A 55,518-nucleotide genomic window follows, 5' to 3' on the forward strand; every position below is an offset into this window, starting at 1 on the left:
TTGGGTCGCACGGCAGCGCCAGGACGTCGGCGGCCTCGGTGTCAAAGAGGTAGGCCGGCGCGACTTCGAGCATTGCCTCCCCGAACTGGTGGTGCTGACCGGGGGCCTCACCGGTGTGGAGGTCGACGCCACGGGTGGCCAAGGACGTAGTGGGCAGGGATCAGCGTGAGCCAGAACCACATGGCTCCTTGTGTGTTGGCGAAGGCGATGGGAACGGAGAGGCCGAAGATCAGAACACTGGAACTGAGTTGGGCGGTGAAGCGACGGCGGGCCACAGCGGCGGATGACGTGGGTGAGGGGTGCACTTGGCGTTGCGTCAGTAGCAGCAGGGTTGTGTGCACCGCGTGGATCGCCGCCATGGCACCCGCGTAGAGGGCGACGGCTTCGGGCTGAGAGGCGTACTCGGCCAGAAGTCCGGTGGGGAAGGGCAGTAGCGCGACCAGGCCGAGACCCAGAAGGGTCAGGCGGGTGACCATGGCCGTCTCGCTGGGCAGTGCGGTGAGGATGCGGCGGTGGTCACGCCAGAATCCGGCGATGAGGGTGAAGCTGAGTGCGAAGGCGCCAAGGTTGGGCAGTGCATCGCTCAGGGCCTTGTGGAATGCGGCATCGTCCAGATGTGCGGGAACGGCCACGTTGATGACGAGAAGGGTCATCGCGATGGCGTATATGCCGTCGGACAGAGTGATCAGGCGTGCCGTGCCCGGGGCGTTCTCGTGGGTGTGCGTTTTTGGAACAGGCTCCGTCATGTCGATGACAGTAGGGCGCTGCGCCCTGGCTGTATCGCATCGCCCAGGGCCGGGGCGAGGAACTTGGCCTTATGGAGTGCCCACTCATACGGCAGTAAGAACGATGAGCGGCTAGGACAACCTGACCCACCTATCGCTGCTCTGTCCCTCGATCGCTCGCGGCGAGCAGACGAAAGCCTCCTCGATTTCCGCGCGAGGCGTGCGCATCACCCCCGGCAGGATTCTTCTGACCGATGACGGTGACCAGACCGGCGAACACGAAGCCGGCCATGATTCCGCGGAATGCACTCGTCGACTCGGCTGAGGCTATGGAACTCCAGTCGATGCCACCGGCCCCGCTCTTGCAGGTGTCAGGGCGAAACGGTGCCGCAGTAAGGGTTATGGCGGCTGATGGTGACAGCTGGGGCAAGGATCCGACCCCTGGCGGAAGTTGTCATCGGGGACCATTTGCGGTGTGGCGGCGCAGTTGGAGGCGCGCGGTGGTACACGGAACTCTGCACAGTAGACAGGCTGTCGTCTCGGCTCTCGCAGCGAAGGGAGACGGCCATCGGCGAAGCCCCTGCGCACCACCTTCGCCGGGAGATGATGACCGCGACGGCGACAACAGGGGTCTGCGTCAGCCCGTTTGTCAGCCGTACGCGGCCACCATGGCACTGCCTGCTGCGTCTACCAGCCGGCATCTCGATGGGCAAATGCACCCGAACCCATTTGTTCGAACTGACCCTGCAGGTTGGCTGCGAAGGTCTGCGGGTTGTCGCCACCGTATGCCTGGCCCATGGTGTTCATGGCTACCGTGAGGACGCCCTTGAAGGGCGCGCCTGGAGCGGTGCGTACGGGTGTGCACATGAAGCTGAATGCTTGCGGTGTCTCGGAGTCGTACGGGCGGAGAGTGACCTTGGACAGTGTGGTGGGCTGTCCTTGGCGCAGGGCGTCGTCCATGGCGCGGAAGACGCCGACCTGGTCGAGCCCGGGGAGAACCTGTCGGGCGGGGCTGAACTGCGGCACCTGGCCGAAGGCTTCGCCCTGCTTGCGGTTGGCGTAGCGCAGCAGGTGATCGGGGCCTTCGGTGAGCATGATCGGGAACTGTGCCCCGTCGAAGACGGCGAAGAGTTCCTGCTGCTGGGCGAGGAGGCTGTCGCGCAGCTTGAATTCCGACTGCAGGGTCGCAGTCAGTTCCGTCATGGCGTCCATGATCTGGTCGTCCCAGCGCCGGGGCCGGAAATCCGCGACGCAGACGGTGCCGAGGACCTGCCCGGTGTTGTCGAGCAGGGGCGTGCCCAGATAGGAGCGGACGTTGAGGTCGTTGACCAGTGGGTTGCCCTTGAACCGGGGGTAGTCGAACACGTCGTGCAGGGCGAGTTGGGATCGTTGAGCGACGACGTGCGGGCAGAAGCCGTACTCTCCGGGCGCCTCGCGTCCGAGTGCGCTGAGATCGAAGGGTATGCCGCCGCCGTCGACGTCCACCCCTGCGTCGGGGGATGCCGTGGGCACGTACATGCCGCGGAACATCTGGCGCTCGTCGCTGATGAAGTTGACCATGGCCAAGGGGGCTTGGGTCAGGCGGGCTGCCAGTCGTGCCACGCGATCGAATGTGGCTTCCGCGTCGGGCGCGTTGAGGCCGAGAATCGTCAGCCGACGGGTCCGTTCCGGTCCAGTGCGGCGGAACGCCTCGAGGGGATCGTGGGAGTCCATGAGGCTAGATCAAAGCAGAGATCCGGACTCTGTGGTCCGCCCCTCCGACACCTTGCCGCCCCAGCCGTCACTCTGCCAACACCATTGCGCCCAGCGCAAGTTGCATCGCGCCTGCCGACGGGCCGAGCCGTCCTTACAGGGTGTGGCTGTGACCAGCGACTGGGCATCCGGGAAGGCTGCCCAGGTCCTTTGATGTTTCAACCATCACCGATCACTTCTCGTCATTCCAGGCCGCCTCCTCGAACGGAAACGATGTTGCGCCCGACAATCGTGCGGTGGACCGGTTTTCGACACTGCCAGAGCACCTCGACGCGAAGAGGCAAACCCGAATGCATGTTCGTTTTCTGGAGGTGGGTTGGCTGCACGACTGCGTGCCCGTCCCACCTGACGGGGAGCAGCGGTACCTGCTTCGCAGCGCCTGACAGCAGGTTTTGCGCCAGGTTCCACGGCTCCCTCACGTAGCCGGGCGGATCGGCGCGGGAGCCGAAGGTTGGCCGGAATGAGTGGCCTGCTGAGGGATGAGCGCACGGTGAGCAAGCCGGCAATCAGCCGCCGGTGCGCTTGTCCCGCTGATCTTCCGGTCACAGTCCGGTTCCTGCTGCCAGGCGGCGGATATCTATGGCTAGGTGCAGTGATCAAGGTCGACTGCTCCACAACGGAGCGATGTACGAAACGGAGTTCTCGATGACCAGGTACCGCAAGTCCGGCGTGGACGCTCGGTCGGTCGCGGTGATCGGCATGGCCTGCCGCCTGCCGGGGGCGTCAGGACCCAGCGACCTCTGGGACCTGCTGAAGGCCGGCAGCAGCTCCCTCAGTGAGACACCGGCAGATCGCTTCGACGTCGACGCCCTTCATTTCCCTGAGCCCAGACGGGGCCGAATAGCAGGACGCCGAGCGGGCTACATCGACGGCGTTGCCGATTTCGACGCCGATTTCTTCCACATGTCGGCCACTGAGGCAACGGAACTCGACCCGCAGCAACGGCTCTTGCTGATGACCGCTTGGGAGGCCCTGGAGGACGCGGGACAGCGCACCGACCTTCTGGCGGGGAGCCGGAGCGCGGTGTTCGTGGGCAACACCCGTGCCGACTCCCTCGAGGCCGCGCTTCGCCAGGGTCCGGAATCGGTGACGGCCGCCCAACTCCACAACTTCCGGTCTCTGCTGCCTGCGCGGGTATCCCACTTCTTCGACTTCCGTGGCCCCAGCATCGTCGTCGACACGGCCTGCTCCTCGTCGCTGGTGGCCGTCCACCAAGCTGTCCAGAGCCTGCGCTCGGGAGAGAGCCCGCTGGCCCTGGCCGCCGGCGTGAACATCGCTCTGCGCCCTGACGAGAGCCTCGTCCTCTCGCACGCCGGAGCAATGTCGAGCGACGGACGCTGCAAGTTCGGCGACGCGGACGCGGACGGCTACGCCCCCAGCGACGCCGTGGCAGTCGTCGTCCTGAAGCGACTGACGGACGCGCTCAGCGACGGCGACCGGATCCACGCTGTCATCCGCGGCAGTGCCATCGGCAACGACGGCCGCACCAGCGACACGGTCCTCAACCCTTCGCTCCAGGGCCAACTGGACGTACTGCGCTGGGCCTACGAGGACGCCGGCCTGGATCCGTCCGACGTCGACTACGTCGAGGCCCACGGCGCCGGCTCGCCGGCGCTCGACCCTCTGGAGCTGAGCGCGCTCGGCGAGGTGATGGGCGCCGGGCGTCCCGTCGACCGCCCGCTCCTCGTCGGGTCGGTCAAGACCAACATCGGCCACGCGGAGGCGGGCGGCGGCCTCGCCGGATTGATCAAGGCCGTGCTGTGCCTGAAGCACGGTGAGGTTCCCGCCAGCCTGAACCTGCAGACGCCCCACCCCCGTGTCGACTGGGGGGGGCTTCCCCTTGTCGTCCCGGACAAAGCCCAGCCCTTGCCGGACTGTGGCCGGCCCGCTGTTGCCGGAGTGAGCGGACAGGGCTCGTCATCTCTGAATGCCCACGTGGTACTCAGCCAATTCGAGCCGGCGGCCCCCCTTGCCGACCCGGCACCGGACGGCACGCCGTACGTTCTGGCACTCTCCGCCCACAGCCCCGCGGCCCTCCAGGACCTCGCCCGCTCCTACGCCGACTACCTCGGCCCCGGCGGCGCCGGCCAGGCCTACGCGCTCCGGGACATCTGCTACAGCGCGGCCACCCGGCGCCGCCAGCACGATCACCGGATCGCCGTGGTGGGCTCCAGCCACGGGGAACTGGCGGCCGCTCTCGCCGGGACAGCGGCCGTCGGCGGACGTCCCCTGTCGGCCGCCGCAGACCGGTACTGCCGCGGCGAGGAGGTGGACTGGACGGCGCTGTTCGGCGAAGCCGGCCGCTACGTACCGCTGCCCGCCTACCCCTGGCAGACCAAACGCTACTGGCCTGGCGAAACGCACGAAGACGAGAGCGATCTGGCGGCTTGGGTGCTGCGCGAGCACGCCCGCACGAGCTTCGATGACGACTCGACGCTCACCGAGATCGGCATCGACTCGCTGGCGAAACTGCGCATCGTGGTCGAACTCGGCAGACGTAGCCAGCGGGAGGTCGACCCGGAAGGGTTCGGCCGGCTGCGTACAGTCGGCGAGCTGCGGCAGTGGACGCGTGCCCTCCTGGCAGCGGCCCGGTGAAGCTGCGCACTCTGTTCGACTGGTTCGCCCGCTCGGCGGCCGCGTACCCGGGTGAGACGGCCCTTGAGGTCGGTTCGGTGCAACTGACCTACCGGGAACTGCACGACCAGGTGGAGCGGCTCGCCGGCCGTATCGTCACGGCGCCGGCCGGCAGGCCGCCGCGGCGGGTCGGGCTGATGGCCGCACGATCGGTGACGGCGTACGCCGGCTATCTCGCCATTTTGCGCGCGGGTGCCGTTGTCGTGCCGCTGAGCCCGGAGTACCCCGCGGAACGGACCGCCCAGATCGTTGCGGCGGCCGAACTCGATCTCATTTTGGCCGAGTCCATCGACAGCGTCCCCGACCTCGGGATCCCCGTCCTTGCCGCCGGCCCGGATGAGCTGTCGGCCCCGGCTGGAGCTCATCCGGCCGCGCTTGCGTACCGGCACGTGGATCCCGACGACCTCGCGTACGTCATCTTCACCTCAGGATCGACCGGCGCTCCCAAAGGCGTACCCATCACCCACCGGAGCATCTGCGCCTACCTGGAACTCGTGGCGGGCCGATACGACATCGGGCCGGGCAGTCGCCTGTCGCAGACGTTCGAGCTGACCTTCGACGGTTCGGTGCACGACCTGTTCGTCGCGTGGGCGGGCGGCGGCACGCTCGTCGTCCCCCAGCGCAGCCAGCTGCTGTCCCCGGTGAAGACCATCACCAGCCTGCGGCTCACGCACTGGTTCTCCGTCCCGTCCCTCATTTCCTTCGCCTCCCTTCTGGGCACCCTTGCCTCGGGCAGCATGCCGACGTTGCGGTGGAGCATCTTCGGCGGCGAACCGCTCACCCTGCAAGCGGCCCGCCAGTGGCGAGTCGCAGCTGCGAACAGCAGGCTGGAGGTCCTGTACGGGCCGACCGAGTTGACGATTTCCTGCACCGCCTACCGGCTTCCCGACGACATGGCCGCCTGGCCGAGCACACCCAACGGCACCGCACCCATCGGAAGTGCGTATCCGGGCCTGGATCTGCTGCTGCTGGACGACGACGGTCGGCCCAGTGACAGCGGAGAGCTGTGTGTACGAGGCCCGCTGCGGTTCTCCGGCTACCTTGATCCGGCTCACACCGCCGGCCGCTTCCTCACCACCGACCTCCGACCGGCGGGCGACCGTCCAACATCCGAGCACTGGTACCGGACAGGAGACCGGGTCGCCGTCCAAAACGGCCACCTGGTGCATCTGGGCCGAACCGACCACCAGGTCAAAATCCGCGGCCACCGCATCGAACTGGGTGAAATCGAGGCCGCACTGCGGGCGTACCCGGAGGTACAGGACGCTGCCGTGATCACGCTGCCCGCCGCAGACGGTGAACTGGAACTGCAGGCCGCCGTGAGCGGCCTCCGCCCGGATACAGACCGGCTGTTCGCAGCCCTGCAACGGCAGTTGCCGCCGTACATGCTGCCCCGCCAGATCACCGTCCTGGAACAGCTCCCGCTCAACGCGAACGGCAAAATCGATCGAAGGGCGCTGCTCGACGCACTGGCCAACTCGCGCTGATCACTCCCCTGCAAGGTCCCGGCCCCCTTACACCGCCCCCCCGTTCCCTGCCCCGAGCCAAGGCTCCCCGTCCGATATGAGGAACCCGCATGTACGACGCCATCGTGGTGGGCGCGCGCTGCGCCGGCGCGTCAGCCGCCTTGTTGCTGGCCCGTGCGGGCTACCGCGTGCTTCTCCTCGACAGATCCACCTACGGCTCCGACACCCTGTCCACGCACCTCATTCATCAGCCAGGCGTCGCGGCTCTCGCCCGCTGGGGTGTGCTGGAGCAGGTCCGTGCCTCAGGGTGCCCGCCTCTGAAGCGCACCGTGTACGAGGTCGCCGACATCCGTATCGCGGGCTGCGCGCGAGGCGTGGCCGGCCAGCAAGCAGCGTTCGCGCCACGGCGCCGGGTGTTGGACGCCCTCCTGGTCGACGCTGCCGTCGCGGCCGGGGTCGAGTTCCGCGAGCGAAGCCGCGTCACCGGTCTGCTGCGGGACAGGGCAGGCCGCATCGTCGGTATCGAGGGCCGACACGGCAACCGGAGTTTCGCGGAATCCGCTCGCCTGGTCATCGGCGCTGACGGCATGCGCTCCACCGTCGCCCAGATGGCCGCAGCGCCGTACATCAGGCGGGATCCTCTGCTGACCTGCGCTTACTACACCTACTGGCCGGATGTACCCGCCGACCTTGAGCTCTACGAGCGTCCCGGCGGCTGGGTGGCAAGCGTGCCCACACACGACGACGCCACCCTGGTTCTGGCCTACTTCCAGCAGTCCCGTTTCGCCGAAATCCGCACCAGCGCCCGGCATGCCTACGAGGAGCAGATTCGTTTCACCGCGCCGGCGCTGTACGAGCGGCTGCGGGGACGTGCGCCGGTGGAGCGTCTGCGTGGCAGCGGGGATCAGCAGAACTTCTTCAGGCAGGCGGCCGGGCCCGGCTGGGTCCTGGTCGGGGATGCCGGGCATCACAAGGACTCCATCACGGCACGAGGCATCAGCGATGCCTTCCAGCAGGTGGAAAGCCTCGTCGCCGAGGTGGGAGACACGCTCGGTGGCGATCCCGTGAAGCTCGACGCGTCGCTGGCCCGGTTCGCAGAGAGCCGGGACACGACACTCACCCCGGGCTACGAGGCCACGCTCAGCGTGGCCCAGCTGGCCACCCCGCACGACCAACGTCTTTCCCTGCTCCGGGCCGTCCAGTCCGACCCGGAACTCGTCGCGATCTACCTCGACATGGTGGCCGGCATCGCTTCTCCGCATGACCTCTACACGCCCAGACTCCTCGAACTCCTATGACCGTTCCCAAAGGCGGTGAAAAGCCCGGACGTTCCTCAGAACGGTGCGTCGATAAAGGCTCAACTACCAGTGCGCACAAACCAGTTGCCATGGCCCGAGTGTGACGCTGCGCGATGATCCTGATACGGTGCAACCCACGTTGACCTTCGAACAGAGTGAGCAGTCACTCCGCGGGGACCGACGGTCGCGTACCGCTTTCCGCACCGGTGTATCGCTGCTGCACGAGGAATCCAGATGTCAGGCAACCGCGACCGGCGGCCACAACCCCGCGTCACTCAACGCAGATCTCTGCGATCCTCCCTCGGCGTCCCGTTCGTTGTTCCCCTGGTCTGTCTGACCGGGCTCGGGGGCTTTACCGCCGCAAGCCTCGCGCAGCAGCAGATCCAGCGACAAGACGACGCGGACCAGGCTTCATTCGTCGCAGGGTCGGCTGAGTCACCGACGCAGCCGCAGGACGGACACCAGCCCGCCGACGAGGGGCGCAGCACTCCAACAGAGCGCGAGCGCGGAGGCATCTCCGCCGCGGCATTCGAGAACGCTCAGCAGATGGCGCCCAAGGCGCCGCAGTACGGGCAGCTTTCCCTGAGTGCGCGGTGGGCCAGCCTGACGCCCCGCAACGAGGGCGTGGCCGGCGACCACGGGGCACCGCTTCTGGCCGCGGCCATCTCGCGGACGACGGCCACCGACAGTGTGCTGGGCAGCTCACGGGCGCTGACCGCGGCTTCGCTGGACAGCCTGGCGGGCGCCGACGATGATCGGGCCGAAGAGCTGCTCCTCGTCGCGCTGGTGAGCAGCGGCATCACCCTCGCTGTCGTCGTGGGCGCCGTGGTGCTGGCCAGACGCGCCCGGGACGCCCGGCGCTCGACACTCGGACGGCTCTCCGCACTCCAGGAGGGTACGCAGCAGTGGGCGACGCACCTGCCTGACCTTCTGAACCGAATAGAGCGCGGCGAGCGGATAGACCTCGATGCGCTCGTCCCGTTCGGACCGCAGGCGACTGATCAGGACCACATCGCTCAACTCTCCACCCACATCGACCAGCTGGTCCGTATTGCCGCCCAGTCCACGATGCGGCAGTCCCAGGGCCGCCAGGGCACGGAGAAGGTCGTCGGCCAGCTCATCCGCCGCGCCCAGACCCTCATTCATCGCCTGATCAACCTGTTGGACGACCTCGAACGCAAGCACGAGGACTCCGATCTCCTCAAGGACATCTTCAAGGTCGACCACCTTGCCACCCGCGTGCGACGGCACACGGAGAATCTGATGATTCTCAGCGGTGCCACGTCTGGGCGCCGCACCACCACCCCGCCCACCTCCATCACCGACGTGATGCGGGGCGCGGTGGCTGAGACCGAGCATTACACCCGGGTGCACGTCGTGAACACGCCGGACGACCGGAGGGTGGCCCTTGCCGGCCGGGCCGTGGGAGACGTGACGCACCTCCTTGCAGAGCTCATCGAGAACGGCACCCAGTTCTCCCCGCCCGACACTCAGGTCACGGTCAGAGCAGCGAAGGTGGCCCGAGGGCTGGCCTTGCAGATCGAGGACCAGGGCCTCGGTATCCAACCGCAGCAGCGGGACCACGCCAACGAGCTTCTCGCTCACCCACCCCGGATCGACATGACGGCCCTGGGTGAGGATCCACGCCTGGGGCACTTCGTGGTCGCGAAACTCGCCGAGAGACACCGCATCAGGGTCGTCCTGCGCGCGTCCGATTACGGCGGCACCCTCGCGCTCGTCCTTCTGCCCAGTGAGCTGCTGGAAGTTGTTCCCTCGCCGGTCCTGGACCAGTTGCAGTCGGCAGCGCAGGCCACGGGCCGGGCAGTGGTGAGCCAGCCCGAAGCGTCCTCGCCGGCCGTCGCGGGCGGCCGATCGTCCACCGACCGCGAAGCGCTGCCGAGCGTGGGCCTCAGCAGGGGGTCCTCGGACGAGGCGATCACCCATTCCCCCGCGCCGGACTACAGCGGCTTTCCCGAGTACGGAGGTGCTGGACTGCTCCCTCCGGCTCCAGGACATCACGCGGGGCCCGTTGCCGCCCCGGCCGGCTGGACAGCTCCGGCGCGGAACGCGCCGCCCAGCCGCGCCAGGCACCCGGAAGACAGCGCGGAGCGTCCCGTCACGTCTTCGACCGCCGCAGCCGCTGCCGATGTTGCGGGGTACGACCTGCCACGTCGCCAGAGGCCTCCGGCGCAGCCGGGACCCCCTCAAGAGCGTGTAGTGCCAGGCGTGATGCCCGCTGACACGCTTGACGACCCCGAGGTCCTGCCGAAGCGTGTCAGGCGCGCCAGCCTCGCGCCGGAACTGCGGCGCGAGCCGACGCTGAACGATCCTGGCGCAGGCGAGGTCCACGACGCGTTCCTCGACCCGCAGGCGGCGGCCCGCACGATGGCTGCCATCGACGCGGGAATCAGGCGGGCCGGAATGAGCAACGAGTCGCGCAACGTCCGCGGGTGGCAGGACGAATCGGCACCCCCAATGCCGACGAACGGTGAGGAACCTACGCAATGAGTGACACGGTACGCAGCAGCAAAGGCCTGGACTGGCTCCTGGACACCCTGGTGGAACGGATCCCGGAGATCCAGTGCGCCGTCGTGCTCTCGGGGGACGGTCTCCTCATCGGGAAGTCCCGGACCATGCACCGCGACGACGCCGAACACCTGTCCGCCGTGGCTTCAGGCGTCCACGCGCTGGCCCGGGGTGCCTCCGACCGGTTCCGGGGCGGATCTGTCCAGCAGTCGGTCATTCAGATGGAGAAGGCAGTTCTCTTCATCACCACCGCCGGCTCAGGAGCCCGCCTGGCGGCGATCGCCTCGCACGAGGTGGATCTCGGGATGCTCGCGTTCGAGATGGCCACCCTCGTCAGGCAGGTCGGCCAGTACCTGACAGCGGCGCCCCGCGTCCAGCACACGCCTGCCGGCCCTGCTCAGGATGGCTGAGCCAGGATGGCGTGACGGCCCGCAGGACGGGCGCTACCTGAGGCCATACGCCATCACCCGCGGGCGCACTCACCACGGTCGTCACGGGTTCGCCCTGATCACCCAGGTCGTCGCACGTTCCGATGGGAAGGTTCAGCACCGCCATCTGGAACCCGAAGCGACCCAGATCCTGGAACTGTGCCGAGGCCGGGTGATGGCCGTCGCCGAGATCGCTGCGCAGCTGAACCTGCCGGTGAGCGTGGTGAAGGTGCTCTGCGGCGACTTGCTGGATGCTGCGCTGGTCCTCGTCCAGGCGCCGCCCGGACGGGACAGCCAGCCGAGCGTAGAAGTCATTGAAAGGGTGATCGATGCAATTCGCGAACTCTGAGCCGGTCATGCCTACAGCGCTGAAAATCCTCATCGCCGGCGGATTCGGCGTGGGCAAGACGACCATGGTGGGCTCGGTGAGCGAGGTCTCCCCTCTGCAGACAGAGGAGCGCATGACCGAGGCGAGTCTGGGCATCGACAGCTTGTCCGGCGTCGAGGCCAAGTCGTCGACGACGGTCGCCATGGACTTCGGCCGTATCACGATCGGCCCGGAACTCGTGCTCTACCTTTTCGGCACACCGGGCCAGGACCGCTTCTGGTTCATGTGGGATGACCTCGCCATGGGCGCTCTCGGCGCTGTCGTGCTTGCCGACACCCGGCGGTTGGAGAGCTCCTTCGCCTCTATCGACTTTTTCGAAGAGAGAGGAATTCCCTTTGCTGTGGCCGTCAACTGCTTCCACGGGCGCTGCAGCAGCTCGGCCGAGGAGGTGCGCGCCGCGCTGGACGTCGACATGGATACACCGGTCCTGCTGTGCGACGTGCGCGACCGCGACTCCAGCAAGGAGGTGCTGCTGACCGTCTTGGGAGCGGCACGTGCGCGGGCGGCCGCCCGCCTCGCGTCCGCAGCCCGGGCTTAGACCGTGCGGCAGCAGATCAAAGAGGCCGACGCGGACCTCGCGCCCCTTGTGAGACGAGCCCCCTCCAGCCTCGTCGCCCTGCCCGGAGTGGGGGCCGAGACGCCGGCCAGCTGTTGATCACCGCAGGAGACAACCCCGACCGGCTCAAATCCGAAGCGGCTGAGACGGGTCAGGCACGACGTCCCGGGCACCGTCACCTCGCCCCGGCCGGCCCGGTGGAGGACGCGACCGGTCCTGTGCGTGCGTACCCCGATATCGTCCGTGCGTTTCACGTACCGTCAAGCCACCCGCCGATCCTTGCCGTCAGCCCCGCAGGCACGAGTTCCGTGCCATCGGGCCGGGTCAAGCCTTCGTCGACGTCGCCGTCGGAACAGGAGCACGTCCATGCGTCTGTACGCCCAGACCCCAGCGCGTCGGGGTCGTCAGCTGATCGCGGACCTGATCGCTCTGCTCCTGATCGCGATCACGGTGAAGTTCGCCCTCGTCGTCCGTGACGCGATCCTGACGCTGGCCGAGCCCGGACGGAAGGCCGAGAGCGCGGGCGACAGTCTTGCCTCCAATCTCGACGACGCCGGCGATGCGGCCTCGAAGGTCCCCTTCGTCGGGGACTCGTTGAAGAAGCCGCTCAAGTCCGCGGCCGACGCCGGCACCAGCCTCTCCGATGCCGGACAGTCCTTGCAGGACACCGTGGGCCACGTCGCCACCCTCACGACGATCGCCCTGATCGCCCTCCCGACCGCCGTCATCATGGTGTTGTGGCTCGTTCCACGGCTGCGGTGGATCCGGCGCAGCGCCACCACTCGTCGCCTTCTCGACGCCCCCGGTGGCGCCGACCTCCTCGCACTGCGTGCGCTCACCGGACCGCAGCGGCCGCTGGCCGCGCTTGCCACGCCGCCGGGCGGCCTGGCCGACGCCTGGCGTCGCGGGGACCCGGACGTCATCGCCGACCTGTCGACGCTGACGCTCCGACGCGCGGGCCTTCGGCCCTGACCGGGGTGCCCCCAGCCCTGCGGGGCGGTCCGTGGTCGTGACGTGAACCCCGTTCCCTCAGCCCGCGGCCGGTCCCGACGGGGCGAGTGCCGCGCGGGCGTGGCGCACCGCTTCCTCGGCGGTCAGCAGGGGCTCCCCGGTCGTAGGCCTCCGTGAACGCGAAGGTCCCCAACGTGAAGATATTCACCGGGACCCCCGAACTGGCCGATCTGCTGCTCGACTGGCGCGCGGCCGGCCTCGCCGGCTTCCGGCTGCGCCCGGCCACCCTCCCGCACGACCTGACGGCCATCACCCGGAGCCTGGTCCCGGAACTCCGGCGACGCGGAGTGTTCCGTACCGCGTACGAATCCACCACGCTGCGCGGACACTTGGGCCTCCCGCGCCCCGCGAGCCGCTACGTGACGGCGGGACAGGAGACGAACTCGAAGCGTCGGCTGTCAGGGCACCCCGCTGCGAACCTGCCACTCAGCAGTCGCCTTCGAGGTCTGCAAGGGCGTCATCGACGTCCATTCCCGGCTCGCAGGCAGGAGCGTTGGCGTCGCCAAATCCACCGCCCTCGTCTCTGCCCGTGCCGAGGGAGGGGCCGCGTCCCAGCGTGCCGAAGACCCAGGCCGGGAGGGCGTCCTCCGCGGCCCGGGCCTTCGCTCGTCTCATGCCTCAGCCGCATTCCGGCCGGCGGTCACGCCGTGGCAAGGGCCTTGCGGACGAGTCCGGTCACGACGTCGAGGACGAGGAACGCGAGGAGCGTGATGCCCAGGACGGGCAGTGCCCAGCCGAGAGCAACAACGGCGGGTACGCCCAGGATCAGGACGGGCAGGGGCAGGGTGCGCCAGATGCCGCGCGCGGGGGCCTTGCCGAAGAGGGCCGTGCGGTCCGCGCGGACGGGGCGGCGCTGCCACCACATCCGATAGCCCCACAGCACGACGAAGGCCAAGCCCAGGGCGATGACGGCGAGGAGGATCTGGTTGGCGACGCCGAACAGCCGACCCATGTGTCCCTGGACGCCGAGCTTGGTGAGCTTGGCCGTGACCGGGTAGTCGGCCCAGCGGGTCTCGGCGGTGACCTCACCCTTCGCGGCGTCGACGGCGACCTTGTCGTAGTGGACGGGCCAGCTGGGATCGTCCTGGGCAACGGTCCACGCGCTCGCCGGGTCGGCGGGCGGGGTCACCACCACCTTGCCGCCCAGGCCCTCGTGGCGGGCCACGGCGAGAACAGTGTCGAAAGCGGCGGGGTCGGCCGATGCCGCGTCCTGGCCTGCGTGGTGCCCGGCGTGTCCCGCGTGCTCGTCACCGGCGGCGGTCTTGACGCCGGGAAGCGCGGTGTCGAGTTCGGGAGCATGTCCCTTGACCGTGTCCAGGAGCTGCCCGAACCGGTCACCGGCGTAGTGGGACCACGTGAGGCCGGTCGCGCTGAGGAACAGCAGGCCGAGGGCGATCCACACACCGGTGGCGGCGTGCCGGCCGCGGGTGCGGCGAACACCGCGGGCGGACCGGTCGGGCAGCAGAACACCGCGCGCTGACCCGGCGCGCTGTCCACGGGCACGTCCCAGCCACAGGATGAGGCCGCCGGCGACGAGCACCCACAGCCAGCTGGCCGCGACCTCGGAGTACAGGCGTCCGGTCTCACCCAGGTGGAGGTTGCGGTGCAGGTCGTCCAGCCACGTGGTGAGCGGGGTCGAGCCCCACCAGGTGGTCAGTTCACCCTTGACCTCGGCGGTGTAGGGGTCGACGAACACGGTGCGCTGCTTCTCGCCCAGTTCCGGCACGGACAGCACCACCTGCGTGGTGTCCCCCGGACCGGGCGGGGTGGTCACGGAGGCCAGGGTGCCCTCCGGGTGGGCGGCCCGGGCCGCGGAGATCTGATCGGCCAGCGGGCGTGGCTGTCGGCCGGACTGCTCCACGTGCAGCACGTCGCCGTAGACCAGGTCGTCGAGTTGCGGGGTGAAGGTGTAGGCCAGCCCGGTCAGGGCGGCCACGAGCAGGAAGGGGGCGACGAACACCCCGGCGTAGAAGTGGAGTCGTACCAGCAGCGCCCGCACGCCCCGCCATGAGCGGACCGGCCGCGTGTCGGCGCCCGCGGTGTCGGCGGCCGTGGTGTCGGCGGCTATATCGGGGGTCTCGTCGAGGGCCGTGTCGGTGGCCTCGGACTCGTCCTGTGGCGTTTGTTCCTGGGTGGAAGACATGGATGCATCCCCAATGGGCACCCGGTGTCAGCGACGCGGGCGCGAGTGAAGTCGGCAGGTCGGTCCGCCGGGAAGCGGCGGCGTGGCGTGCGCGGCGGACCGCCTCCCGGGAACGGCTCGATGAGATGCGGCCGTTGCAGGAAGTGCCGTCCAAGAGGGCACGCCGGACTGCGTCCGTCACCCCACTGGGTGCGACGGACGGTCAGCGGCAGACTGCGGGCATCGGGGGACCCCGGCGTGCGATGTCGTGCCGCAGGAGCACACCACGCACCAACCGCACCGGAACGAAGAACCACACCGGACGTGCCGGGGACGGCACCTGGCGGACGACACGGATCCGTCCGGCCCGCCGCAGCGGAGCGAAGACGAACAACGCCAGCGCACGGCCGGCACGGAAGACCGCGGCCTCGCCACGCCACAGCCACAGTCCGCACAGCACCGCGGCCAGGGAGTGTGCCACGACCATGCCCAGGGACCAGTGACTCGTCATCGGGCCGTCCATGGGCATCGCTCCCATAGCCGACGACATGTCATGCACCATCCCGGCCCCGGAATCGGCCATGGCAGGAGAAGTGGCCGAGGACTGGGCGAAGTCGAACCACCCGTGCAGAGCGAACTGCACCGCCACCGTCGAACCGGTCACCGCCAGCACACCGCGCTCGCGGCGCCCGGCGATCCACCACGCCCCTGCGGCCGTGGCCGCGAATCCGCACCCCACCGCCCAGGCCGGAACCTCCTGGGACATCAGGGCATGACCGAGACCCGTCACCGTCACGCACACAGCGGCGAACACCGCGGCACGCGCTAGACGGAGAGCGGGTCCGGACGACATGAGGAGTCATCATGCCAGCCCTCCCCCGGCACCACCGCGGCGCATCGAAGCACGTCCGGAGCGCGGGCAGCCGGATGACCGGAAATCGCACGTGTGCTGGCCTGGTGGCAGCATCGGCTCTGTATCGCGACGCGGAGCCTTTGCCGGGTCCTGATGGCGTTCGTGGCACGGTCTGTGCGACGGTGGACGGACACCAGCCTGGTTTGGTAGGAGACCCCGCCCCCTCTTCGGAGGCACCGCCTTCAGTGGTCGGATGCGGTGCGGGTTGTCTTGCTCAACTGTGCGTGCCCCGCGGCACGCGCTTGATACCCCCACCGTCGGGGGGTGTGATGGGCTCGACCCCCCGGGAAAGCGAGGGGCGAACCCTGAACAACCTCACCGTCACCACGCAACAGCATATGGACCGGACCGTTGTCACCGTCGCCGGAGCGATAGATCTCAACTCGTGCCCGGCTCTCGAAGACGCGACGCTGGTCATCCCCCTCGACGGCAAGACCTTGCACCTGGAGATGTCCGGCGTGTCCTTCATGGACTCGGTCGGCCTGAACCTCCTGCTGAAACTGCGCCGCCGCATGCTGGCCGAAGGCGGCCAGCTCCTGGTCACCGGCCTGCAAAGCCAGCCCGCGAGCGTGCTGCGCCTGACCGAGACCGACACATTGCTGACCGCCCATGCCGCCCAGGCCGCTTGACTTCTCACAGCACTTTTCGAGCGGCATCCCTGAACGCCGGGTCTCGGAGATGGCCGATCTCTCCGGGGCCCGTTGGCGTCTTCAAGCCAAGGCCCGGTCTCTCCGGCCGCCATGGCCGTGAGCCAGTCGGCGGCTTCGAGCGCTAGCAGCGTCTCAGTACGCGCCGGGGCGGTTGCCGAGGAACGCGCTGATCAGTACAGCGGCCGTCGGTGCTCCCGTCGGGCCGGCGTGCCCCACTACCGCCCCTGTTGCGGCTGGGTTGATTGATTCAGCTGGCGTAGGGCCCCCGGACGATGCTTTTCCCGGAGTGGTCGGGTTTGCCGTTGTAGGGCTGGACGGAGACGTCGACGACTGAGTATTCACGCAGGTCAATGTTCTTCGGCACCGGCAGCGTGGCCTGTCCGTCCGCGTTGAGGACGCCCATGGAGACAAGCTTGGTGTGTGAGCGGTTCATGAGCCACACCTCGAAGTAGCCCGTCGTATCGGGCAGCCCTTTGACCTCTATGGCCAGAGTGCGATGGGCCTGCGTGCCTCGCAGGCTGGCATAGCCGGTGGATGCGGGCCGCAGGGAGTCGAGGGGTTTCGCACTGGGTGTGGTCGTCGTGCTGTCGGTGCGAAGCGCCCACCATGTGATGGTACTGCCGGCACCAGCACCGAGCAGCGCCGCACACGCGGCCAAGGCGACGCTGAAACGCGCCCGCCGGCGCACCCGCCGGCGCTGCGCCGTTGCCGGCGTGTCCGTGCTGGCCGAAGCGTGCACTGCGTGACCGTCTCCTTCACGCTCACCGGTGAGGATGGCGTGGGGTTCCTCGTTGGCTGCGGGGAACTCGGTGAATGCGTCTTCAGAGAGGGAGAGTTCGGCTGTGATGTCCGCCCACAACTGTGCAGGCGGCTGTATCAGATCGTCCTCGTCAAGCTGCGGCGTACGGGCTGCTGTGACCACGCGGCGGTAGGACTCAACTTCCGCCTGGCAGACGGAACAGCTTTGAAGGTGGAGTTCGTCGTCGCTGGTGGCGGGCAGCTCTCCGAGCGCGATCAAGACCAGCGCCTCTTCGTCAACGTGCGTCACTGTCCACCTCCAGTCGATCCTTCAAGCGCATCATCCCGCGCCGTGTATGACTTTTGACCGTCCCCAGCGGCATACCCGTCCGCTCGGCGATCTGCGATTGGCTCAAGTCCTCGTAGAACGCCATCTTGAGGACCGTTCGCTGCGGTGCAGGCAGTTGTTCCAGTTCATCCATGACCACGATATGGTCAACGACCGTATCCGCCTGCGTTGTTGAGTCCCCGCCGTTGTCGGGTATGACGACCGCGGCCACAGCGCGCTGGTCACGCAAGTGCCGCGACTTCCGGTCCAGGGCGTCGACGATCTTCTTATGGGTTATGCCCACCAGCCATGTCTTCAGCGAACCCCGGTCTCGGTTGAAGCCCTTTCGGCCCTTCCAGGCGCCGACGAACACCTGCTGCGTGACGTCCTTGGCCTCTTCCGGATCGCCGAGCTTGCGGGAGGCGATTGTGAAGATCAGCGCTCCCCAGCGCCGGTATGCCTCGTTCAGACATGCCTCGTCCCCGTCGGCGAAGCCGGCGGCGAGCATGTCATCGGACAAAGGGGTGGTCACCGTCGGTACTGTAGCGGCCAGCACCTGAGATCCGGTCCACAGGGGGGTCACCGGATTACCGGTTCAGCGGTGACGACCAGGTTGTTCCGGTAGCCGCCCTTGTCCGCGTCATACGGGCCGGTGCATGTGATGAGCGTCAGCGTAGCGGGGCCTTCCATGCGGAATGCACCCACGGCATTCAGTCCGTCCTTGGCGACTGTTCGGCGTGACACCACCCGGTAGGTGACGGCGCGGCCCTCAGACCGCGTCACCTGCACGATTTCATTGCGGCGGACTTCGTTGAGCGCAGCGAGGACACCGAGTCCTCGCTCGCGGGAATCGAGATGTCCGACGATCACAGACGACCCGGCCGGCTCTCCCGGCGCTGGTGAGAAGCGATACCAGCCCACTCTCTTCGGGTTGGCCGGCACCTCAACCTGGCCTTCCGCTGTCACTCCCACGGCATCGACAGCAGCCTCAACTCTCAGTCGCGGGATGGATAGTTTTCGCGGAACGGCCAGCGTCAGGGCAGGCGTTGCGGAGTTTCCTCCGCTGCGACCTGCGGACGCCGCAGCCGACCACAGCCTGGCGGAGGACCCCGGCGATACCGACTCCGAGGAGGCGCTGGTCTGCGGAACTGCACCGAAGTCGGAGACGCTGCCGGCTCTTGCTATCCGTGTCTCAGCCGCCCACACACCAGCTGCCAGCAGACCTGCGAGCGCCAGGGAAAGCGCCGCCCACAGAGAGCGCCTCGACCACGGTCGGCCCATAGAACATCGCTACTTTCATCATCACGTGTTGGGATCAACGCTGCGGGCAGCACGACTGTCTGCCGGTACGTGCGGCGGTGGTGCCATCAGGAGGAGACGGCAGCACCGCCGTGTGGGGCCGTCTCAGTGGCTGCTGCGCAGCCTGCGCACCAGCAGGACGGCCGCCGTCAGGGAAACCCCTGCCAGAGCGAGGGAACCTGTCGGCACGCTTTCGTTGTGCGCCACTGCCTGTCCGCTCTCTCCTGCCGGCACACCGCCGGGAGCCGAGTGCATTCCGCGCAGCGTCTGCGTCTTCAGCGCAAGGCTTTTGTCCTTGGCGCTCCCCCACGCATAGACCACCGTGTTGGAGCCCTCTGCGAGGTTGAGGTTCGCCGGACCGACGGCCACCGTGTCGGTGCCCGCCAGGACGACATCGGCGGTGACGGCTCCTGCCGCGACCTCGCCCTTGGCCTCCTTTGGGTTGACCAGGTCCTTGAATACCGGCTTCTTGCCCGCCCGTACATCGACCGCCGGTGCGGCAGCGACGTGCCGCACCGTCAGGCGAGCCTTGCCGGCGGGGACCTTGGAGACGTCGTTGACGAAAGCGTCGAGGACCGGCTTGCCGTCCTCGGACAGGTGCGCGACCAGCGTGGCATTGGCGCCGGCTGGGACATCGACCGTCTTTTGGATGGCTGGCGTCCCCTTCGGACCGTCACCATCCTTGAAGATCTTGATGTCGTAGGAGCCGGCATCCAACTTCATCGGATCGGTCAGCTTGCCCGGCTTGAAGTTCGGGATCAACTCCTTGCCGCCCGCATACACATCCACCGTCAGACCGGGCACAGCGTGCAGGACGGACACCGTCGCCTGACCACCGGCCTGCGGCGCGGCCACAGCGGCCCCACATCCGATCACGGACAGAGCAACCGCGATCCCGGCCGTAACGGCGGCACGCGTGAGACGAACGCTCATGACGATTTCCTTCCGACGAGCAGCACAGTGGATGAGTCAGGGACGCATTCCGCCGGCCGCCTCATATCGGTTGCACCACCGACCACATTCTCCGGAGAAGAGGAGGAGACGACTGGCGGCAGGCTCTGCTGGTGGTCCCACGCCGCTCACCCCGAGCGCCTGGCCCCAGTCCGCCCGTGGCGCGATGCCGCTGCATGGAGCCGCTCGCCTCCGCCAGCAGCTGGACCCGCCCAAAGTCCCGCGCATGCCTGTCACAGGTTGCCGAATAGTGGGGCGGTGACCCGCATTGCAACCCGGCCGTTCACAGCATGAAGGACACAAAACAGAAAAAACGGTCGGCGCTGAAATGCTTCGCCCGGAGCCGCATCCAGTCGCGCAGGAGTGGCGGAACACGTCGCCGTCATCAGATGCACCACGTTCGGCGACGTCTTCCTACAGGAGTGAACTGCCATGTCTCGCACCGTCCTTGCCACCGCCGCTACGTCTGCTGTCGCGGCGCTGGTGATCGCAGCTCCCACCGCATCCGCAGCCCCGCATGCCGTGCACGTCAAGAGCGGCCACACCTCGGTGACCGTGGCCCCGGCGATCGCCAAGGCCCTGCTCTCCAACGGAATCGCCCCCATCGTCACGCGCCCCGGCAAGCCCTCCCTGACGACGGTCGGCCACCAGCCCACCCTCAAGGCCACCTACCCGATCACCGGCGGCTCCCTGACCGCCAGCCCGCTCGGCGGGACCATCAAGCACACGGGTGGCCTGAAGTTCACCAACGTGTTCAACGGCCGCTCACTCGAGGTCAAGAACTTCACCATCAACCTCACCAAGGGCCAGCTCACCGGCCGCGTCGCCGGCACCAAGACCCGCGTCCCGGTCTTCAAGCTCGACCTCTCCACCGCCCACGTCAAGCTCTCCAAGCACGGCGCCGACGCCACCAACGTCACCCTCAAGCTCACCAAGGAAGCAGCCGGCGCCCTCAACACCACGCTCAAGACGAAGGTCTTCTCCACCGGCCTGACCGTCGGAACGGCCGACACCCGCCCCCGCTTCTGATCCCTGCAACCTCCATCACGCTTCAGCAGGCAGTGCTCCCCTACAGGGGCACTGCCTGCTACGTCGTTGATACAACAGTCTCCTACTCGCTCGCGCCGAACTCAGGCCGCCCGAATTCAGCATCAGGCATCTTGGTCTGCCATCAGCCCAACGACTCAACCCGGACTCGAAGACCAGCACGCAGCAGTGGACGCCTTGAGCGACGCCGAGTCGGCCCTCCTGCGCGAAGGCACCAAGCCGTCCCCAGCGGCTGGCTACGGACGCCGCTGAGAGCAACCACCCTGCCCGCGACGGAGGCGCACCGATACCGGCAGGGCGGTCAGCTCACGGCCGGGAGACACCGGAGCGGGCAGCCGTAGCACCGTCACCCCGTAGAGCAGCAGGAAGGCCGCACCAGGCCGGTGCCGAGCGCGTCCACGGCCAGGGCGAAGGCGTAGCGAGGTCCCCCGCAGGCGCGGACGAGGGCGCGCTGTCGAATCGTGGTGATGGATTGCATGGCGTCACGGTGCGTCCGACCCCGCGGGCCGGGCACGCAGGTTGACGGACATCGTCAGCGGAATCCGGGTCAGCGCCCGGGAGCCCGGCTCCCGCGGCTATTCCGGCGTCAGCGGCACCCTGAGATGGGTGGCGCGCGGCCATCCCGGTCGGGTACTCGCTAATCGGTGCCCTGCTCACCGACCTGATCTGCGGCCGGGGCATCGGAGCCTACTTTCGGGCCTCGGCGTGCCCGGCGGCAGCACCGGCGCAGGGCCTCGGCCATCGCTCGTGAACCGTGGCACCGCTCACGGTCCCTGCCCAGCCGAAGGGCGTCATCAGAGGAAGCCGCCGAACGAGTTCAGGCGCCTGCGCAAGGGCGTCACCCCCGGGCAGCGGTGGCGAAGCCGGCCTCGGGGCCAGCAGGAAGACTTTTGGCGGGTGGTCCCCGGCCGCACTCCCCGGTTTCCAGCCCTTGGCCACACCTCGGTTCTACCTGCCGAGCCAGGAGATGATGACGGTGGCGAGTACGGCCCCCGTCGTCCCGGTGACGACATCGGTGGCTGCGTCGAGAACGCGGGACCACCAGGGGTTCTTGTTGTCGTGCATTGCGCTTTCCCCTCACGCGGTCCAGCCCTCGTGGTTCGAGGGCCGGGTAGCTTGAGGCGGGCCTGGGAAAACTGTAACGGCCGGCGCCTGCACTGGGCGGGGAAACCAGCGATGAACCCGCTCACCAGGTACCGAGGACGCCTCACTGACAAGAGCGCCGCCGGGATCACGGCCCCGCGCTGCCGACAGCCGATGCCCGTGGCGCTCGCGCCTCCCCGGCGGGCGCTGCTCAGGACGTGCCGCGGCTGTGGTGCAGGGCCGTAGGTGCACCGGCGGACTGGCTGCCCTCATCACCGAGGCTGATGGTGTCGGCATCGGTCAGCTGGACCACGTACAGGTGGCCGCTCTCGCATTGCAGCGAGGTGTCCGAGCGGTTGGTCGGATGGCTGGTGGCCGCGACGAACGTGGCTGTCGTGCCGTGCACCGAGCGTAGTTCCAGGGCTTCGGTGCAGCCGACCTCGCGGTCGGTGCCGGCCTCCTTGATGTTGCTGATCTGTTTGCCGGCCAGTTCGCCCGCTTCGGCGGTGTGCAGGGTGAGGGTCACCGTGAACGACTTGGTGCGCGGGTGCTGTTGGCCGTCCGCGTCGGGGTTGCCCGGCCCCCTGCCGGTCCAGACGCCCGCCCATGCGGCGGAGAGGGCGCGCGCGGAGGACGACGAGGTCGGGGAGGCCGTGGAGCTTTCACGGGCTGTCTTCTTCCCGAACGGATTCCACAGCAGGACGCCGGTCACCAGGGCGGCTACCGCGAGGACGGAACCGGCGAGGGTCCAGCGGACGCGGCGGTCTGTGCTCCCATCCCCGCGGGCGCCGGGCGGCCCGAACCCGGCCGGCCCGGGGGTGCCGCCGTCGAACGGGCTGTACGGCGGGGGGAGGTCTGGGGCCGGCCGGCCGTACGGGGTGGCGGCGTCGGGGGCCGACCGGCCGTACGCGGCCCAGGTGTTGAGGGGCGGCGCGTCCGGCGTGGCGGGGGCCGCGTGGCAGAGGAACGGGGGCAGGCTCACCGCCCCGGTGGTCGCCGGAGCGAGCGGTCTCGCGGACGTCGAAGCATTCGTCGGCGTCTGTCTCTGGTCGTGCTGCGGTACCGCGCACCGGTGTGCGACTTCCTCCTCGCGGGCCGCGAGCTCGGCGCCGAGTGTGGGCGGGAGCGCGCCTTTCCACGCGTTGGCCACCGGGGCGGACCCGCCCTTGTGAGCGGCCGTCCGCGGGTCGTCGGCGGCCTGTCCCTGGCGCAGCCGGGCGGCCAACTCGGCGCTGTCTGGCCTGTCCTCGGGCCGCTTCGCCAGGCAGTGGCGAATCAGCGGGGCCAGTTCGGCCGGCACACCCTCCAGGCGCGGCGGCTCATGGACGATGCGGTAGAGCAAGGAGGCCGCCGAGGGCTGCTCATCGGGATACTCGAAGGGACCGGTCCCGGTCGCGGCGAACACCAGGACCGCGCCCAGGGAGAAGATGTCCCCCGCCTCGGTGACGGCTCCCGTGGAGGCCTGTTCGGGAGCGAGGTAGCCGGGCGAGCCGATGACGCCGCCGGTGATGGTGTGACGGGAGTCGTCGGCGGCCCGGGTGATGCCGAAGTCGATGAGCATGGGCCGGTCGCGGCCGAGCAGGACGTTGGACGGTTTGACGTCACGGTGGGTCAGCCGGCAGGCGTGCACGGCAGCCAGCGCCGCGGCGAGTTCGGCGGCCAGGGCGCGCAGAGCGGGGGGTGGCAGCGGCCCGTGCCCGGTGACCCAGTCGGACAGGGCAGGCGCGGCGACGTACTCGGTGGCCAGCCACAGCGGGCGGTGGCCGGGCGGGCTGAAGTCCACTACCGAAACGGTCCACGGGGAGCGGACGCGGTCGCTGGTTCGAATCTCCCGGGCAAAGCGTTGCTCGAAGTCCGGGGCGGCTGTGAGGTCGGGCCGGACCGTCTTGATCGCCAGGGGGCGGCCGGTCGGCGTGCGCGACAGGTAGACCTGCCCCATGCCGCCCGCACCGAGCCGCGCCAGCAGCGGATAGCCGCCGATCGTGGCCGGATCCGTGCTCTCCAACGACTGCACGTACGCCTCCCCCTGGTCACCTCACCCCGCGACGGAAGCAGGATAGAGGGCGGCCCCGACCAGGGTATGGACGCGGACTACGCCGTCATCAACGGCACCTGGGCGGACCCGGGCGTGGACAAGCGCGACCAGCGCGTCCAGGAACGAGCCCCCGGCCGACTGACGCTGCGAACTCCTTCGTTCCGGCGTGCACGTGAGGCTTGGTCCAGGCCGTCTCGCATGGCCACCCTGGGCCATCCGTCCTGCATCTGCGATGTGGCCGGTATGTCGTTCACCATCGATGGGCGGAGCCAGCCGGTAGTAGCACAGACGTGAAGACCGATCTCGATTTTGCGGCCGAGCCGGATCACCGCGCCCTGGTGCTGCCACCACCAGGAGTCGGTGCGGTAATGCCAGACGGAGAAGTCCTCACACCGCGGGTCGGCGTCCGCGGCCTCGTTGAGCAGAGTGATCATCGGCTGCCGGACCAGGCGTTCGCGGTCCGCGCGACAGCGCTCGCGCATCGCGTGGGCCGGTTCGCCCTGGAACTGCCACAACACGTCCATGGCCGCTCCGGCCGGCCGGTGAACTATCCGCGCATGCTGGCCTCGGCGTCGGCCGGACCGAAACTATGCGGTCGGGTCCGGTGCCGGTGCCACGTCCCGGGCGCGTCCGGGGGTGTAGCCGAAGGCGCGGCGGAAGACGTCGATGAACGCGCTTGCCGAGGACCAGCCGCACCGGTGGGCGACCATGGTCACTGGGACGCCGTCGGCGAGGAGTATCAGGGCGTGCGACAGGCGGAGTTGGGTGCGCCATTGGGGGAACGTCATGCCGAGGTCGCTCTGGAACTGCCGGGACAACGTGCGAGAGCCGGCGCCGACCTCTTTGCCCAGGGCCACAAGAGTGCGGTTGTCCGCCGGGTCCGCGTGCAGGATCGCGCACAGCGCCTTCAACTGCGGTGCACTCGGTGTCGGTACGTGCAGGGGCCGTTGGGGGGCGATCCGCAACTGGTCGTAGAGGACGGCGCGCAGGCGTCGGTGCTCGGGGGTGCCGTCCGCCGGGTCGCGGGTGCAGGCGAGGATCAGTTCCCTCAGCAGTGGACCGACGCTGAGCACGGTAGGCCTGTCGGTGCCCAGGGGGCGGGTCTTGGCCGGGATGCCGATCAGGTGCAGTTCCAGTTCGCCGTGCGCCTGATGGGAGTGCACGGTGCCGGCCGGTACCCAGATCGCCCGGGTGCCGGGGGCGATCCACGCACCGGCGCTCGTGGTGACGGTCAGGACACCTCGGCCCGCGTAGACGAGTTGGTGGTCGTCGTGGCGGTGGGCGTCGATGCCCGTCCCCGGAGCCAGTCGGCGGGTGCTGGTCGATGCCACCGGCAGATGGCGGATCTGCGTCATTGTATGGCAGTTTATCGGAAGCACGACAGGCGGGCCACGGGTGACGATGGCGCCATGCCAAAGAACAAATCGATCGTTCTGCTGTCGGTCGGACACGCCTGCGTAGACGTCTACCAGGGCGCGGTGGCGGCGCTGGTCCCCTTCTTCGTGGCCGAGCGCGACTACACCTACGCGGCGGCCTCGGGCATCGTCCTGGCGGCCAGCCTGCTGTCCTCCGTCGTGCAGCCCTTCTTCGGCGCGCTCACCGACCGGCACGCTCTGCCCTGGCTGCTGCCGGTCAGCACCGTCGTGGGCGGATTAGGAGTGGCCCTGTCCGGGATCGGGGGTTCGTACCCGCTCACGCTCGTCTTCGTGGCCTTGTCCGGCATCGGCATCGCCGCCTACCACCCGGAGTCCGCGCGGGCGGCACGGGTGGCCAGCCAGGGCAGCCACAGCTCCATGGGATGGTTCTCCCTGGGCGGCAATGTCGGCTTCGCCGCTGCTCCCGTCCTGGTGAGCGCCGTCATCGCCACCGGCGGGCTGCGCTTTTCTCCTCTGCTGATCCTGCCTGCGCTGGTCGGCAGCACGCTGACCCTGCCGGTGCTGCGGGCGCTGGAGGGAACGCCGTCCGCCGTCGGCGGCAAGAGCACTGCGGAGGGGACGAACGACTGGCCCTCGTTCCTGCGGCTGTCTCTGGCGGTGGTGTGCCGGTCGGTCGTGTTCGTCGGCATGAGCACCTTCGTCGCCTTCCACGTCCGCGAGCAGACGGGCGGCGGCACCGCGGCCGGCACGGCCGCGCTGTTCGTGCTCTACCTCGGCGGCGCCGTCGGCACGTTCGCAGGCAGCAGACTCGCCCACCGCTGGGACCGGGTCACCGTGGTGAGCACGTCCTACCTCATCACCGTCGCAGCCGTCACCGGTGTCGTCTTCATACCCGGCCCCGTGGTCTACCTGTTCGTCGCACTCACCTCGATCGGCCTCTACGTTCCCTTCTCCCTGCAGGTCACCCTTGCCCAGGACTACCTGCCCACCCGCGTCGGAACCGCCAGCGGCATCACGCTCGGCCTCATGGTCAGTGTCGGCGGCCTAACCAGCCCTGTCATCGGCAGCTTCGCCGATGCCACAACGCTGCGCACGGCCCTGACGCCCCTGATCGCGCTGCCCGCCCTGAGCTGGCTGCTGTTCCGGACCCTGCCTGAACCGGCCGTACCCAAGCTGCTGTCGCGACACGGTGATGCCGCCGCCCCGGAAACCGAGAGCTCCACCCCCGAGCACAGCAGCAGCTGAGCATGAGCGGGATCATCTCGGACTCGGCCTTCAGCAGATCGCCCGCTCGCTCACCACCTTGAGACGCAGCGTCATCACCTCCGCCCGGGCCGCGGCGACATCGTGTTCACGGCGGCTGGGACAACTGGGAGCTCAGCTTCCCCCCGGCCCCGCCGACGACGTGTTCCAGGACCAGGACCCGTCCGCCCCCGGTCGACGCCCCCCCCCGACGTGCTGCGCGACCTTGTCGCGTCCCCGCGCTCCTGGCCCACCCGCCTACCGCGCCGCCACCGCGGATGCTGCTCCGGCGCGTCCGGGCGGGCGCGAACTGCGCGGCTATCACAATGGCGTGGAGGCTCCTTCACAAGGAAGCGCTGCCTGTCGCCTGCGGCGCTGGTGATCATTCCACTGTCAGCAGGAAGACCACGGTGGCCAGGCCGAGGAAGAGGCCGCACAGGACGACCGCGATGAAGAGCGTGCCGGCGACACGAGCACTCAACGTGCCCCAGAACTCTGTCCGCCGCCCATCGGGAGTGTCGGTGCGCCAATCTGACGGGATGTCGACGTGCCCGTCGGCGATACCCGGCACGGCCCTGCGTACGTCCCCTGGGTGGAAGTAATAGAAGGTCGGCTCCGCCCCCCACGTACCCCGGCTTGCCCCGCCGATGCTGCGGACACGGACACCCGCGCGACGTGCGGCACCCGGCAGCCAGTCTTTACGCACCGGCCACAGCTTCGCGACCTCGTCACCGCTGAGCCAGGGCTCCTCCTCGTGTGCTGATTCCGGGTGTTCCCGGTTCCGACGTGTCCGGCATGCCTCCCCTCGATGCAGCAGACCTCCAGTACACATCCGCTGCCCTGCAGGCCGATAGAGCGCCTGGCACGGCGCGATACGGGATGGGGCCTGCACCCCGGGATCGGTTCCCCAACTGGTAGCCGCCGGTTCTGACCGCCCGGCCGTCTCGTTCAGAGTGCGACATCGAAATGGCCTGTTCATCCTGCCCGCTTGGATACGCGGCGTCATAGGCACGGCGGTAGAATGGGGATGCCAACCTGCTCTCCGATCGCTGCGGGTGGGCCACGCCTCGGGGTGTTCCAGCGCCGCCGGGGCTTGATCATTCTCAGTGAAATGCCGAGCATCTGGGCATCGTCATGCTGATGACCCACCGCCTCACCGGCAGCCCGCGACCGGTGAGGAGGTCCGCCATACTTTGGGCGCGTCCGGTCCTGCTCCACCGCTTCACCGCCACGCATCGTTGTCGATGTGCCGGCCAGCGCACGGAACGCATGTAGGGACCAACGGCGCCATGCGGTATTCGCGGGGACGCACCCGACGGCGTGCGGGGGCGGCAGAGCGGCGATCACGACAGGCACCAGCCAGAGGTCCCTCAGCGGGCCGCGAGATGCGGCAGGCAGGCAGGCAGCTATCGCATTTTCAGCCCTTTTACGCGTCACTCACCCGCAGCTGCCGCGCTGCCCTGCTTGCGCGCTTTGCTTTTCCCACTGTTTTCCTTGGGAGTCTTTCGTTCCTGGCCGGGCGCTTCCTTGGGTGACTTCGCCTTGCCCCGCCCGGATGCAGCAGGTGTGGATTGTCCGGACACGTCGGCCGTTGCGGCACGGGAGGTCTTCGCAAGGTCAGTGTCACGGATTTGGGAGGGCAGGCTCGGTTCCGGAGTGGATTCGCGGTGCTGGCCGGCGGAGGCGGGCTGGAGCGAAGCCGTCGTTGCGGGCGCGACGGGACCGCCGTCGTCGGTAGGTGCAGTATGCGAGCGCTCAGACGGAGCGGCCGGGCTGCTGGCCGAGTGTGTCGGCTTGCCGGTGGTGGAGTCGTGAGAGGGACGGCCGTCGGAAGCGGCGAGGGTAGCTGCAGCGGCAGCAGCCAGCGCCACTGCTGCCCCGGACGTCCACAGACGGCTGCGTGCAGGCGTCGCGCGGGCGTGTTGCCGGGTGTGCACGGCCGGAGCGGCTGCAGCGGCGGACAGCTCCGTCCCGGGCATCAGGTTCTGGTGGGTGACCGTCGGGTCACTGGCAACGGCAGCAAGGGGAGCGGCGGTGGCGTGGGCTGCGGGAGGGGCCGGCTCCGCGGGTATCGCGTGTGTTGCCAGGAGGGTCAGAGCCTGGGCGCATTCGTGCGCCGTGGGGCGTACCTGTTCTTCCAGGTCGGTCATCTGCCGCAGCAGGGTGGCGAGGGGGGCGGGCAGTGTGTCGGGGAGTGCTGGGGGGCGGTGCAGTCGCGCTATGGCGGCTTCCAAGGGGCCGCCGTCGTACTCGAGGCGGCCGGTTAGGCATTCCAGGAGGACGAGGCCGAGGGCGTAGATGTCGGCGGGCTGGCCGACGGGCCGGCCCAGGACTTGCTCGGGCGACAGGTAGGCAGCGGTGCCGGTGAGGGTTCCGGTGGCGGTGCGGGTGGTGGAATCCAGCAGCCGGGAGATACCGAAGTCGGTCAGGTGAGGACGGCCGGAGCCGTCGAGGATGATGTTGGACGGTTTGACGTCCCGGTGAACGACTCCTGCCTCATGCGCGTGGGCCAGGCCCTCGGCGAGTCCGGCACCGAGGGCCATCGTGGTTGCGCACGGCAGCCGGCCCTGAGCGATGCGGGTCTTCAGGGTGGGGCCTTCGATGAGCTGCATGACGAGGTAGGCGTTGCCGTCGTGCCGACCAGCGTCGAAGGCGGTCACCAGCCCTGGATGCTGCAGCCGGGCCAGGATCACCGCCTCGCCGCTCAGGCTTTCCTCCGTGTCGAAGCCGGTGCCCGCCCGGAAGATCTTCACGGCCACCGGCCGCTGCAGGCGCAGGTCGAACGCCCGGTGAACGTCGGCGGCTCCACCCGACCCGATCCGCTCGTCCAGGCGGTATCTACCCGCCAGGATCCGGGCAAAGCTCCGAGAGGTCATAGCCAGACCCGACCCACGCAACCCCACACCGATTCCTCCCGCGTTATCGTCGCCAGCTAGTACCAGCACACCCGCCGTCGGCGAGCCGCCGCTCGCAAGTACCCACGCAGCACGCCCCTATCCCTCAGGGCAGGGGACGGCCTTCGCGTCGGGCTTCCGGTCGTACGGCTCGTGTCTCGGCTCGCATCCGCTGCTCACCCCTGCCTGCGAGTGGGACGCTGTCCGGTGGCCTGTGCGCAGCAGGAGCAACAAGTCGCTGGAGACAGTCCGGGCACACGTGACGTCGAGCAGCGGCTTATGTACCAAATACGCGTCGATTGTGCCTATGTCTTCGGGGTATCAGAGGGTGGCGAGAGCGCTTCGACAGTGAGGCGGAACGGTATGGATCTGGCTGGCCATGACCAAGGCCGACAGCCGGTGGGGGAACGCGGCTTGACCGTGTCCGCTGCCTTCGAGGACGCGGAAGGTATCGCGGCTGCCCGGGGCGTGGCCCGTGACTTTCTGACACAGCTGCAGGCGGTTCACGGATTCCCGGTGTCGCAGCGGGCGATGGGCATGGTCCAGCTGGTGGTGAGCGAGCTGGTGACCAACGCTTTCAAGCACGCCCCGGGACGGTGCGTGCTGGCGCTAGAAGCTCGTGAGGGTGCCGTCGAGGTGACGGTGTGGGATAACAGCACTACCCTCCCGACGAGTCTGGCGGCGGATCCGACCCGGGTCGGCCAGCACGGCCTGGAGATCGTGATGGCGGTCTCCCGCAGCTTCGAGATGCACCGGGAATCGGCAGGCAAGCGCGTCATGGCGGCCGTCACCCTGGCTGACGATCCGGATGGAGACATGGCCGGCCATCGGATGATTTGAGCTGGTGAGAGCATCTTCGAAGCACGTGCTGAAGGAACAGCAGGTGCAGCTGCCTGCATGACAGGCCCTGTTCCGAGCAGGACAGGAGTGTGTTCAGGCTGGGAATGAGTGCTTAGGCCACAGGCGCACTGCGGACGCTTTGAGTGGAGCGTGCATTCCTGCGGTCCCTCGTGTCCTTGAGCCCTCAGGAAGTGCCGTTGTAATCGACGAAAGCCCAGGGCCCTCCGGTTCCCTGTCCCCCGCCAGCCGGGCGCAAAAGCCTCTCCTGGGCGCTCAGGCCGGCCGGCGAGAGCCCCGCGCATGAGACGTGTACTGAGTGTGCTGGCCATGAAGCCGGTTGTGATGACATTGTGTGCAAGCGGGTGCAGGCTCTGAGCGAAACAGAGACGGTCCCTCGCAAACGGGGCTCGCTTAGGAAAGCAGGCGAGAGCCGCCAACTCCTCTGGGTGGGCGGCTGTGTGTCCGCTCGACCGTGCCCAGTGCCTGGCCCCGCAGATGCATCCCCACCCCCACAAACCTCCCTCGCACGCCGGCAATCACGTCCCCGCAGGACTCAAATTCGGCAGGGGCCCATCGCGACCTTCACCGCGCCGAGCGGGCAGACCCCTGGCCGCGGAGTCTCGGCTGATCTCGCCCCGCTTCTTCATCTGCCGCTCGTGCCCCACCTGGCGGTGGTCCCCGAGGCATCCCCGGGCTGCGCAGCGGGAGCGTTGGGCTGAGGACGAGGTTGGTCGTGGTGCTTCCGAACTCGGCCAGCTCGTCGATGATCTCCTCCGGGCGGGCCGTCGAGGTGGCCGCCACTTTCATGACGTAGCAGTCGTCTCCGGGGGTGCGCAGGCACTCCAAGAACGCTCAGATACACCAACTTGCACCTCACACAGGAGCGCTGCATGAAGCGATCCATTCCCAAGTAAAGCCGTGCCGCCATCGGCCGCCGCGAATCGATGGCAAGCCCGCATCACCGACTGCCGCAACGACAGCCACATCGACAGCTGCCGCGTGTAGTTCTCTGCGGCTGCCGGCAGGGCTGTCCCTCGTGTCCTCGGGCAGGGCAGGACATGCGGGGGTTGGTCACTTCACGAGCGTCTACGCTTCATCGCCTGTGCTCCCGGCGGCGGGGGACGTCAGCCGTCCTTACTCCTGCGCCCGCGCAGTGCAGCGGAGTGGGATGGACAATCGCGCCCCACTGGTGACGCTCAACGCTTGGCGAGCAGACTCACGCCATGGACGCAGGACTTGCAGGACTCCTCGGTGGTGTCATCGGCGCCGCCGTCGGCGCAATCGGCGCTACGACATCCGCATGGATCACCGGAAGGAAGGCGGAGCAACAGGCCAAGATCCAGTCTGAGACGCAACTGGGGCACACCCGCCTTCAGATAAATGCTGAACGGACTCGTGCTCTTGGCGAATCACGCAAGAACGCCTACCTGGCCTTCGCTGAAGGATGGAGTCAAGTGCACGGGACCTTGGGCGAAGCAGCCATCAAACTTGGCGGCATTGCAGCAACCGACCCTCCTGAAGAACGCGAAGAGCGCCGCCAAACCGCCCGCCACCTCTGGAATGAAGCACGTGCTCTGCACCGCCACCTCAACCGCCTTCTCCACGTCGTCTACGTGGAGGGTCCCAGCCAGATGGCCGACGCAGCGCAGGCGGCAAGTGGCGCCATGGTGCCAGTTTTCGGGACAGTCATGGACTGGCTGCATGCGGTCGACAACGAGACAGAGACGCCGCAACACAGAGCAGAACAGGAAGCATCGCACAGCGAGGCATACGTCAGGATCTTGCAGTTCCTCTACTCCGCTTCGGATGCCACTGCGCCGACCGGAACAGATATCCAGGACTCATGATCCGGGGGTATTCGGACACTCGCACCCGACTTCGCCATCAGGCCGCGGGCACCGTGTCGGGATGGCTGATCTGCTGTGGAATGCCGTGAGTTCCTTCGTAGGCCCGGCCTGGAGGAGTCGTAGTCACTGTCCACGTACCCAGGCGGGTTGCCGCTCGCAAGTACCACCAAGGCGCGCCCCTGTCCCCCAAGCGCAGGGACGGAGCCGAACAAGCCCTATTGCAGGCCGGGGCGCGCGGAATATCGGAGTGGGAACGTGAATGGCGGCGAAGATGGGGTGTCTGTCGTCAGAACTGGCCCCACTGGTCCAACCCGCACCATCGTGCAGGGCCTGCATCGAGCGGTGCAGCCATCCCTCGACCCCGCTCACCGCAGGGCCGGTGACCGGACGGAGCATCTGACGCTGCGGACGGGCCACGATCGGCTGCATCGTGCGTATATGACCACAGCCGAAGAGCCGATCGGCCAAATTCGCGTAGCGCGCGGTGTCCCGGATGCCGAAGAACTTGCGGCACTACTTACCGTGCTCACCTCGCTGTCCCTCTGTTCCAAGGACGCCGCCCGCTGCCGCACGCGTCGTCGTGCCCACTGGGACCATGGCATACGGCCACACCTACCGCCCAACTCCTGGCGCCACAGTGCCCACCCGCTGCCAGCACATCGACCGAACTGATCGCTGCCTGGTGCTATCGCAGGCCACAGGCAGGGGCGAAGTCCAGGCCAACGGGCACACCTGCGGCCGTTCGCCTGCGGTCTTGGCGCGGCGCCCGCCGGACGTGGGGCGGGGCACAACATCATCGATGAGCGCTATTTGCCGCGCACGGCGGTCACAGTGCTGGCAACGTCGCCTGTTGGAGTTTGCGGCGCACCGGCTCATCGCTGCCGCGGGCGTTGTGCTCGTCGGCCACCAAAGGCGGGCACCGTGCATGAGTGGCTGCCCTGGACGGCGCAGCGAGTGCGGTGCACCGACCCACACCACGCCCCCGCAGCACGCAGCAGGCGGGTGAAGCCTGAGCCGCTGTCATCGTGCCGGGGCATGCATGAGGAATCTGCGCCGTATCCGGCTGGGTCGGCGGCATCGACGCGCTGGAGGCGAGAGTGATGAACGAACGAGGCGAAGGGACGGGCTCCCACACCATCAGGGTCCCGGTCTTGATCGTGGGCGGCTCCCTGGTCGGTCTGGCAGCCTCGTTGTTCCTGGGACGACTGGGAGTGCCGCACCTGCTGGTGGAGCGCCACGCAGGCACCTCCATCCACCCCCGAGGCCGGGGCAACAACGTCCGCACCATGGAACTGTTCCGGGTGGCGGGTGTGGAGAAGGCCATTCATGAGGCGGCCGCCACGCTGTCGGTCAACCATGGCATCCTCCAGGCGCCCACCCTGGTCGGTGACGCGGGCGAGTGGTTGTTCCGCGACATCGATCCGGGCGGTGGACTGGCCCGTTTCAGTCCCAGCGCCTGGTGCCTGTGCAGCCAAAACGACCTTGAACCGGTACTGCTCGACCACGCCCGCACCTATGGGGGTGACCTGCGTTTCTCCACCGAGCTGATGTCGTTCGACGACGACTCGACCGGTGTGACCGCAGTGGTCAAGAGTCGCGAGACGGGTGAGCACACCACCGTCCGCGCGGACTATCTCATCGCCGCGGACGGTCCGCGCAGTCCCGTGCGTGAGCAACTGGGCATCGCTCAGACCGGCCCTGGCGACCTGTTCCACAACGTCAGTGTCACCTTCCGCTCCCGGCACCTGGCCGACGTCGTGGGGGATCGTCACTTCATCGTCTGCTACTTGACGAATCCGGAGGCTGACGGCGCCCTACTGCCCGTGGACAACCGTGAGAACTGGGTCTTCCACGCCCCCTGGCACCCCGACCGCGGGCAGACCTTGGAGGAGTTCACCGACGAGCGGTGTGCTGAGCACATCCGCCGGGCGGTGGGCGTCGCCGATCTCGATGTGGAGATCACCGGCAAGGCGCCCTGGCACGCCGCTCAGCGGGTCGCCCGCAGTTTCCGCTCGGGACGCGTCTTTTTGGCCGGTGATTCGGCTCATGAGATGTCCCCCACCGGTGCTTTCGGTTCCAACACCGGTATTCAGGACGCGCACAACCTCGCCTGGAAGCTGGCTGCGGTGCTCAACGGCTGGGCGGGCGAGCAGTTGCTGGACACCTACGACGCGGAGCGCCGTCCCGTGGCGGAGGCCACCAGCGCTCGGGCCGCGGCCCGGTCGGCCGAGCACAGCCATCCTGGATTCGCCGCACCGCCGGCAGCCGGCGGCAAAGGTCCCCGGCAGGGCATCTTGAACGTGGCCCTGGGCTATCGCTACCCGCAGGGTGCGGTGGTCGGCGCCGACTCTTCCGTGCCGGCGGTGCCGGAGGGCCTCGACCTGACCGGCGGACCCGGCAGCAGAGCGCCTCACCTGTGGGTACGCCGCGGGGACGAACGCATCTCGACGCTTGATCTCTATGAGCGGTCCCTCGTGCTGCTCAGTGACGCCGCTGAGCCGAACGCGTGGCACGAGGCGGCCATGCGCCTCGCCAGCGACCTGTCCCTTCCGCTCAAGTCCTACCGGTTGGGTACCGCAGACGGAGCAGACCTGGTGTTGGAGGACGACACCGACTGGGCGGAGCGTCACGGCATCGCGCCTGGGGGCGCCGTACTCGTCCGGCCTGACGGATTCGTCGCATGGCGGGCACCCCGTGCGGAGGCAGATGCCGAGGCCGTGCTGCGCCACGTCTTGAGGACTGTGCTGGCGGTCGCTTGAACCCTGTCCCGTATGGCCCCCTGAGCCGAAACATCCCCGATGGCGAGATGGCGCTCCTGCTGGCAACAATGCGTTCTTGCGGCCGGTGCCGCTCATCACCTGCATGGGGGACGGCCCAGGGCCGCGCTGACGGCCCTACCTGCCCATCTCGCGCGGTCCGCTACCCGCCGTACTCATCCAAGTCGCGCGATGCGCGGAGTCAGGCACACGATCGAGGAGCGCTGACGCATCACTGCGGCCAACGTTCCCTTGCCCCTTACTGAAGGAGATGCGCGCAGGATGACCACCACGTCCGACCGTGTTGCAGGTTCGCGGGCGCGACAGACGTCGCACCACGTCTCCCAGTCCGTCTTCGACGGCTCTCGGCTGCGCGTCGTCCTTCTGGTCGACGTCCATGACGGAGCACAGCAGGAATTCCTCGAAGCGTACGAGCAGCTGTGCAACCAGGTCGCGTCCGTCCCCGGGCACGTCAGCGACCAGCTGTGCCAGTCGATCGAGAACCCCTCCCAGTGGCTCATCACCAGCGAGTGGGAGAGCGCGCCGCCATTCCTCGCCTGGGTCAACAGCGAGGACCACGTGCGGATGGTGGAGCCGCTGCACAGCTGCGTACGCGACACCCGGTCCCTGCGCTTCCACGTGGTCCGCGAAACCGGCGGCCCGGCGACCGGCGCCGACGCGGCCGAGCGCCGGCTCCAGACGGCCCCCCGGATCGGTGACGGCGTGATCCGTCATGCGCTCACCTTCACCGTCAAGCCGGGCAGCGAGGAGATCGTTGCCAAGATCCTCGCCGACTACGAGTCGCCCGAACCGCAGGTCGACGACACCACCCGGCTGTGCCGCACCTCGCTGTTCATGCACGGCAACCGGGTGGTGCGTGCCGTCGAGGTGCGGGGCGACCTGCTGGCCGCGCTGCGCCACGTTGCCCGGCAGCCCGAAGTGCGGGCGGTGGAGGAAGCGATCAATCCCCACCTGGAGCAGGACCGGGACCTCAACGATCCCGAATCCGCCCGGATGTTCTTCACCCGGGCCGCGCTGCCGGCCGTCCACCACGTGATGGCGGAGCGGCAGGACGCGCAGACCGAGCGGTACGCCCTGTACTACCCCGCCCGGCCCGAGCACGGCATGAAGCTGGCCGAACTCCTCGCCCGCCAGGACGAGGCAGCGGCGGACGATTCCCAGAACCCGGTCCTGCGCAGCACGATCTTCCAGCGCGACGACGTCGTCGTACGGCTGATCGACGTACGGGGCGGGCTCGAGGCCGCCGGCCCCGCCCAGGTTCTGGGTCTGTCCCGCCCGGAACAGGTGAGCGAGCTGACGACCCTCCTGGACACCACGGATGCCGCCGCACCCTCCTCGGCGGACGACCTGCTGAGGGGCGCTGTCGAACTGGCGCGCATGGACCTTGTCACCGACCGCCGGTCGCCCGACGCCTGATTCGTCACCGGGGCGGAGCAGGCCGTGCCGCCTTTCCCGCCCAGTGCAGCACTTCATCGGAGGTACGCGTGATCACATCTCGTCCCAGAATCGTGAGCCTGAGCGAGGTCGAGCCCAACCGCCGGCGAGGCGGTGACCTGCGCGCCATGCTCACTCCAACCGCGGTGGGCGCCACCAGTGGGTTCATGGGCGTGGCCCTGATCGAACCCGGCGACCGGATCGGTGAGCACTACCACCCCTACTCCGAGGAGTTCGTGTACGTGGTGTGCGGTCGGCTCGAGGTGGACCTGGACGGTGAGCCGCACCCGCTGCGGGCCGAGCAGGGCCTGCTGATCCCTGTCAACGTGCGCCATCGCTTCCGCAACGTCGGTGACGAAGAGGCCAGGATGGTCTTCCACCTCGGCCCGCTGGCGCCGAGCCCGCCGCTGGGCCACGTGGACACCGAGGAAACCGATGCCCAGTCTGCTGCGGCGGGGGCGGAGGCAGCCAAGCGACGTCAGGTCACCTCATGAGCAGGCGAGTGGCAGTTACCGGCATAGGCATCGTCGCCCCCGGCGGCATCGGCATACCAGCGTTCTGGGACCTACTGACGGCCGGTCGCACAGCAACCCGGGCCATCACGTTCTTCGACCCGGCCGGCCTGCGTTCACAGATAGCCGCCGAGTGCGACTTCGATCCCGCAGCGCACGGCCTGGACATACAGGACGTGGAACGCAACGACCGCTACATCCAGTTCGCTCTGGCCGCGGGCGACGAAGCGGTCCGCGACGCCGGCCTGGACCTGTCCGCCGAGAACCCCTGGCGCGTCGGTGTGTCGCTGGGCACCGCGGTGGGCGGCACCACCCGACTGGAGAAGGACTACGTCCTGGTCAGCCACGGCGGAAAGCGCTGGGACGTGGACGCCCAGCAGGCGGGCCCGGACCTGCACCGCGCGTTCTCACCCAGCACACTCGCCTCGGCGGTGGCGCAGCGGTTCGGGGCGCAGGGCCCGGTGCAGAGCGTCTCCACGGGCTGCACCTCCGGGCTCGACGCGGTCGGCTACGCCTTCCACGCCGTGGAGGAGGGCCGGATGGACGTGTGCATCGCCGGCGCCTCGGACTCGCCGATCTCCCCGATCACCATGGCGTGCTTCGACGCGATCAAAGCCACCTCGGCGAACAACGACGACCCCGCCCACGCCTCGCGTCCCTTCGACGCCGATCGTGACGGGTTCGTCATGGGCGAGGGCGGCGCCGTGCTCGTCCTGGAAGAACTCGAGCACGCCAGGGCCCGCGGTGCCCGCGTGTACTGCGAGCTCAGCGGGTACGCCACTTTCGGCAACGCCTACCACATGACCGGTCTGACCAGCGAAGGCCTGGAGATGGCCCGGGCCATCACGGATGCTCTTGACGGCGCGCGACTCGATCCCACCGACATCCATTACGTCAACGCGCACGGGTCGGGCACCAAGCAGAACGACCGCCATGAGACCGCTGCGGTGAAACGGGTCCTGGGCCCGCACGCCTACGACACCCCGATGAGTTCCATCAAGTCGATGGTGGGCCACTCCCTGGGCGCCATCGGAGCGATCGAGCTCGTCGCCTGTGTGCTGGCCCTCACCCATCAGGTGATGCCGCCGACCGCGAACTACGAGACACCCGACCCCGAATGCGACCTGGACTACGTCCCCCGGGTGGCACGCGAGCGCAAGCTCTCCGCCGTGCTCTCGGTGGGCAGCGGATTCGGCGGCTTCCAGTCCGCGGTGATCATGAACCGGCCGAAAGGGAAGACGCCATGAGCCAATCCCGTCCACGGCGCCCGGTCGTCACGGGAATCGGTGTGATCGCGCCCAACGGAGCCAGTACCAGCACGTTCTGGAAGTCCACCAGTGAGGGCATCAGCGTCCTTGAGCGGATCACCCGCGAGGGCTGTGAGGATCTGCCCCTGCGGGTGGCGGGCCAAGTGCGCGACTTCGACCCGAGCACAACAGTCGAGGAGCGTTTCCTGGTCCAGACCGACCGGTTCACGCACTACGCGCTGGCCGCGGCCGACCTCGCGCTGGACGACGCACAGCTGCACCGCTCGCAGACCGACGCCGCACCGTACTCGGTGGGTGTGGTCACCGCGGCCGGCTCCGGCGGCGGCGAGTTCGGACAACGCGAACTCCAGCAACTGTGGGGCAAAGGCAGCCGCTTCGTCGGCCCCTACCAGTCCATCGCCTGGTTCTACGCCGCCAGCACCGGCCAGATCTCCATCCGGCGCGGATTCAAGGGTCCCTGCTCGGTCGTCGCCGCGGACGAAGCCGGTGGGCTGGACGCCCTGGCCCACGCGGCGCGGGCCGTGCGACGCGGCACCGACGTGATCGTGGCGGGAGCGACCGAAGCCCCCATCGCGCCGTACTCGATGGTCTGCCAACTCGGCTACCAGGAACTGAGTACCGAAGAGGACCCCACCCGCGCCTACCGCCCATTCACGTCCGCGGCCTGCGGCTTCGTGCCCGCCGAGGGCGGCGCCATGCTGGTGGTGGAGACGCCGGACACGGCCCGAGCCCGGGGCGCACGCGTACGCGCCCACCTGGCCGGGCACGCAGCCACCTTCACGAAAGCCTCGCACTGGGAGGACTCCAGGGAAGGGCTCGCCCAGGCCATCCGGGGCGCTCTGGCGGAGGCCGACTGCGTCCCCGAGGAGATCGACGTGGTCTTCGCGGACGCCCTGGGCGTCCGCGAGGCGGACCGCGCGGAGGCCCTGGCGCTCGCCGACGTCCTGGGATCCCACAGCACACAGGTGCCCGTCACCGCGCCGAAAACCGGCACCGGCCGCAGCTACTGTGCGGCGCCGCTGATGGACACCGCGGCGGCGGTGCTCTCGATGGAGCACAGCCTGATCCCGCCCACTCCCAACGTCTTCGACGTCTGCCACGACCTCGACCTGGTGACCGGCCAGGCCCGGACCGCCGATGTACGCACGGCGCTGATCCTGAGCCGGGGACTCATGGGGTCGAACGCGGCGCTGGTGCTGCGGCACGGCGCCAACGACGCCTCGTAGGGAGGCGCCATACAGCACAGGAAAGGAAATCGTCATGACCGACCGCATCACGGTGGAAGAACTGGCCCAGCTCATGAAGAAGTGCGCCGGCGCCACCGTCGCCCCGGAGGAACTCAGCCGCGACGGAGCGCTCTTCGAGGACATGGGCGTCGACTCGCTCGGCCTGCTGGGCATCGTGGGCGAGCTGGAGAACCGGTACGGCGCATCGATGCCCACCGACGCCGAACGCTCCAAGACGCCCCGCGAGTTCCTCGACCTCGTCAACAGCGGCCTCAAGGCAGGAGCGTGAGATGTCCGGACACACACAGAACGAGATCACCATCGCGGCTCCTTTGGACCTGGTCTGGGACGTGACCAACGACCTGGAGAACTGGCCGCAGTTGTTCAGCGAGTACGCCTCGGTCGAGATCCTCTCCCGCGAGGGCCGCAAGACGACGTTCCGGCTGACGATGCAGCCGGACGAGAACGGCACCGTGTGGAGCTGGGTCTCCGAGCGCGAGCCGGACCGCGACACCCTCAGCGTCCGGGCCCGCCGCGTCGAGACCGGCCCCTTCGCTCACATGGACATCCACTGGCGGTATGAGCAGGTGCCGGGCGGAACCCGGATGGTGTGGACGCAGGACTTCGCGATGAAAGCGGAGGCTCCGGTCGACGACGCGTGGATGACCGACAACATCAACCGCAACTCCAAGATCCAGCTGGACCTGATCCGCGACCGCATCGAGAAGATGGCCGCCGAGCACGGTGCGGCCGCCGGTCTGACCGACTGAGCCAAACGGAGAGACACCCCCATGCACCAAGCTCTGATCGTCGCCCGGATGGCCCCCGGTTCGGCACCCGACATCGCCAAGGTGTTCGCCGAGTCCGACCGCGGAGAACTGCCACAGCTCATCGGTGTGCGCCGACGCAGCCTCTTCCAGTTCGGCGATGTGTACATGCACCTGATCGAGTCCGAGCGCGACCCCGCTCCCGCCATCGCCAAAGTCAGCGGACATCCCGAATTCCGGGACGTCAGCGAACGGCTGGCCGCGTACGTCAGCGCGTACGACCCCGAGACCTGGCGTTCCCCCAAGGACGCCATGGCGCAGCGCTTCTACCTCTGGGAACGGGAGCCGGCCCGCTGACCGTCGCCCTCCCCCACCGGCCGTCGGGTCCGCAGCATCGCGGACCCGGCGGCCGGTACCCGGCTGCGTTCCCAGGCCACCGGACCCGGCGGGGCGTGGCCGGATCAGCCGGGGACGTGGCAGTCGAACGCGTGCAGGTAGGGGTTGACGGGGCTGATGTCGTCGATGACCAGCCCTGCTTCGGTCAGCCGGTCCACCATGCTCTGGGTCGTGTGCTTGGCTCCACCCACATTGAGGAGCAGCAGCAGGTCCATGGCGGTGCTGAAGCGCATCGAGGGAGAGTCGTCGACGAGGTTCTCGATGACCACGACGCGCGCCCCGGCGCCGCCGGACTCGCAGACGTTGCGCAGCGTACGTGCGGTGCTCTCGTCGTCCCACTCCAGAATGTTCTTGATGACGTAGACGTCGGCCTTGACCGGGACGCCCTCGCGGACGTCGCCGGGTACCACACGCGCCCGCTCCGCCAGGTCGCCGCCCGCGCGCAGTCTGGGCACCGCGTTCTCCACCACCCGGGGCAGATCGAGCAAGGTCCCGTGCAGCGTGGGGTACTTCTCCAGCAGGCTCACCACCACGTGCCCCTGACCGCCGCCGACGTCGGCGACCGACGTGCTTCCCGTCAGGTCGAGGAACTGCGCCACCTCGCGTGCCGACTGCACGCTGGAGGTCGTCATGGCCCGATTGAAGACGTCGGCCGACTCCGGGGCGTCTTCGTTGAGATAGGGGAAGAACTCCTTGCCGTACAGGTCCTCCACGACGTTGTGGCCGGTGCGCACCGCCTCATCCAGCTTCGGCCACACGTCCCACGTCCACGGCTCGGTGCACCACAGCGTGATGGCGCGAAGGCTGCCTGGGGCGTCCTCGCGCAGCAACCGGGAGACGTCCGTGTGCGCGAACGTCCCGTCCGGGTGTTCGGCAAAGACGCCGTAGCAGGACAGCGCCCGCAGGAGCCGCCGCAAGGGGCCGGCTTCGGTCTTGACCGCGGCTGCGATGTCCTCCACGGCCGCAGGGGTGTCACCGAGGGCGTCGGCGACGCCCAGCCGGGCAGCTGCGCGCAGGGCGGCGGCACATGCCGCCCCGAAGGCAAGTTCCCGCAGTCTCATGGACGGCGCGGGGGCAGACTGAGCGGTCGTCATGTGCCGCTTTCCTTCCTTCTTGGGTCGTGTGCACCGCCACCGGCAGGTGGCTGCAGGTGAGACTGGCGGGTTCCTGAGGGGACAGGCGCGATCAGCACAAGCCGGCGGGCCGGGACGTGCCGCAGGAGTTTTCCTGGAAGGTGTTGCCCGTGCCGGGGTCGGTGTTGACGAGGTCTGCCGGGGAGTTTCTCCGCAGCAGGTTGTCGCTGATGCGATTCCGTTCACTGGTCGCGCCCACGAAACTCTTGAACAGCACGATGCCGCCCGACAGCGGGGACGTGCCGACGTTGTCCTCGATCACGTTGTGGACAAGGAGGTTGTCGTCGGTACCGGTTAGGACGATGCCCGATCCTTGAAGCGCGTCAAGGCGTGCGGTCTTGGGACAGGACTTGTTGTTGCGCACGATGCGGTTGTCTTGCACGGTGACGCGGCCAGCCTTCGGCTTGTTCTCGTCGCCGACCACGAACAGGCCCACGCAGTTGCCGGCGAGGTGATTGTCCGCAACGGTCAGATTGCGCAGGCGGCGGATGGTGACGCCGATCCGGTTGTCCGTCAGCTGGTTGTGCTCCACCAGCGTGCCCCCGGTATCGGTGGCGCCCTGCTCCTCCTTCACCGTATTGGCGAGGAAGAGGCCTGCGTCGCCGTTCTTGCGGGCGGTGTTGTCCCGAAACACCCCGTGTGCCGAGTGTTCCGTGGCGATGCCCCACACCCCGTTGTTCACCGCCGTGACCCTCTGTACGGTCAGCCCGTCGGCGTCGGTCGCGTAGACGCCGTTCTTCTTGAAGCCGGCCACCGTCAGGGAGGCGATGGTGACCCCGTCGACATCGTGGTTCTTCGTTCCTGTGACGCAGATGCCGTTGCCGGCGGCGGCGCAGCTGCCGGCGGACCTGGTGGAGGGGGCCGTGCCCGTCTCCGGTTCAAGGACCGTACCGCGGCCCATACCGCGCAGAGTGAGTCCGGGGGTGGTCACGTCGACGCTTCCGTGGTGGGTACCGTGCGCCAGCAGGACGGTGTCGCCGGGCCGAGCGGCGTCCACTGCCTTTTGGATGGACTCCCCCGGCTTCACCAGCTGGATCCTGTGACCGGCGGCCGAGGGTGCGGCGCCGAGGCCCGTCCCGAGCAGCGCCGCAGTACATGCCAGATACGCAATGTGACATTTCTTCATATCGTGCACGATATGCCCCGAAAGACCGCAAATCCCGTGAGGTAGACCATTCGCGGCGTGGCTACCGTTGTGCCGCCTGAAGCGCCCCGGCGCTCACCTACGGCCGGGATGCCACAGCAAACTGTCTGAGGCTCGTCGGCGCCAACGAAACGGCGCCACCCCAAGCACGCACCCCGCGCCACACGCAGGCGAGTGCCGGTCACACATGTGCGCCAGCCGAGGCAACACCGCATACATCGCGAACCGCATTGCCCGACCGAGCCTGTGACGCTGCGCCCAGTCAGTACGCCCTGATCCAGGGACCGAGCTTCCAGCACACCATGACGGATAGGGGTGATCATGGCGACCAGCCACCGGCTACTGTCGCGTGGTGCCGGATCCGGGCCTCGCGGGTGTGGCACCAGGAAGCCAGCGCCCGGTACGGAATGAAGGTCCTGTCCCACCGTGCGCGTACCGAAGGGCTCTCTGGTGTCGCGATGTTCTGACTGAGCAGTCTCTGGGGTGTCCTCATCGGCGATAACCCTCGGATCTTCTATCCGATCTGGTGGGACCCCGACCACAAGGTCTGCCCGAGCGCTGATCGGTAAGCGCACAGCGGCCCCAGGCGGATTCGCGGGCACCTGGGGGCCGTCTGCCGCATCGGCCTCCATCGGGGTTGCCGGCCTGCCCGGTTCTCAGCCTCCGACCTTCACGGTGCGGTGGAGCAGGTCGTCGATGCGATGGCGAGGGCGTCGGGGACGCTCTGGCGGGAGGCGACCTCGCGGACCGTGGCGTTGTAATGCAAGTTCTTGTCGCCGCCGTTGTTGATCGTGGACTTGGATTGGACGCGGGCGGTCGTAGCGGCGGCGCTGGCGCGAATGGTGGCGGCCATGCGGACTGCGGCCTGCGCTGCTTTGCGGAACGGTCTTGGTGACGCCTCGCACGAACCCGAGACCGGTGAAGCGACCTGTTGATGTCCTTGAGCTGCGCCGGGGTGGCGTCGCCGAGAGCCTGCGCGCAAGCCGCGCCCCCGTCCGGCCTTGCGGTGATGATCTGCTGCAAGAGCGCTCTGGACAGGCCGTGCTGATTGAGGATCTGCAGGCGACACTGCGGACTTCTCGATGCCGGATGCCGTTATCGACAGTCCAATCTTGGTACCGGTCGGCGCCGGGAAGTCCAAACCCCTCCCGAAGCGGGGAGGATCAAAGGTAGGATGAGTAGGATGAGCGATCCTACCGGGAAGTACTCAATCACCATGCCCCGCGACATCGCCGAGGCTGCCAGGGCCCGCAGCGGCCCTTCGGGGCTGTCTGCCTATGTCGCCGCCGCCGTCGCGCGCCAGATCGAGCGGGATAATCTCAACGACCTCATCCAGGTCGCCGAGGCCGAGCACGGGCCCATTACCGACGAGGAGATCCAGGCTCTGCGCGACCAGCTCCACCAGGCCCGGCAGCAGCAAACGCAAGACGGGGCGAGCGCCGCGTGACCCGCTCGGCCGCCGCTGCCTCCGGCGGCACCCTCGTCCTCGGCAGCGAAGGGCTGGCGAAGGCCGTCCTTCGCGACCGCACCGTCACCGGCTGGCTCGCCCTCGCTCGTGCCGACGACCTGCGGGTGATCACTTCCGCGGCCACCCTCGTGGAAGTGGTCCACCCCCGAATCAACCGCCCGGCCCTGGAGTGGGCCCTCTCCCGCCTCATCATCGAACCGGTCACCGAACCCATCGCCCGCCACGCCGCCGCTCTCCTCGCCGACGCCAGCCTGCACGGCCACAAATACGCCATCGACGCCATGCTTGGCGCCACCGCCCTCGCAGCCCCCGGCCCGACGACGGTTCTCACCTCGGACCCCGAGGATCTAACCGCCCTGTGCGGTTCTCGTATCACTGTCATCAAGGTCTAGCATCGGCTCCGCGGTACCGATCCTCTTCGGCGCTCCGGCAAGCAGGCACGATTTCGTCTCGGCGCTACCCGCAAAGGGGCGATCACCCGCAACACCGCGAACATGGAGAGCGGCAAAGCGACGCTCAAGGCCCGGGAAGCGGAGATCGACGGCAACAACGTTGGGGTGGATGCGTTCGACCGCCGTCTGCCCGGCGGTCGCGACGTGCTCAGAACAGATGGCCGGAGTCAGTAGCGGCTTACCGTCACCACAGGTAGCCGTCGACGGGAACGGGCTGTGCCGGGCGGTCCGGGACGTCGATGAGTTCGAGCAGATCACGTTCGAGGTTGATGGCCAGAGCGGTGATGGGAACGTCTTGGACTCGATTGGCGAACGGTTCCTCGTTGGTGGCGCCGGCCCGTTCGATCAGCCGGAAGTACAGGGCGATCAGGAGCGTGGAGGGAATCACCAGCCACTCGTAGGCCTGCACGACGCTGATGGCCGCGAACGGGAAGACCACGACGTAACAGTGCACGAACGTGCGGCTGAGGTAGTCGTGCGGTCGGGGGATGGGAGTGGTGCTCATGCGCTCCGCGAGCGCCTGCTGGACGGACAGTCCGGCCAGCGCAGTCTCCAGTTGGAAGTTGTCCAGCCCGGTGAGAATCCCGGACGCGTAGCCGCCGAAGATGGCCTTGCTCTGCAGCCGGACCAGGACAGCGGGCCCGTTGTCAGCGGCCCCGACGAGGTCCGCCTCATCTGCGGGCAGGAGACGGGAGAGTTCCTCGGTGGCGTCTTGGCGGCGCAGCCTGCGGGCCAGGCAGTGCGCCCAGGCCGCCTGCCGCATGGCCAGGTCTCGTTGCCAGGCCTGGACGGAGTCCGGCGTGGCGGAACCTTGGGCCACCTTCGCGTCGGCGAGTGAGCGGGCGACGCGGATCAGGGTGCGCGAAAGGGCGGTGATCTGGGCCCAGATGGTGCTCGCTTCCCACCAGCGCTGATAGGCGGTGTTCGCGCGGAACGCCAGAAGAATGGCCAGAGCGGCACCGAGGACCGTGGCCACCAGGGAGGGCAGGGCGAGCCACGGGATGCCCGCCACGACGACCAGGAGGTACGCGGCTGTGGCGCAGATCGCGCCGAGCAGCAGGTCCAGCCATACGTAAGGCACAAGCCTGCGGAGGCTGAGAGATCCCTTCACGATCATCACGTCAGGCTATGCGTCAGTTAGGGAAAACCCGCTCATAACGGCACTACTTGGGATGTGGCGGGCCGTCTTCAGCAGACGGCGCAGCTCTCCTGCCGGGCTTCAGTCCAGAAGGGCGGTCGCCTCGACCTCGACGAGAACGTCTGGTTCGAAGAGGTGGTCGACACCGATGAGGGAGGCCGGGGGCATGGGAAGCGGCAGGCCGATCTCGTCGGCGACGGTCTCTACGCCGGCCATGAAGTCGCCGATCTTCTCCGGGCTCCACTGGGTCACGTAGAAGGTCAGACGCAGCACGTCTGCGAACGACGCGCCCGCACCGTGCAGGCCGATGGCGGTATTGCGCAGCGCCTGCGCGACCTGCCCGGTCAGATCACCGGGCGCCACCGCGGTTCCGTCCGCCTGACGTGCGATCTGGCCACTGACGTGGACGTGGGTTGTGCCGGTGCCGACGGCAACGTGATGGTAGGGGGTCGGCTGCAGCATGCCCTCAGGCGTGAAGTGCTGGACAGTCATGATGGTCTCTCCTCCGCATTAGGTATCTGTACGCTACCTAGTAGATGAAGGACACTTCAACGAGACCAGGTTTCGCCATGGATACCCCCGACGAACTGCGCATTGATGCCCCGCACCGAGACCTGCTCGACCAAATTCTCGACAAGTGGTCGCTCAGCGTCCTCAACGAACTCTGCGAGCGCCCGTGCCGTTTCAACGAGTTGCGCCGAGCCATCCCCCAGGTCACACAGAAATCGCTGACAGCGACGCTACGACGCCTCGAACGCAATGGCGTGATCGAACGCGAGGTCGTCTCCACCCGCCCGGTAGCGGTCCGCTACCGGATCACCCCGCTCGGCAAGACCCTGCGACACCCCATCGACGTGTTGCTGGCGTGGGCCTCGCAGAACATGCCCGCCATCGAGCGAGCACGCCAGAAATTCGACACACAGCAAGAAGAGGAGGCGGCAACTGCCGCCACGTAAGGGCAGTGAGAGTCGTTCCGGCAGGAGGCCGGCGCCATCCGCGGTGGCGGGATTTGAGTCACGCGGGCCACGACGGGGACCGGCTCAAGCTCCTGGCCGGCCGGGCGGCGGGCTTCGCAACGGGGCCGACGCGAGGGCACTCGCCGGCGCCGCTGAACAGGTTGCGCGCTTTCCGGCCGCCTGCATCCCCCGCGCGGGGCGGGGGTGAAGCAAGGGGGTGAGACGAGGGACGGCGGAGGAGGAAAATCGTGGACGGTACTGCACCGGATGGTGATCACCGATGACGAAGTGGGTGCCCCGGCACGACGGCGGGCGGCCCTCGGGGCGGGCCTGTTCTCACACCTGGACGGCCGAGCCGGCGCCGCTGAGTGAGACATGCACGGCGTGCACGGCGGGCGATCGTGCGCCGGCCGACCTGCTGCTCTGCCTGACCTGCGGCCATGTGGGCTGCAGCGACAGCTCCCCTGGCGCTCACGCCACGGCGCACTTCGACTCCAGCGGCCACTCGGTCGCGCGCGCCCTGGGTCGCGGCCAGGAGTGGGCCTGGTGCTACGAGGACGAGGTGTACCTGGATCCGGTGGCGGAACGGCCCGTGCCGCGTTCCGCCCCACGGCCACCGGAGTCCGTCTGGGACTACCCGCGTCCGCCCGCCGTACAGGAGGACGACCGCGTCGTGCGGGTCGAGTGCGCGGGCCAGGTGGTGGCGGAGACCCGCAAGTCCGTCCGGGTCCTGGAGACCAGTCATCCGCCGGTGTTCTACCTCCCTCCAGGGGACGTCCGTACGGAGTTGCTGGTCCCGGCGCTTTCGGGTCGGACCTGGTGCGAGTGGAAGGGCTCGGCCCGGTACTGGGACGTCGTCGTGGGCGACGACGTACGTGCCGGCGCCGCCTGGAGCTATCCCTCTCCCGAACCCGACTTCGCGGCCCTGACGGACCATGTCGCCTTCTACCCGAGCTGTATGGACCGCTGCACGGTCGCCGGTGAGGACGTCAGGGCGCAGGAGGGCGACTTCTACGGCGGGTGGATCACCTCGGAGGTGCGCGGGCCGTTCAAGGGCGGGCCGGGCACCCTGCTGTGGTGAAGCCCCTCGTGCCACCACCAGATCGAGTCCTCCCGTGAAGAGGCGGCGTCACAGCACTCCGATCCGCATTGCTCCCGGAGGTTCTAAGCCCCCCCCCGGGCCTGCTGTGGACCGCGCTCCTGAGCGAGCGAGCAAGACTCCCGATTCGCCCAGTTGAGCGCACCTCGCCCGCCGGACCGGCAGACTCCCGCGGAGCGGGCGCCTGCCGATGCCGACGGGGGTCAGCCTGCGGTTCCGGCAGGGATCTCGCCGGGGCTGTCGACGACTCCGCGCTTCACGACTGCTTCGATGCCGTACAGCGTTTCAGCGGTGCCGCCCGTGCCCTTCTTCGCGGTCATGTAGGACCGCGAGCCGAGATAGGCGAGGGTCCGCTTGTTGAAGATCCACTCGTCCCGGGTGGAGGAGCCCGGGTCCTTGCGGGTGATGCCGATGCCGTGACGGCCTGCCGCGTCCACCGTGTCGTGGACCACGGTGACCCCGGGGATCTTCTCGACGACCTTGTACAAGGCCGAGGCGGTGGCCGGAGGCATGATCGTCGAGCGCAGCAGCTCGCCTACGTTCCTGAAAACCGTCTCGTCCTGCGAGAGGCTTCCCCATGGCTCGGTCTGCGCGTAGAGCTGTGAACGCAGGGCTTCCGGATCTGCGGGGAGTGAGGCCAGCCACTTGTAAGTGGGGTGGTCCAGGCCGACGTGCACGGGCGTGGAGCTGACGACGGGAATGCGCTGGCCTGGCATCACAGCGTCCTTCCCCGACGCGCGGAGCCAGCCTGTCCTGGTCGTAGGGCCGGGGCCCTGGACGGTCCAGGTCTCGTTCTTGTGCGGCGCCCCGAGCCGGACCGGTCCGTTCAAAGCGCCCGTGTTCTCGCGGACCAAGCTCTCGGAGTACACGAGCTGGTCGTCTTCCACCGGCTTGACGTCTCGTGACATGGCGGCGGCGGCGATCCGGTCGAGGGTGGCCGACGCGCGGTTGTCCTTGGCCGACTGCCCGGCAGCAGAGCTGGGCTGCCCCGGAGTGGAGGCGCCGTCGCCTCCGGATGCGGTGACGACCAGCACCCCGGTCAGTGCAGCCGCCACAGGCAGGATCATCGCCGGACGGAGTATGCGGTGGCCGGCATGTGCTGTCGACGTCCGGGTGCCGGCGATCCGGTCCTGGTAGATCTGTTGCATCAGAACTTCCTTGTAGTGGAGATGACGGCTCGGCGAGAGGTCCCAAGGAGCCGAGGTCGCCAGCAGTTCTTCCGCCTCAGTCCCGGCGAGGCCTGTGAGGTTCGGGTTGTCGGCGTTCATCGGGTTTCCTCCTGCAGAAAGAGCGCCACGAAAGCGGGCTCGCTCTTTACCTCTCCGTCAGTGCCGTCCGGTTCCACTCGTCCGTCACGCACAGGCGCGGCACTCAGCCTGGCCAGCCGGTTGCGTGCGCGCGAAAGCCTCGAGCGCACGGTGCCGACCGGGATGTTCAGGGCCTCGGCGGCTTGCTGGTAGTCCAGGCCGGCCGCCACGCACAGGGCGATGACTTCTCTGTCCTGGCGCCGAAGTTGCCGCAGGGTGTCGTGGACGACGGCCAGGCGGCGGGCATCATCGATCCGGCCCGCCGTCTCGTCCGCGAAATCCTCGACGGGGCGGGGCTCTGGGCTGCGCGCAAGGAAGGCCAGCTTCCGCCGCAGCCCGCGGTTGGCGTTGTGCGCCTTGTGTGTGGCGATGCCGAACAGCCACGGAGTGAGGGAGCCGCCCTCCGGCTCCACCGTCTCCCGCACGCGCCACGCGGTGAGGAAGGTATCGGACATGACGTCCTCCGCCTCCGACCAGCTACCGGTCAGCCGCAACGCATGGTTGTAGACAGCACGCGCGTTTTCCTCGTAAAGGTCGGCGAACGCCGCGGGGTCCCCCGCACGTACCCGTTCACGCGTCACCTCCGCTGGTTCTATGTACGTCACATCTACTACTCTCCGAAGCCCAGGCCGAGTTCCTGTGGCCGTCATCACATGGCTGCCAGGAGCGGCAACGAGTGAGTGGAAAACGCGCACACTGCGCGCGTACGGACAGCACTCAGCACCCCCCAGGGGCCGTATCACGGCTGAGGAGTACCGCCATAGGCCGCAGCAAGATACCCCACTAGACGACCGCCCGCCTTCCTGCGCCGCGGCACAGTCAGGGAACTCCTCGTATTGCAATCAGGCCCCCTGAAGCCTCTGCTCCCGCCATTGAGCCAGTCCGAGCGGGACCGAGCACCCAAGCTTTTCGCCAAGGCATTGGGTCTCTCCGCGTGCTGTCCTGGTAGCAGTGCCGCGCGCCGGACACCGACAACTGCACCCGGCTGCAGGTCCATGCGAAGACAGGAGCCGCCATGTCCACGTACCGAGCTTTCGAGGCCACTGGCGCCCGCAATCTGCGGTTGGTGGAGCGTCCGGTCACCGAGCCTGCACCGGGACAGGTGCGTGTGCGGGTCGAGGCCTGCGGGGTCTGCCACACGGACGTCCTGGCGGTGGAGGGGCTGCGTGAAGATCCTTCACGTCCCGTCGTCCCGGGGCACGAGATCGTCGGGTTCATCGAAGCGGTCGGGGCCGGCGTCACCGCATGGCAGGCCGGCGAGCGGGTCGGTGTCGGCTTTCTGAACGGGCACTGCGGGGAGTGCGAACCGTGCCGCCGCGGCGATTTCGTCAACTGCCGCCGCCAGGAGCAGACCGGTACCACAATCGACGGTGGATACGCCGAGGTCACTCACGCACGCGCCAGCGGGCTGGTGCGCATCCCCGAGGGCATCTCCGCCATTGACGCCGCTCCCCTGCTCTGCGCCGGCTTGACCACCTACACCGCGCTTCAGCAGAGCGGGATCAGGCCCGGAGCCCTGGTCGCCGTCCAGGGCATCGGCGGCCTGGGCCACCTTGCCCTGCAGTACGCGCGCAGCCTCGGCTACCGTGTCGCGGCCATCGCCCGCGGCAGGGAGAAGGCGCCCTACGCCCGGCAGTTGGGTGCGGCCATCTACATCGACAGCGCCGACGCCGACCCCGGAGAGGAACTTGCGGCACTCGGCGGCGCATCCGTCATCGTCGCCACCGCTTCCAGCGGTGCGGCGATGAACCCGCTGGTCCGCGGTCTCGCTCCGAACGGCAAACTCGTCGTGGTCGGTGCAGCGCCCGACCCGCTGACGATCGCCACCACTGATCTCATCTTCGGGACGCGTTCCGTCATCGGCAGCTTGACGGGGTCTTCGATCCAGAACGAGGACAACCTCGACTTCAGCCTGGCGCACGACATCCGCGCCAGCGTCGAGGTCATGCCCTTCACCCAGGCACTCGAAGCCTACGAGCGGATGCTCTCAGGACAGGCCCGCTTCCGCGTGGTCCTCGACACGACAGCAGCCTGACACGGAGCAACGTCGAGATGCCTGCACAACGGCACCGGCATCAAACGAAGATGCCGCGCGGCAGCGTCATCGACACGAGCCACTGGGGACGGCAGGCTCAGGAGCGGTCGCGAGCGCCCTTCTCCCTATCGGTGCCCCAGGGGCGATGTGCGCTTTGACGGCACACTTTTTCAGGGTGACTCGGCGGCCGGGTGAACGCAAAACGGCAGCGGCGTACGCCGCTGCGAAGCCGAGGGTCCGACACTTATTGCCTCACCGCGTGGCCCGCCACCGGCCCGGATCGAACTCCGCGAGGAGTGAGGTCGTCCGCACAGGCGGGGAGGCTCTGTGCGGACGACCACCATCCCGCCGTTATGACACCCCGGTCAGACAAACTGTCGGCGGAACTCCCTCACTCAGGACAACGGGGCGCCGGCCATGGAAGGTTCATGACCCGCACTCAGCAGAGTCGCAGCCGCTTTGGGCAAAAAGGTGGCGGTACGGCGGGTGGATCACCTCGGAGGTGCGGGGGCCGTTCAAGGGCGGGCCGGCCGGGCACCCTGCTGTGGTGAGGCCGAGTCGTCACTTCGGCCTCACTCACCCCTTTCTCGTCGCGGGTCCTGCGCACGCTGGTCAGCCGGTGTGCAGGGCGGTGTATTCGGTGGTCAGTTCGTTCGCCATGCGTGTCACGGAGAACCGCTCGGCGACCAGTTCCCTGCCCGCCGCCGCGTACCGGCGACGGTCGTCGGCGGAGGTGGCGGCGATCCGCCGTAGGGCCCGCATCAGGCCCGCCTGGCCGGATGTGTCCATCAGGAGGCCGTTGACCTGGTCGCGGAGGTAGTGCGCGACTCCCCCACGGCGGGGGCCGGCGACGGGAAGGCCGGCGTCCATCGCCTCCAGGACCGCTATCCCGAACTCCTCCTTCACGCTCGGGCAGACGTACCAGCAGCAGGCGTCGGCCGTACGTTGTGCCAGGGCGCGCTGCAGCCGGCGTACCTCGGTGTTCGGCAGAGCCGGCAGCAGCGCCAGGCGGCGCGCGGCCTGCGGGTACGGGGCGAGGAGGGTGTCGATGCGGGCGCGGATGCCGTCCTCGACGGCGGTGCCGGTGCCGGGGCTGCCGCCGATCAGGACCAGGGTGGTGGTGCGGTGGGCGCCCGTCGCCAGCCAGGACCGGACCAGAAGGTCCTGCTGCTTGACCGGGTGCAGCCGGCCCACGCACAGCAGCACGGGAAGTCCGCCGTCCCCGGGGTCGAGGGCGTCGGGGCGTGTCCCGTCCCGGTAGAGCCGCTGCAGCGCCTCGCGCCGCAGGTCGTCCTCGTCGGGTGCGGGCCGGTAGGGGGCGATGCCCTCGGGCGGGGCGCTGGGTCCGCGTCCGTCGTTGAGCCGGGCGAGGCCGGGAAAGTGGCGGACGAGTTCACGGGTGCCGCCGCGTGCGGGGATGCCGACGACCCTGTCCGCGCGCTCGACGAGCCGGTCGGCCACAAAGACCCGGTGCAGATCGTGCCGCAGGGCGTCCGCTGCGGTGGGGTCGGCGGGATCGCTCGCGGCGTGGCGTTCGGCAAGTCCGCGGTGCGGGTCGGGTGTGGCCGTGAAGACCAGCGCGGCGCCCAGGCGCTCGGCGGCGTCGGCGAGGGCCAGGCTGCCGTCGTCGGCGTATCTGACGTGCAGGACGTCCAGGGGCCGCGGCAGGGCGCCGAGCAGGCGGAGCGCCCACCAGGTGAGTGCGGGGCGGTGGCGGTGCATCTCCGCTTGAGCCGGGGTTGAGGGGGCGTCCACGGGGAGCCGCAGGACCCAGTGGCCGGGGGCGCGTTCGTGGGCGAGCCGGTCGTCGACGGCGAGGTCCTGGTGCCCGGCGGTCACGACGGTGATGACGCCGGATATCCCCTCGGTCGCGGCCAACTGGTCGCCGAGCCCGCCCAGCAGCACCGCCAGGCCACCGCTCATCCCCTGCCCCGGGGTGTCCAGGCCGCCCAGCAGCATGCTCTGGGCGACCAGCCGGCCCGCGGGCCCTTGCCTTGTTGGGCCGAACGCGGGTGCCGGGGGCGCCAGCAGGAGCCGTTCGTAGGCGTCCCCTGCCTGGGAAGGACGGGGCAGATGGGCGGGTCCGCCGGGGAGTTGACGCAGGTAGCGCCAGGCGCAGTGGCGTACGGCCCGGTGCGGCGTGGTGTGCGCGAGTGACGCGCTCTCGGCCGGGGTGAGGGGATGCAGGCCGGCGGCCACCGCGAGGTCCAGCAGGTGGCCGGCGGCTGGTCCGTCGCGGGACTCGCCGAGCAGCGCGGCGCGCAGTACCTCCTCGGCGTGCCGGGGGCCGTGCCAGCGAACGGTCTGCGGCCACAGCTCCGTCAGCACGGCCATGAGGCGGGGGTCGTCCTCCTGGTGGGCGAGCAGGGCCTGCGGTGTCAGTGGTACGCCCAGCCGGGCGGCGCGGCGCAGTCCCGCCACGGTCTTGTCGCGACGGTCCGTCCCGGGTTCCTCGCCGGGTGGAGCGGCTCGCGGCCGCAGTCCGTACTCGGCTTCCAGCAGTCTCGCCAGTTCACTCTGCGTGTCCGGAAGGCGTCTGTCGTGTCGTGGCTCGGAGAGGTGTGCGGTCCAGCCGGAGCCGTTGAAGAACGCGGTGCGGGCGGCCACCAGGGGGTCGCGGGTTTCGTGGCCCGTTCCTGCCGGCCGTGCGGGGTCGTAAGCGGCCGAGGAGGGTGCGAAAACGATGCCGGCCACGGGGGTCTCCTGTCTCAGGGACGGTGCTGACCTCTGTGGTTCGGGGGGTGTCGGCCTTCTGGATGCACCTGCCTGCGGTGCTGGTTGCCACACCGTCCGACCTGCCCGAACGTGGCTACGATGCGCTGGCCCGGGTCTGCTGGACAGCGGGCGGAAGATGCCTTGACCGAGGGGTTCGCATGCCGCGTGTCGTTGTCGTCAGTCCCCCGTTCATGTCCCACGCGCGACCGCTGTCAGTTCTGGCCGGGGCTCTGCGCCGGCGCGGTGCGCAGGTGTACTTCGCCTGCGCTCCGGCGTTCGAGGACCTGGCGCGGGAGGCCGGGGTGGGCTTCGAGGCGCTGACCGTGACGCGCAACGCCAACACCGGGGTGGCCGAGGCGACCGAGCAGGATGCCCGGGAGGCGGCCCGGCTGGCGGAGTTCCTGGACGCCACCAGGGAGGGCGCCGTGGCGGCGCTGCTGGCCCAGGCCCGCCATCGGCGGGCTGACATGCTGGCCGACCCGGACGGGGTGCTCGAGGCGCTGCGCTCGGCCGACCGGCGGCTGCGCCCCGACTGGTACGTCGTGGACCAGCTCAGCTACCCGGTCACCCTGGCCCTGCACTGCCTGGGCGTGCCCTACGCGACGTTCTGCCCCGGACACCCCAGCTATGTGCTGTCCGGCCCCGACGCCTACTTCGGCGTCCCCTACGCCTGGCCCGACGCACTGCACCCCGCCTTGGAGCAGCTGCGAGAACTGACGGATGCGGCCCGGCACAACGACGAGGCCTTCACCGCCCTGTTCGCGGCCTTCACCCGGCGGCACGCGCCCTCCCGGCCGGCTCCGGGCCGGGCCTTCGCCCTCAGCTCGCCGCACGCCGTCGTCTACGCCTATCCGGCGTTCGGCTGGCTGCCGACTCCTGCGCCGGGCCCGGTGCGCCTGTTCGCCGGGCACATGGCCGCAGTCCCGGACCCCCTCGACGCACCGTGGCAGGCGCGCCTGAAAATGCTGCGGTCGCGCGGCGAGAGGCTCGTCCTCGTCGCGCTCGGTACGTTCCTGTCCGCGCGTGATGACGTCCTGCGCACCGTCGTCACGGGGCTGCTCGACGGCATGCCGGAGGTGTCGGTCGTCGTCGCGGCCGGAGAACGGGCCGCCGCGCTGGCCGATCTGGCGGACGAACGGGCCGTGGTGGTGCCGTCGGTGCCCCAGCGCGCGCTGCTGGAGCAGGTGGACGCGATGGTGCACCACGGGGGCAGCAACTCCTTCACCGAATGCCTGCGAGCGGGCGTGCCCGCGGTGGTGCTGCCGTTCTCCAGCGACCAGTTCTCCGTGGCCCGGGACGCGGAGCGCGCCGGTGCCGGTGTGGTGCTCGACCCGAACACGCTGTCGCCGGACGACGTCCCTGCGGCGCTCAGGACGCTGTGGCGGACCGCTGGCCCGCGTATGCCCGAACTGGCTGCGGCGGTACGGCGGCGGGGACCCGGGTGGGCGGCCGAAGAGCTGCTGGCCGCCATGGACCGGCGCAAGCCGGCGCACTGATCCCGGCGCCGCCGAAGGCAGGCCGAACGCGCCACACCAACTCCCG

50 protein-coding genes and 3 pseudogenes are annotated in these 55,518 nt (G+C 68.7%); 30 read left to right on the plus strand and 23 right to left on the minus strand.

Annotated elements, in window-relative coordinates; genetic code table 11:
• Window positions 1-107: 107 nt before the first annotated feature.
• Entirely contained in the window at window positions 108-746 is a 639-nt protein-coding gene (locus ACFYQQ_RS28665) for a TMEM175 family protein (protein ID WP_355779176.1), read from the minus strand.
• Window positions 747-1,412: 666 nt separating this feature from the next.
• Window positions 1,413-2,438, minus strand: coding sequence for a GAF domain-containing protein (locus tag ACFYQQ_RS28670; RefSeq protein ID WP_355779174.1), 1,026 nt, complete (start codon window positions 2,436-2,438; stop codon window positions 1,413-1,415).
• A 663-nt stretch (window positions 2,439-3,101) separates the two neighbouring features.
• Between ACFYQQ_RS28670 and ACFYQQ_RS28675 the strand changes: the two genes are divergently transcribed.
• The 9 genes and pseudogenes from ACFYQQ_RS28675 to ACFYQQ_RS28715 all read left to right on the plus strand — a co-directional run.
• Window positions 3,102-5,072 (plus strand): beta-ketoacyl synthase N-terminal-like domain-containing protein, encoded by a 1,971-nt coding sequence (locus ACFYQQ_RS28675; RefSeq protein WP_355779171.1) that lies wholly within the window; start codon window positions 3,102-3,104, stop codon window positions 5,070-5,072.
• A complete protein-coding gene (locus ACFYQQ_RS28680; protein WP_388905555.1) occupies window positions 5,069-6,598 on the plus strand; it encodes an amino acid adenylation domain-containing protein in 1,530 nt (509 codons plus the stop codon). Before ACFYQQ_RS28675 ends, ACFYQQ_RS28680 begins: the two co-directional genes overlap by 4 nt.
• Before the next feature lie 89 nt (window positions 6,599-6,687).
• Window positions 6,688-7,875 (plus strand): FAD-dependent monooxygenase, encoded by a 1,188-nt coding sequence (locus ACFYQQ_RS28685; RefSeq protein ID WP_355779165.1) that lies wholly within the window; start codon window positions 6,688-6,690, stop codon window positions 7,873-7,875.
• A 234-nt stretch (window positions 7,876-8,109) separates the two neighbouring features.
• Window positions 8,110-10,383, plus strand: coding sequence for an ATP-binding protein (locus tag ACFYQQ_RS28690; RefSeq protein ID WP_355779162.1), 2,274 nt, complete (start codon window positions 8,110-8,112; stop codon window positions 10,381-10,383).
• Entirely contained in the window at window positions 10,380-10,811 is a 432-nt protein-coding gene (locus tag ACFYQQ_RS28695; RefSeq protein WP_355779160.1) for a roadblock/LC7 domain-containing protein, read from the plus strand. The genes ACFYQQ_RS28690 and ACFYQQ_RS28695 overlap by 4 nt, the downstream gene beginning before the upstream one ends.
• A complete protein-coding gene (locus tag ACFYQQ_RS28700; RefSeq protein WP_355779157.1) occupies window positions 10,804-11,178 on the plus strand; it encodes a DUF742 domain-containing protein in 375 nt (124 codons plus the stop codon). Before ACFYQQ_RS28695 ends, ACFYQQ_RS28700 begins: the two co-directional genes overlap by 8 nt.
• Window positions 11,159-11,755 carry an ATP/GTP-binding protein gene (locus ACFYQQ_RS28705; RefSeq protein WP_355779154.1) on the plus strand — a complete coding sequence of 199 codons (597 nt, stop codon included), beginning with the start codon at window positions 11,159-11,161 and terminating at the stop codon, window positions 11,753-11,755. Before ACFYQQ_RS28700 ends, ACFYQQ_RS28705 begins: the two co-directional genes overlap by 20 nt.
• 384 nt (window positions 11,756-12,139) lie before the next feature.
• Window positions 12,140-12,745 (plus strand): hypothetical protein, encoded by a 606-nt coding sequence (locus ACFYQQ_RS28710; protein WP_356240160.1) that lies wholly within the window; start codon window positions 12,140-12,142, stop codon window positions 12,743-12,745.
• Window positions 12,746-12,915: 170 nt separating this feature from the next.
• Window positions 12,916-13,155 (plus strand): annotated as a pseudogene (locus ACFYQQ_RS28715) (FMNH2-dependent monooxygenase); the annotation flags it as partial.
• 55 nt (window positions 13,156-13,210) lie between these two features.
• Here the strand turns inward: ACFYQQ_RS28715 and ACFYQQ_RS28720 are convergent.
• From ACFYQQ_RS28720 to ACFYQQ_RS28730, 3 genes are all read right to left on the minus strand, one after another.
• Window positions 13,211-13,399 (minus strand): hypothetical protein, encoded by a 189-nt coding sequence (locus ACFYQQ_RS28720; RefSeq protein WP_355781698.1) that lies wholly within the window; start codon window positions 13,397-13,399, stop codon window positions 13,211-13,213.
• A 25-nt stretch (window positions 13,400-13,424) separates the two neighbouring features.
• The gene (locus ACFYQQ_RS28725) at window positions 13,425-14,927 is read right to left on the minus strand and encodes a PepSY domain-containing protein (RefSeq protein WP_355781689.1); all 1,503 of its coding nucleotides are present in this window, start codon (window positions 14,925-14,927) and stop codon (window positions 13,425-13,427) included.
• Window positions 14,928-15,129: 202 nt separating this feature from the next.
• Window positions 15,130-15,672 (minus strand): hypothetical protein, encoded by a 543-nt coding sequence (locus ACFYQQ_RS28730; protein ID WP_356240163.1) that lies wholly within the window; start codon window positions 15,670-15,672, stop codon window positions 15,130-15,132.
• Window positions 15,673-16,088: 416 nt separating this feature from the next.
• On the opposite strand from ACFYQQ_RS28730, the gene ACFYQQ_RS28735 reads away from it, so the two are divergent.
• Window positions 16,089-16,448, plus strand: coding sequence for an STAS domain-containing protein (locus ACFYQQ_RS28735; RefSeq protein ID WP_355781695.1), 360 nt, complete (start codon window positions 16,089-16,091; stop codon window positions 16,446-16,448).
• 268 nt (window positions 16,449-16,716) lie between these two features.
• Here ACFYQQ_RS28735 and ACFYQQ_RS28740 read toward each other — a convergent pair whose 3' ends face one another.
• The 4 genes from ACFYQQ_RS28740 to ACFYQQ_RS28755 form a co-directional block, all read right to left on the minus strand.
• A complete protein-coding gene (locus tag ACFYQQ_RS28740) occupies window positions 16,717-17,517 on the minus strand; it encodes an anti-sigma factor (protein ID WP_355781683.1) in 801 nt (266 codons plus the stop codon).
• On the minus strand, window positions 17,504-18,067 hold the full coding sequence (locus tag ACFYQQ_RS28745) for a sigma-70 family RNA polymerase sigma factor (RefSeq protein WP_355781681.1): 564 nt from the start codon (window positions 18,065-18,067) through the stop codon (window positions 17,504-17,506). Before ACFYQQ_RS28745 ends, ACFYQQ_RS28740 begins: the two co-directional genes overlap by 14 nt.
• A gap of 47 nt (window positions 18,068-18,114) precedes the next feature.
• Window positions 18,115-18,816: a class F sortase gene (locus ACFYQQ_RS28750; protein ID WP_388905563.1), complete on the minus strand. Its 702-nt coding sequence runs from the start codon at window positions 18,814-18,816 to the stop codon at window positions 18,115-18,117.
• Between the two features lie 123 nt (window positions 18,817-18,939).
• On the minus strand, window positions 18,940-19,767 hold the full coding sequence (locus ACFYQQ_RS28755) for a DUF4397 domain-containing protein (protein ID WP_355781678.1): 828 nt from the start codon (window positions 19,765-19,767) through the stop codon (window positions 18,940-18,942).
• Between the two features lie 450 nt (window positions 19,768-20,217).
• Between ACFYQQ_RS28755 and ACFYQQ_RS28760 the strand changes: the two genes are divergently transcribed.
• Window positions 20,218-20,814 (plus strand): hypothetical protein, encoded by a 597-nt coding sequence (locus ACFYQQ_RS28760; protein WP_355781675.1) that lies wholly within the window; start codon window positions 20,218-20,220, stop codon window positions 20,812-20,814.
• Window positions 20,815-21,149: 335 nt separating this feature from the next.
• Here the strand turns inward: ACFYQQ_RS28760 and ACFYQQ_RS28765 are convergent.
• From ACFYQQ_RS28765 to ACFYQQ_RS28780, 4 genes and pseudogenes are all read right to left on the minus strand, one after another.
• Window positions 21,150-21,310, minus strand: a pseudogene (locus ACFYQQ_RS28765) (MFS transporter); the annotation flags it as partial.
• 816 nt (window positions 21,311-22,126) lie between these two features.
• Window positions 22,127-23,929, minus strand: a complete 1,803-nt coding sequence (locus ACFYQQ_RS28770) for a serine/threonine-protein kinase (protein WP_356240166.1) — start codon at window positions 23,927-23,929, stop codon at window positions 22,127-22,129.
• Window positions 23,930-24,006: 77 nt separating this feature from the next.
• Window positions 24,007-24,474 (minus strand): hypothetical protein, encoded by a 468-nt coding sequence (locus tag ACFYQQ_RS28775; RefSeq protein ID WP_355789589.1) that lies wholly within the window; start codon window positions 24,472-24,474, stop codon window positions 24,007-24,009.
• Between the two features lie 63 nt (window positions 24,475-24,537).
• Window positions 24,538-25,305, minus strand: coding sequence for a helix-turn-helix transcriptional regulator (locus ACFYQQ_RS28780; RefSeq protein WP_356240169.1), 768 nt, complete (start codon window positions 25,303-25,305; stop codon window positions 24,538-24,540).
• A 54-nt stretch (window positions 25,306-25,359) separates the two neighbouring features.
• Between ACFYQQ_RS28780 and ACFYQQ_RS28785 the strand changes: the two genes are divergently transcribed.
• A complete protein-coding gene (locus ACFYQQ_RS28785; protein ID WP_356240172.1) occupies window positions 25,360-26,571 on the plus strand; it encodes an MFS transporter in 1,212 nt (403 codons plus the stop codon).
• A gap of 1,430 nt (window positions 26,572-28,001) precedes the next feature.
• On the opposite strand, the gene ACFYQQ_RS28790 is transcribed toward ACFYQQ_RS28785, so the two are convergent.
• Window positions 28,002-29,444: a serine/threonine-protein kinase gene (locus tag ACFYQQ_RS28790; RefSeq protein ID WP_355793831.1), complete on the minus strand. Its 1,443-nt coding sequence runs from the start codon at window positions 29,442-29,444 to the stop codon at window positions 28,002-28,004.
• A gap of 381 nt (window positions 29,445-29,825) precedes the next feature.
• On the opposite strand from ACFYQQ_RS28790, the gene ACFYQQ_RS28795 reads away from it, so the two are divergent.
• Window positions 29,826-30,302 (plus strand): ATP-binding protein, encoded by a 477-nt coding sequence (locus tag ACFYQQ_RS28795; RefSeq protein WP_355793833.1) that lies wholly within the window; start codon window positions 29,826-29,828, stop codon window positions 30,300-30,302.
• A gap of 582 nt (window positions 30,303-30,884) precedes the next feature.
• On the opposite strand, the pseudogene ACFYQQ_RS28800 reads toward ACFYQQ_RS28795, so the two are convergent.
• Window positions 30,885-31,148: pseudogene (locus ACFYQQ_RS28800) on the minus strand (Lrp/AsnC ligand binding domain-containing protein); the annotation flags it as partial.
• A gap of 377 nt (window positions 31,149-31,525) precedes the next feature.
• On the opposite strand from ACFYQQ_RS28800, the gene ACFYQQ_RS28805 reads away from it, so the two are divergent.
• The 10 genes from ACFYQQ_RS28805 (at window position 31,526) to ACFYQQ_RS28850 (ending at window position 40,490) form a co-directional block, all read left to right on the plus strand.
• A complete protein-coding gene (locus ACFYQQ_RS28805) occupies window positions 31,526-32,149 on the plus strand; it encodes a hypothetical protein (RefSeq protein WP_355783875.1) in 624 nt (207 codons plus the stop codon).
• Between the two features lie 438 nt (window positions 32,150-32,587).
• Window positions 32,588-32,821, plus strand: a complete 234-nt coding sequence (locus ACFYQQ_RS28810) for an acyl-CoA carboxylase epsilon subunit (protein WP_355783878.1) — start codon at window positions 32,588-32,590, stop codon at window positions 32,819-32,821.
• A gap of 428 nt (window positions 32,822-33,249) precedes the next feature.
• Window positions 33,250-34,908 carry an FAD-dependent monooxygenase gene (locus ACFYQQ_RS28815; RefSeq protein ID WP_355783881.1) on the plus strand — a complete coding sequence of 553 codons (1,659 nt, stop codon included), beginning with the start codon at window positions 33,250-33,252 and terminating at the stop codon, window positions 34,906-34,908.
• 279 nt (window positions 34,909-35,187) lie between these two features.
• Window positions 35,188-36,342, plus strand: a complete 1,155-nt coding sequence (locus ACFYQQ_RS28820; protein WP_355783884.1) for a SchA/CurD-like domain-containing protein — start codon at window positions 35,188-35,190, stop codon at window positions 36,340-36,342.
• A 68-nt stretch (window positions 36,343-36,410) separates the two neighbouring features.
• Window positions 36,411-36,854, plus strand: a complete 444-nt coding sequence (locus tag ACFYQQ_RS28825; protein WP_355783886.1) for a cupin domain-containing protein — start codon at window positions 36,411-36,413, stop codon at window positions 36,852-36,854.
• Entirely contained in the window at window positions 36,851-38,119 is a 1,269-nt protein-coding gene (locus ACFYQQ_RS28830; RefSeq protein WP_355783889.1) for a beta-ketoacyl-[acyl-carrier-protein] synthase family protein, read from the plus strand. The genes ACFYQQ_RS28825 and ACFYQQ_RS28830 overlap by 4 nt, the downstream gene beginning before the upstream one ends.
• A complete protein-coding gene (locus ACFYQQ_RS28835) occupies window positions 38,116-39,366 on the plus strand; it encodes a ketosynthase chain-length factor (RefSeq protein ID WP_355783891.1) in 1,251 nt (416 codons plus the stop codon). Before ACFYQQ_RS28830 ends, ACFYQQ_RS28835 begins: the two co-directional genes overlap by 4 nt.
• Before the next feature lie 34 nt (window positions 39,367-39,400).
• The gene (locus tag ACFYQQ_RS28840; RefSeq protein ID WP_355783894.1) at window positions 39,401-39,655 is read left to right on the plus strand and encodes an acyl carrier protein; all 255 of its coding nucleotides are present in this window, start codon (window positions 39,401-39,403) and stop codon (window positions 39,653-39,655) included.
• Between the two features lies 1 nt (window position 39,656).
• Window positions 39,657-40,136, plus strand: a complete 480-nt coding sequence (locus ACFYQQ_RS28845; RefSeq protein ID WP_355783897.1) for an SRPBCC family protein — start codon at window positions 39,657-39,659, stop codon at window positions 40,134-40,136.
• Window positions 40,137-40,157: 21 nt separating this feature from the next.
• Window positions 40,158-40,490 carry a TcmI family type II polyketide cyclase gene (locus tag ACFYQQ_RS28850; protein WP_355783899.1) on the plus strand — a complete coding sequence of 111 codons (333 nt, stop codon included), beginning with the start codon at window positions 40,158-40,160 and terminating at the stop codon, window positions 40,488-40,490.
• Between the two features lie 104 nt (window positions 40,491-40,594).
• On the opposite strand, the gene ACFYQQ_RS28855 is transcribed toward ACFYQQ_RS28850, so the two are convergent.
• The 3 genes from ACFYQQ_RS28855 to ACFYQQ_RS28865 form a co-directional block, all read right to left on the minus strand.
• Window positions 40,595-41,623 carry a methyltransferase gene (locus ACFYQQ_RS28855; protein WP_355793937.1) on the minus strand — a complete coding sequence of 343 codons (1,029 nt, stop codon included), beginning with the start codon at window positions 41,621-41,623 and terminating at the stop codon, window positions 40,595-40,597.
• A gap of 91 nt (window positions 41,624-41,714) precedes the next feature.
• Window positions 41,715-42,788: a right-handed parallel beta-helix repeat-containing protein gene (locus ACFYQQ_RS28860; RefSeq protein ID WP_355793938.1), complete on the minus strand. Its 1,074-nt coding sequence runs from the start codon at window positions 42,786-42,788 to the stop codon at window positions 41,715-41,717.
• Window positions 42,789-43,476: 688 nt separating this feature from the next.
• Window positions 43,477-43,659 (minus strand): hypothetical protein, encoded by a 183-nt coding sequence (locus ACFYQQ_RS28865; RefSeq protein WP_356240176.1) that lies wholly within the window; start codon window positions 43,657-43,659, stop codon window positions 43,477-43,479.
• A gap of 330 nt (window positions 43,660-43,989) precedes the next feature.
• On the opposite strand from ACFYQQ_RS28865, the gene ACFYQQ_RS28870 reads away from it, so the two are divergent.
• From ACFYQQ_RS28870 to ACFYQQ_RS28880, 3 genes are all read left to right on the plus strand, one after another.
• Window positions 43,990-44,253, plus strand: a complete 264-nt coding sequence (locus ACFYQQ_RS28870; RefSeq protein ID WP_355794384.1) for a CopG family transcriptional regulator — start codon at window positions 43,990-43,992, stop codon at window positions 44,251-44,253.
• On the plus strand, window positions 44,250-44,666 hold the full coding sequence (locus ACFYQQ_RS28875) for a PIN domain-containing protein (RefSeq protein WP_355794385.1): 417 nt from the start codon (window positions 44,250-44,252) through the stop codon (window positions 44,664-44,666). Before ACFYQQ_RS28870 ends, ACFYQQ_RS28875 begins: the two co-directional genes overlap by 4 nt.
• 102 nt (window positions 44,667-44,768) lie before the next feature.
• On the plus strand, window positions 44,769-44,900 hold the full coding sequence (locus ACFYQQ_RS28880) for a hypothetical protein (protein WP_355794386.1): 132 nt from the start codon (window positions 44,769-44,771) through the stop codon (window positions 44,898-44,900).
• A gap of 10 nt (window positions 44,901-44,910) precedes the next feature.
• Here the strand turns inward: ACFYQQ_RS28880 and ACFYQQ_RS28885 are convergent, their stop codons facing one another.
• Both ACFYQQ_RS28885 and ACFYQQ_RS28890 read right to left on the minus strand, forming a co-directional pair.
• Window positions 44,911-45,807, minus strand: coding sequence for a bestrophin family ion channel (locus ACFYQQ_RS28885; protein WP_356240179.1), 897 nt, complete (start codon window positions 45,805-45,807; stop codon window positions 44,911-44,913).
• A gap of 138 nt (window positions 45,808-45,945) precedes the next feature.
• Window positions 45,946-46,356, minus strand: coding sequence for a RidA family protein (locus ACFYQQ_RS28890; protein WP_355791616.1), 411 nt, complete (start codon window positions 46,354-46,356; stop codon window positions 45,946-45,948).
• A gap of 77 nt (window positions 46,357-46,433) precedes the next feature.
• Here ACFYQQ_RS28890 and ACFYQQ_RS28895 point away from each other — a divergent pair, with 77 nt between their 5' ends.
• Window positions 46,434-46,820 (plus strand): helix-turn-helix domain-containing protein, encoded by a 387-nt coding sequence (locus ACFYQQ_RS28895; protein WP_355791619.1) that lies wholly within the window; start codon window positions 46,434-46,436, stop codon window positions 46,818-46,820.
• Between the two features lie 280 nt (window positions 46,821-47,100).
• Complete coding sequence (locus ACFYQQ_RS28900) at window positions 47,101-47,901, plus strand: DUF427 domain-containing protein (protein ID WP_355791620.1); 801 nt, start codon at window positions 47,101-47,103, stop codon at window positions 47,899-47,901.
• Window positions 47,902-48,122: 221 nt separating this feature from the next.
• Here ACFYQQ_RS28900 and ACFYQQ_RS28905 read toward each other — a convergent pair whose 3' ends face one another.
• Together ACFYQQ_RS28905 and ACFYQQ_RS28910 are read right to left on the minus strand one after the other, a co-directional pair.
• Window positions 48,123-49,187, minus strand: coding sequence for a CU044_5270 family protein (locus ACFYQQ_RS28905; RefSeq protein WP_355791623.1), 1,065 nt, complete (start codon window positions 49,185-49,187; stop codon window positions 48,123-48,125).
• Complete coding sequence (locus ACFYQQ_RS28910; protein ID WP_356240182.1) at window positions 49,184-49,831, minus strand: RNA polymerase sigma factor; 648 nt, start codon at window positions 49,829-49,831, stop codon at window positions 49,184-49,186. Before ACFYQQ_RS28910 ends, ACFYQQ_RS28905 begins: the two co-directional genes overlap by 4 nt.
• Before the next feature lie 461 nt (window positions 49,832-50,292).
• Between ACFYQQ_RS28910 and ACFYQQ_RS28915 the strand changes: the two genes are divergently transcribed.
• Window positions 50,293-51,261: an alcohol dehydrogenase catalytic domain-containing protein gene (locus ACFYQQ_RS28915; protein ID WP_388905582.1), complete on the plus strand. Its 969-nt coding sequence runs from the start codon at window positions 50,293-50,295 to the stop codon at window positions 51,259-51,261.
• A 612-nt stretch (window positions 51,262-51,873) separates the two neighbouring features.
• Here the strand turns inward: ACFYQQ_RS28915 and ACFYQQ_RS28920 are convergent.
• Window positions 51,874-53,955: a glycosyltransferase family 4 protein gene (locus ACFYQQ_RS28920; RefSeq protein ID WP_355790372.1), complete on the minus strand. Its 2,082-nt coding sequence runs from the start codon at window positions 53,953-53,955 to the stop codon at window positions 51,874-51,876.
• Window positions 53,956-54,134: 179 nt separating this feature from the next.
• Between ACFYQQ_RS28920 and ACFYQQ_RS28925 the strand changes: the two genes are divergently transcribed.
• Entirely contained in the window at window positions 54,135-55,472 is a 1,338-nt protein-coding gene (locus ACFYQQ_RS28925; RefSeq protein ID WP_355793655.1) for a glycosyltransferase, read from the plus strand.
• The last annotated feature ends 46 nt before the right edge of the window (window positions 55,473-55,518 follow it).

The organism is Streptomyces sp. NPDC005496 (assembly GCF_042872045.1).
In the GTDB taxonomy this organism is placed as follows: Bacteria; Actinomycetota; Actinomycetes; order Streptomycetales; family Streptomycetaceae; genus Streptomyces.

What these genes read in the sequence shown, in the direction of transcription:
- ACFYQQ_RS28665 (WP_355779176.1), bottom strand. Translation starts at nt 746, where the DNA reads ATGACGGAGCCTGTTCCAAAAACGCACACCCACGAGAACGCCCCGGGC.
- ACFYQQ_RS28670 (WP_355779174.1), bottom strand. Translation starts at nt 2,438, where the DNA reads ATGGACTCCCACGATCCCCTCGAGGCGTTCCGCCGCACTGGACCGGAA.
- ACFYQQ_RS28675 (WP_355779171.1), top strand. Translation starts at nt 3,102, where the DNA reads ATGTACGAAACGGAGTTCTCGATGACCAGGTACCGCAAGTCCGGCGTG.
- ACFYQQ_RS28685 (WP_355779165.1), top strand. Translation starts at nt 6,688, where the DNA reads ATGTACGACGCCATCGTGGTGGGCGCGCGCTGCGCCGGCGCGTCAGCC.
- ACFYQQ_RS28690 (WP_355779162.1), top strand. Translation starts at nt 8,110, where the DNA reads ATGTCAGGCAACCGCGACCGGCGGCCACAACCCCGCGTCACTCAACGC.
- ACFYQQ_RS28695 (WP_355779160.1), top strand. Translation starts at nt 10,380, where the DNA reads ATGAGTGACACGGTACGCAGCAGCAAAGGCCTGGACTGGCTCCTGGAC.
- ACFYQQ_RS28700 (WP_355779157.1), top strand. Translation starts at nt 10,804, where the DNA reads ATGGCTGAGCCAGGATGGCGTGACGGCCCGCAGGACGGGCGCTACCTG.
- ACFYQQ_RS28705 (WP_355779154.1), top strand. Translation starts at nt 11,159, where the DNA reads ATGCAATTCGCGAACTCTGAGCCGGTCATGCCTACAGCGCTGAAAATC.
- ACFYQQ_RS28710 (WP_356240160.1), top strand. Translation starts at nt 12,140, where the DNA reads ATGCGTCTGTACGCCCAGACCCCAGCGCGTCGGGGTCGTCAGCTGATC.
- ACFYQQ_RS28720 (WP_355781698.1), bottom strand. Translation starts at nt 13,399, where the DNA reads ATGAGACGAGCGAAGGCCCGGGCCGCGGAGGACGCCCTCCCGGCCTGG.
- ACFYQQ_RS28725 (WP_355781689.1), bottom strand. Translation starts at nt 14,927, where the DNA reads ATGTCTTCCACCCAGGAACAAACGCCACAGGACGAGTCCGAGGCCACC.
- ACFYQQ_RS28730 (WP_356240163.1), bottom strand. Translation starts at nt 15,672, where the DNA reads ATGTCCCAGGAGGTTCCGGCCTGGGCGGTGGGGTGCGGATTCGCGGCC.
- ACFYQQ_RS28735 (WP_355781695.1), top strand. Translation starts at nt 16,089, where the DNA reads ATGGGCTCGACCCCCCGGGAAAGCGAGGGGCGAACCCTGAACAACCTC.
- ACFYQQ_RS28750 (WP_388905563.1), bottom strand. Translation starts at nt 18,816, where the DNA reads ATGGGCCGACCGTGGTCGAGGCGCTCTCTGTGGGCGGCGCTTTCCCTG.
- ACFYQQ_RS28755 (WP_355781678.1), bottom strand. Translation starts at nt 19,767, where the DNA reads ATGAGCGTTCGTCTCACGCGTGCCGCCGTTACGGCCGGGATCGCGGTT.
- ACFYQQ_RS28760 (WP_355781675.1), top strand. Translation starts at nt 20,218, where the DNA reads ATGTCTCGCACCGTCCTTGCCACCGCCGCTACGTCTGCTGTCGCGGCG.
- ACFYQQ_RS28775 (WP_355789589.1), bottom strand. Translation starts at nt 24,474, where the DNA reads ATGGACGTGTTGTGGCAGTTCCAGGGCGAACCGGCCCACGCGATGCGC.
- ACFYQQ_RS28780 (WP_356240169.1), bottom strand. Translation starts at nt 25,305, where the DNA reads ATGACGCAGATCCGCCATCTGCCGGTGGCATCGACCAGCACCCGCCGA.
- ACFYQQ_RS28785 (WP_356240172.1), top strand. Translation starts at nt 25,360, where the DNA reads ATGCCAAAGAACAAATCGATCGTTCTGCTGTCGGTCGGACACGCCTGC.
- ACFYQQ_RS28790 (WP_355793831.1), bottom strand. Translation starts at nt 29,444, where the DNA reads ATGACCTCTCGGAGCTTTGCCCGGATCCTGGCGGGTAGATACCGCCTG.
- ACFYQQ_RS28795 (WP_355793833.1), top strand. Translation starts at nt 29,826, where the DNA reads ATGGATCTGGCTGGCCATGACCAAGGCCGACAGCCGGTGGGGGAACGC.
- ACFYQQ_RS28805 (WP_355783875.1), top strand. Translation starts at nt 31,526, where the DNA reads ATGGACGCAGGACTTGCAGGACTCCTCGGTGGTGTCATCGGCGCCGCC.
- ACFYQQ_RS28810 (WP_355783878.1), top strand. Translation starts at nt 32,588, where the DNA reads ATGACCACAGCCGAAGAGCCGATCGGCCAAATTCGCGTAGCGCGCGGT.
- ACFYQQ_RS28815 (WP_355783881.1), top strand. Translation starts at nt 33,250, where the DNA reads ATGAACGAACGAGGCGAAGGGACGGGCTCCCACACCATCAGGGTCCCG.
- ACFYQQ_RS28820 (WP_355783884.1), top strand. Translation starts at nt 35,188, where the DNA reads ATGACCACCACGTCCGACCGTGTTGCAGGTTCGCGGGCGCGACAGACG.
- ACFYQQ_RS28830 (WP_355783889.1), top strand. Translation starts at nt 36,851, where the DNA reads ATGAGCAGGCGAGTGGCAGTTACCGGCATAGGCATCGTCGCCCCCGGC.
- ACFYQQ_RS28835 (WP_355783891.1), top strand. Translation starts at nt 38,116, where the DNA reads ATGAGCCAATCCCGTCCACGGCGCCCGGTCGTCACGGGAATCGGTGTG.
- ACFYQQ_RS28840 (WP_355783894.1), top strand. Translation starts at nt 39,401, where the DNA reads ATGACCGACCGCATCACGGTGGAAGAACTGGCCCAGCTCATGAAGAAG.
- ACFYQQ_RS28845 (WP_355783897.1), top strand. Translation starts at nt 39,657, where the DNA reads ATGTCCGGACACACACAGAACGAGATCACCATCGCGGCTCCTTTGGAC.
- ACFYQQ_RS28850 (WP_355783899.1), top strand. Translation starts at nt 40,158, where the DNA reads ATGCACCAAGCTCTGATCGTCGCCCGGATGGCCCCCGGTTCGGCACCC.
- ACFYQQ_RS28855 (WP_355793937.1), bottom strand. Translation starts at nt 41,623, where the DNA reads ATGACGACCGCTCAGTCTGCCCCCGCGCCGTCCATGAGACTGCGGGAA.
- ACFYQQ_RS28860 (WP_355793938.1), bottom strand. Translation starts at nt 42,788, where the DNA reads ATGAAGAAATGTCACATTGCGTATCTGGCATGTACTGCGGCGCTGCTC.
- ACFYQQ_RS28865 (WP_356240176.1), bottom strand. Translation starts at nt 43,659, where the DNA reads ATGGCCGCCACCATTCGCGCCAGCGCCGCCGCTACGACCGCCCGCGTC.
- ACFYQQ_RS28870 (WP_355794384.1), top strand. Translation starts at nt 43,990, where the DNA reads ATGAGCGATCCTACCGGGAAGTACTCAATCACCATGCCCCGCGACATC.
- ACFYQQ_RS28880 (WP_355794386.1), top strand. Translation starts at nt 44,769, where the DNA reads ATGGAGAGCGGCAAAGCGACGCTCAAGGCCCGGGAAGCGGAGATCGAC.
- ACFYQQ_RS28890 (WP_355791616.1), bottom strand. Translation starts at nt 46,356, where the DNA reads ATGACTGTCCAGCACTTCACGCCTGAGGGCATGCTGCAGCCGACCCCC.
- ACFYQQ_RS28895 (WP_355791619.1), top strand. Translation starts at nt 46,434, where the DNA reads ATGGATACCCCCGACGAACTGCGCATTGATGCCCCGCACCGAGACCTG.
- ACFYQQ_RS28900 (WP_355791620.1), top strand. Translation starts at nt 47,101, where the DNA reads ATGACGAAGTGGGTGCCCCGGCACGACGGCGGGCGGCCCTCGGGGCGG.
- ACFYQQ_RS28905 (WP_355791623.1), bottom strand. Translation starts at nt 49,187, where the DNA reads ATGAACGCCGACAACCCGAACCTCACAGGCCTCGCCGGGACTGAGGCG.
- ACFYQQ_RS28925 (WP_355793655.1), top strand. Translation starts at nt 54,135, where the DNA reads ATGCCGCGTGTCGTTGTCGTCAGTCCCCCGTTCATGTCCCACGCGCGA.